The following is a 55,924-nucleotide window of genomic DNA, read 5'->3' on the forward strand; positions in this document are numbered from 1 at the left end:
ATGGTCAACTGACTTCGGCTCCGCCCGAAGTGAAGCGTCAACTTCGCCAGTTGATGCTCGACTCGATGGAAAAGGTCCCCGGCGACATGACCATGCCGGTCAAGATGCGAAAGGTTTCGCTCCGTGGTCTGAACGATGCCATCAAGGCTTCGGTCCAGAACAATGGTGGCAAGCTGCCTGACGCCGTGAAGTACATGGCTGGTCTGCAGCGTATTGAATATGTCTTCGTCGACGAAGCCAACAACGACGTCGTCATTGCGGGCCCAGCCGAAGGTTGGACGGTTGACGAATCGGGGAACGTCGTCGGTGTGACCACCGGTCGGCCGGTTCTGTTGCTGGACGACTTCATCGTCGCCATGCAAACCACCGAAGAAGCCCGTCGTGGTGGCATCACCTGTTCGATCGATCCAACCGCCGAAGGTCGTCAGAACCTGGACAACTACCTGGCCAGCCTGACCCGTATGGACGCCAGCGTCAAAGAAGGTGTCGAACGCGCCATGGGTTCCCAGGTCATCACCATCACCGGTGTGCCGAAGGATAGCCACTTCGCCCGCGTGCTGGTCGCCGCTGACTTCCGCATGAAGCGTATCGCGATGCACCTCGATCAAAGCCCAGTCCGTGGCCTGCCGAGCTACCTCGACATGCTCCCATCGGCTCGTGCCGTGCAGAACGCCATGCCACGTTGGTGGTTGGCTTGTAACTACCAGCCACTCGCTCAGAGCGAAGACGGCTTGGCCTGGCAACTGCGTGGTCCTGGCGTGAAGGCCATGACCGAAGACGAAATCGTCGCTGAAGACGGTTCGGTCGCGCAGACCGGCAAGACCAGCGCGATCCCGCAGAAGTGGGCCGATGCCATGACGAAGAATTACGAAGAGCTGTCGGCTGAAGACAAAGTCTTCGGTGACCTGCGAAACGTGATGGACATGTGCGTCATCGCCGCTCTGTTGCAGAAAGAACAACTGCTGAAGAAGGCCAACCTGGAACTGGACATGATCCAGAGCGATTCGAGCCCAGTCAAACTGGAAGCCTTCCCAGTGCCAGACACCGTGCCGACTTTCTTCAGTGCCATGAAGAAGGGTCGCCAGTGGGTGATCACCGCTTCGGGCGGCGTCGACATCAACTCGTGGGAAGTCGCCAGCCACACCGAAAACGTTGCTGGCATGGACAAGCTGCGAACCGAGCAGCTCGCTTCCGCCACGACCAACGTCTGGTGGTGGAACTAATTCCGCTCGACCAGATCTCCGGCAAAGAGAAGGGCCTTCCAATTGGGAGGCCCTTTTTTATTGCACTCGTCGTCTATGGTGTGCTTCGTAAGTTCACCCACCGAATCTGCTTCAGAAACGGAACCAACTGTGGCAACGTCGGATCGACCGCATCTGCTTCTGCCCAGCTTGTTCCCGGCTCACCGGAGGGGCGATCGATTGACTTGCACAGTACCAGTCGCTCGGCGTTGCCAAACGCAGCTACAGCAGCCGCGATCGAATCACTCGTCAAACGCCAGTCGGCAGGCAACTTGCCAAATCGATCTTCCAGCTCAGGCACCAGCGTGTGCCAAAGATCGATCACATCCCAAACCTGAATCGAGGACTCTCCCTCGCCGTCATCCGCCGACTGCAAAAGCCTTGCCCGTTGTTCGGTGGAATCGACGACCGGACCACTTTGGCCAAGCAGGGCCGCGATCATGGCGGCCGACATTCGCATCGCATCCAACGCCATGCGGTGTGAACACTCGCCTGGCAGCGAGTGGAGTTGATCGACCCGGCGAACCGCGTCGGCGAACAAGCCTCCCCCTGCGATTACGACAACTTGCTGGCCGGCCTCACCACGGGCATGCAGTCGCAATAGCCGCTGCTTCAAATCCGGCAGGTCGAAACAACTTCCGCCGAGCTTCCAAACGCTGAGTGACATTCGTCCAGATCCCGCCTCATTCGATCAAGCGAAACGTGCGTCATCCCTTCTGCGAAAGCGATATCGGCAGCAGGCAGGGCGCAACGAAAACGCCCAGGCCAAACGATCGCCTGGGCGTCTTTCAAGATATCATTTCTGACAGGCGGTGCGGGGCGTTAGTCCCACATCTTCTCGGCGAGAATCGCCAAGGCATACGCCGGGGCACAGCGAGCCGCGTTGGCACCGATCAGGTCGGTGAGGTACTCGCGATGGGTCACGACGCCGGCAGCATCCAGGGCTGCTTCGGCCAGGAAGTCGCCATGGCCACTGATAACCGTCAGCTCGACTTCCATCTTCTGCTCTTCGACCACCTGGCGAATCCCGGCCGCGATCTTCTTGACCATGATCGAGTTCAGCTCGCGAGCCATCTCGTTGATTTCGGTCCAAGTCACTTCGTCACCGTCGGCACAAATCATGCGAGCCAGTCGTGTCTTGGCGAACTCACGCGTGGCCGGACGTCCGTCGGCGGTCCCATGATTTTCCGGCTCTTCGTCGAACAGCCCCAGAGCCAGCAGCACGTCGATCGACGTGGCGAACCATTCGTTCGCCGTCGGGCAACGCTTGCCGCGGAAGGTGACATGGTCGGTGATACCACAGATCGGAGTTCGCTCGACGCCCAAGTAAACCAGTTCGCCGGCCAACAGACGCTGCACGTCTGACTGCGACTTGCTGGCAACCTGACCTCCCACCACAGGGATGATATCGGTGGTGGTCGAGCCAACGTCGACGACCAGGCCGTTCTTGCCTTTGAACCAATGCCCGCCGAAGCTACCCAAGGCATGCCAGTTGGCGGCCGCGACCGACATCGGATCGAGGATCCCTTCCTCGAGCGTCACCATCTTGCCAGTCACCGTATAGACCTTCACGGGATAGTCGGCGAAGACTTCGCGAATAGCGGCCAACACAAAGCGGACACCTTCTGCCTTCGAGCCAAAGCAGTCGGCCAGTTCGGCCGTCATCGTCACCGCGACACGATCGAAGACCGGTGTCATGCCCAGCACGTGCTTCAGGTTGACGACCAGCTCGTGTTTCTTCTTCCAGATGGCGAAGGGGAACGAGTGGGCAAACCCGTCGCCCGTGGCAATTTTGATATTGGCTCCTCCAATGTCGACGCCCAGAACGGTCATAGACTTCCCGTTTCCTCTAATCAAAGAACCTCAAAATCAACTCGACTGCTTCCCGCATTCGGTTGGTAGGGGCGTCCAGCGACGACGTCGAGCATGGCCTGTGCCAGGTTATCTCGAAGATGCCGACGCAGGCCCACGTAAGAGCTTGTCAGCCGAGGGTTTAAATCAACCGCGACATCGTCCGTACCCTTGGGACAAAGCCCCAGAATCATATCAAGCCCAACATATCCCCGAAAAGGGGGCAACGTCCTAATTGCTTGTGACATAAGGCGATGCGCTCTCTCATTCATCTCCGAAGGGAGGGGCAACGTACCTCCAAGATATTTGAAATCTTTATCCAACCGCTGAATCGAGGCCGGAAGCAAACTTAAACCGTTACCACTTCCCAGCGCCGAGCAGCTTATGGAATCGCCACACATCTTGGGCTGAATGAGAAATGTTTCGTCCTCCCAAAGGGCGGGGTCGATCTCTTTTCCCGCATTCCAAGAAAGAACTCCCTCGGAGCCTGCTCCATCGACCGGTTTCGTGATCACCGGCACCTCGAGCAGATGACGCCAACTGGCCTGATCGACGATGCGAAAGGTATCGACGGTCGGTACCTTGGCCTCTCGCCACTTTTGGAAGGTGTGCCACTTGTTGCTGGCGATCGCAACGAAATCGGAGCCAGGACTCAGCAAGGCGGCGCCGGCCTGTTCCGCCCAGCGCGTTCGTTCGAGATGTAAGCCTTCAAACTCCGGAGCAATCACAAGGGTTGCTTCCGTCTCCATGGCGGCCTGATCGAAGGCGTTCCGTTCCTCTTCGGCCCCGTTCACCACGATCTGGCGGGACGCGGCAATATCAAGCGGGCTCAATCGGGCATCGCGAAGCACGGTGACTTCCATCCCTTCAACGGCAGCGAAGTCTGCGGCGATGGCGGAAAGCATCGCCATCCCTTCGTGTAGCAGCGAACCGCTTGGCTCTGGCGCGCCGTCGATTGCCTGCAAGCCACCGCCGGTAATCAACTCGTAAATGAAAACAGCACCCATGCTGGTTCCTGACACCATGAATCTAAAACCGCAGCCTAGCCTCCGGTTCTCGGGGATAACAGCCCTGGCCCTGCAAACCTTTTTGAAGGGAAAACCAGACAAACGGCTTGAACAAATTAGCTACAAAATTCATCGCTTTTTTTCCTCTCTCATCGATGTCTTGTTATATTGAGACCGTGGATTCCATTTCCCCTCAATGGTTTCCATTCATCCACCAAATGGGCAATTACCCCCTCCAATGCCCCATCATGCTCCCACGCCCAGGTGAACTATTTCACCTGTTATCTTTCGCGTTGTTTATTCCGGAGCACAAATCGTATGCGTCTCAAATCTTCGTTGCGCTCGGCGTTTACTCTCGTCGAATTGCTGGTCGTGATCGCGATCATAGGTGTTTTAATTGCGTTACTTTTGCCAGCCGTCCAACAAGCTCGCGAGGCTGCTCGGCGGATGCAGTGCAGCAACAATCTGAAGCAACTCGGCCTGGCCCTGCATAACTATCACGACACCTATCGCAAGCTTCCCTACAATGCCGCGCCGCACCTGGTGGGGAACGAGCATGGCCCATCATGGTTCGTGCGGATTCTGCCTTTCATCGAACAGAATGCCGCCTATCAGCAAATGGCCGCGACCAAGTTCTCTGGCGACTGGAAGATGCAAGACGATGCGTGCGCGTCGGCCCCCATTTTGAATCAGCTTCGCGTTGATGGCCTCAGGTGTCCTTCGAGTCCATTGCCGGAAGTCGAGAGTCAGAACACGTCAGCCAACGGTACCGTCAGCCTGCAGGTCACCAGCTATGTGGGGATCGAGGGCTCTTACTATCAGGGAGGCACGACCTCGGTCGATTCGACCTTCAACTACTACGAAAACCCCTGGGGCTATGGTCGGGCCAGTTTCAACGGGATGATGCTGCCGATTAGCAGCTCGGTCAACGCGATCGGCCTGGAAAGTGCCACCGACGGAACCAGCAATACGATGATTGTCAGCGAGCAAAGCGACTTCTTCATCGACGCTTCGGGCAACAAAGTCGCCAAGCGGAGTGGCGGTCACGCTGGGCGAACCTGGAGCAGCGGCTACTCCGCCGACAACTGGGAAGCCAACGTCACCACCATTCGCTACCCGATTGCGGCCTACGGCGGGACTGGGACGACCGAGAACTACTTCGGCAACATCTCGCTTGTCTCGGCCCATCCTGGTGGAGTCGAAGCCGCTTTGACCGATGGCTCGGTTCGCTTTCTATCGGAAACGATGGACTTCGCGATCCTGAATGGCCTGGCCGACCGGCAGGATGGCAACGTCCTGGGAAGTTTCTAGTTCGTGGGGAATCGCACGATATTCCACGACTCTCAGAATCTAGCCTCAGGAGATTGCGAAATGCGGAAGTATCTGAGAAACGCCATGGCTCTTCCATCGCTGGCCCTGGCGTTGTTTCTCGCGGGCTGCTCTGCCAACCAATACGGAGACATGGGTCTGGTCAGCGGAACGGTCACGTTGGATGGCAAGCCGTATCCCAACGCGGAAGTCACTTTTGCACCGCAGGAAGGAAGACCTTCCAGTGGTGTGACCGATGAACAAGGCCATTACGAATTGCGATACATTCGGACGACCATGGGAGCGGTACCTGGCGAGCATCGAGTGAGAATCGAAACGACACCGCCTCTCCGCGATCCTTCATATCGCGGGCCAGCGTTCAAAGATCCGATTCCGGCCAAGTATAACCGGCGATCGGAATTAACGGCCGTCGTCGAGAAGGGGCCCAACTCGTTCGATTTCGAGCTGCTCAGCAAATAAAAAAAGCACGACGCCATAGCTTGGTGTCGTGCCGATCGGTGGCCCCGTCGCAGTTAGATCGCGGCAGGGCTTGAGTTGTTGTCGACTGTTTAGAAGATGCCTAGCTGATCGCGGGCATCTTCGGTCATGCGATCCGGCGTCCAAGGAGGATCCATAACGATCTTCACTTCGACTTCCTCGACCCCTTCCATCTGCCCGACGAACTGCTTGGCACTGCCAACCAGTTGCGGACCGGCCGGACAGGCGGGGCTGGTCATCGTCATGTCGATCAGGACCTTCTTGCCCTCCGACTCTTCCATCTCGGCGAAGTCGACGTTGTAGATCAACCCGAGATCGACAATGTTCACGAACAGTTCGGGGTCGATCACGTTCTTCAGTTGTTCGCGGACGCTATCTTCAGAAAGTTCCATGCGCTGGGTTCCTTCTCAATCAACGAGGCGAACATAAATGTCGTCGCCTTCAATCTTTGCTTCGTGGACTTGCGTCGGCTGAGTGGCCGGCATCATGGTGGCTTTGCCCGTTTTGATATCAAACCGGGCTCCATGCCGAGGACATTCGATCTCGTTTCCTAACAGTTCACCCTCTCCGAGTGGCCCGTCGTCGTGCGTGCAAACATCGTCCAGGCAGAAGACCTGCCCGCCAGCATGAATGACGATTACAAATCGATCGTCCACTTCGTAAACGTTCTTACCAGGATCGGGAATTTCGCTTAAAGCGGCAACTCGCACAAAGTCGGACATTCGCGGGATCATCTCGCAGGGGAGGGTGGTTGTTCGTCAAATACCGGGCTGGCAACAAGCGGGCCCGAACGTTTATTCGTATTCACGAACACGGGTGGCAATCGCGTGCCCCAACGCCTCGCGGACCGTTTCCAGGGTGATACGATCGAACACCTGTTGGAAGAAGCCGGTCACAATCATGCGGGTTGCTTCTTTGCGGGTGAAGCCACGAGCCATCGCGTAGAAGACCTGTTCTTCGTCAACGCGGCCGGTGGTGGCACCATGCGTGCAGCGAACGTCGTCCGCTTCGATTTCCAGACCAGGAATCGAGTCGGCTCGGCTATGCTCGGTTAGCAGCAAGTTGTCGATACGCTGGTAGCCGTCGGTCTTCTGAGCCCCTGGGGCGACCTTGATCATGCCACGCCAAACCGTACGCGACTGATCTTGCAGAGCAGCCTTGTACAAAAAGTTGCTCGTACAGCTTGGTGCCCGGTGGTACTGCTGCGTGTGATACGAAAGGTGCTGTTTGCCTTCGGTGAAAAGCACGCCGTTCACTTCGCAGTGAGCCCCTGGCTTGTCGAGGGCAACGTGCTGGTTGACCTTCGACAGGCGACTGCCCAGTGCACCGAGCGTCCAGAACAGGTTGGCATCGCGACCAACACATCCCTTTTGCTGAGCGAAGTGCCAGACCTTCTCGCCCCAGTTCTGCAGATTCACGAATCGCAGATTGGCACGATCACCAACAATCACTTCGATCGCACCGCAGTGCATGCCGGGCTTTTCGTCGTCGAGCGAAGCCGACTCGGTCAGCACGGTGGCCTGGGCACCTTCTTCCAGCACGATCAGCGTGTGAGCAAGATCGACGCCATTATCTCCCAGCAAGCTAAGGAAGTGCAGCGGCTGTTCGACGGTCACGTTGCGGGGCACATACAAAAACATGCCGTTGCTGAAGAAGGCAGCGTGCAGAGCACTGAACTTGTCGAAGTTCGGGTCGAATTCGCCTTGGAACAAGTACTTTTGAACCAGGTCGCCATGTTCGGCGAGTACCGATTCGAAGTCGCCAAAGATGACGCCCTGGGCTTTCAGTTCTTCGCTGATCGAACTGACCGCCGTCTTGCCGTTGAGCGAGACGACCTGGCCGCCGATGTCGACGCCGTCCGCCAACAAGCCACGCGACAACGAAGCCGGATCAATCGGAGCGTTCAGGTTCGGCGGATTGAACTTTTTCAGCTGGAAGCCGCGGATGTCGGTTCGCATCCACTCTTCTTCCTTGCGAGTCGGCCAATCCATTCCCTCAAATGTTTCGAAGGCTTCCTGGCGAAGATTGACAAGCCATTCAGGCTCGCCAAGTTGTTTGACGTACTGGTTGAAGGCCTCGGCATCCCAGTTTTCGATCGAGGCAGCGGTTCCCACGCTCATGATTTCGCTATGTTTGGTTCTTATGTCGGTCAAAGAAAAAGGGCCAAGAACGCCTGCTTGATTCGACGCGGCTTGGCCAAGGTTCCAAAGGGGAATGTGCGGTGGCTTAGCCGACCGAACCTTCCATTTGCAGCTCGATCAGCCGATTCAATTCCAGGGCATATTCCATCGGCAGCTCTTTGACCAGCGGTTCGATGAAACCGTTGACGATCATCGTGCTGGCTTCCGCTTCGGTCAAACCGCGACTCATCAGATAGAAGAGCTGCTCTTCGCCAATTCGCGAAACACTGGCTTCGTGACCGATGGCCACGTCAGGTTCCATGATTTCGATGTACGGATAGGTGTCGGTCTGGCTTTCCGGATCGAGAATCAAGGCATCGCACACGACGCTGCACTTGGTGTTCTTGGCACCTTCTTCGACACGCACCAGACCGCGATAGCTACCGCGACCGCCATCCTTCGAGATCGATTTCGAGATGATCTGCCCCGAAGTGTTCGGAGCACAGTGAACCAACTTGGCACCGGTGTCCTGGTGCTGATGCTTGCCGGCGAACGCAATCGAGAGGATCTCGCCACGAGCGCCTGGCTCCATCAGGTAAACCGCCGGGTACTTCATCGTCAGGTGGCTGCCGAGGTTACCGTCGACCCATTCCATGGTGGCGTCGGCGTAAGCCATGGCCCGCTTGGTCACCAGGTTGAAGATGTTGTTCGCCCAGTTCTGGATGGTGCTGTAACGGCAACGCGAACCCTTCTTGCAGATCACTTCGACCACGGCCGAGTGCAAGCTTTCCGACGAGTACATCGGAGCGGTGCAACCTTCGACGTAGTGAATCTTCGCCCCTTCATCGACGATGATCAGGGTACGCTCGAACTGCCCCATGCTTTCTTCGTTGATACGGAAGTAAGTCTGCAGTGGGAATTCGATCTGCACGCCTGGTGGCACGTAGATGAACGAACCGCCCGACCAGACCGCCGAGTTGAGTGCGGCGAACTTGTTGTCGTGGGATGGAATGACAGTGCCGAAGTATTCCTTCAGCAGGTCTTCGTGCTCACGCAAGGCCGTGTCGGTGTCGGTGAAGATCACACCCTTCTGGGCGAGGTCTTCCTGCAGCGAGCCGTAAACGACTTCGCTTTCAAACTGAGCCTTCACACCGGCAAGGAACTGACGTTCCGCTTCCGGAATACCGAGCTTCTCGAAGGTTTCCTTGATCTCGGCCGGCACGTCGTCCCAGGTCTTACCCTGCTTCTCGGTCGGCTTCAGGTAGTAATAGATGTCCTGAAAATCGAGATCGATGTCGCCGCCCCATTCAGGCATTGGCTTCGAGTTGAAGATCTCGAGCGACTCCAGACGGAACTTACGCATCCAATCTGGTTCGTTCTTGATGTCCGAGATCTGATTCACCACCTCGGCGTTGAGCCCCTTTTTCGCCTTGAAGACGCCTTTGCTATTCGTGCGGAAATCATACTTGTTGATTTCGCCGATTGGGCTTTCCACAGGCGGGGTGGCGGTAATATCGGTGGCCATTATCTCTCCAAACTTTTGAAATTCGTTTGTCACAACGAGCACTGTCGTTCGCCTGGTTGCCTGGTCGCAGTATCAGGCAGCGAACCTTCGTGTTGCTTTGACTAAACCGTTTGTTCTTCGTCTTGCATCTCACGTTCCATGGCGGCCGCTTCCGGGTACGCCTCGCGGATGCGTTGATAACCGTTGGCATGCAGTTCGTGAGCCAGCTCGACGCTGCCACTTTCCACAATGCGTCCACCCAGCATCACGTGAGCGTGCGATGGTGGATTGTGTTCCAACAGCTTGTCGTGGTGCGTGATGATCAGCAGGCCCATTTCGGCGCCACCGATCTGAGCGATACTTTGGCTGGCCAACCGCACGGCGTCGGCATCCAGACCGCTATCGGTTTCGTCCAGGATGGCGAACTTTGGCTGCAGCATGGCAAGCTGCAGGATCTCGGCTCGCTTCATTTCGCCCCCCGAGAAGCCTTCGTTGACATAACGCTTGGCGAACTCGGTATCCATCTGCAGTTGCTTCATCTTGTCGACGATTTCGCGACGGAATTCCCGCATCGGAATCAGGTCTTCGCCTTCTTTCCGTTCTGGGTTCCGCACGTTGGTCGTGGCATGACGAAGGAAGTCGGCCATGCGAACGCCCGGAATCGAAATCGGACGCTGGAAAGCCATGAACAAACCGAGTCGGGCTCGTTCGTCGGCCTCCATTTCGGTGACGTCGACATCGTTCACCAGGATGCGACCTTCGGTCACTTCGTACTTGGGATGGCCCATGATGGCGAAGCCCAGGGTACTTTTGCCCGAGCCGTTCGGACCCATCAAAGCGTGGGTTTCTCCGCGGCGGAGCTCCAGGTTCACCCCATTGAGGATCGGCTTGCCTTCCACCGAAACGTGTAAATTTTCAATCTTCAATACGTCGGACATTACGTGACTATCGCTTCTACGAAATCTCAACGGATGCAACGCCGGGAGGGCGTCAGGAATGTTCTATTTGCCAGTCAGCTTCTGGTGCTGCGTTAGCGGGTTTTCTGCTCCGGTTGTTTCGACATAACCGGAATGGTGTGGCACCGGCAACTCGTCGTCGACGCGTACGCCGCCACGACGATTCATGCGATGACCACGAATCTTGTCCTGGATCCGCATCAGGCCTTCCAGAAGGGCCTCGGGACGCGGAGGGCAACCAGGGACATAAACATCGACTGGCACCACCAGGTCGACACCCTTTACCACGTGATAGCCATACTTGAAGTAAGGACCACCACCCACGGTGCAGGCACCCATGGCGATGACATACTTCGGATCGGGCATCATGTTGTAAAGCCGTCGGACGCGGCTGGCCATTTTGTAGGTTACGGTCCCAGCCACAATCATCAGGTCGGCCTGACGAGGCGACGCCCGGAACGCACCCGCTCCGAAGCGGTCGATGTCGTAACGACTTGCCCCAACCGCCATCATCTCGATCGCACAGCAGGCCAGACCAAAAGTCATTGGCCAGATGCTTGCCTGCTGTCCCCAGTTGATGGCTTGTTCGATGGTTGTCGTGATGACGTTCTCTTCAAACCGACCTTCAATCCATGGCTTGGTCATGTCACACGCTCTCCGTATCCGAGCCAAGCTGCGTCAGCTCGTAAGTGCAACAACTTTCGCCGTCTAAACGGCAATGACTGAGCGTCATGTTCTGACCGAGTAGCTCGGCGAACATCGCTTTCTCGAGAGCACAAACCGCACGGTCTTGCTCTGCCAGGTCAGGGTAGGGGCATGCCAAGACATTCAAGACTGGCTTACCTTCCTCACCCGGCTCGTATTCCAAAGGGATTTGTCGACCGAGGAACAATGCCATCAGCTCGCGGATGCGTTGTTCGGCATCTTCCCCACGCACTTCACTGGCGTACATCTCGACCAATCGCTTGGCGATTCGCGAGATCAAGCCACGCTTGACGTCGGGATCTTCGATCGAGCGGATTTCGTCCCAAAGGGCCATCGCCAGATCGGCATAATTGGCCCCGGCTTTCCGCTCTCCCTTGGTCGTCAGACGGTATTTGTGCGTCGGTCTGCCCCGTCCGGCTTTGGATGCCAGCCGCTCGACGTACCCTTGGCCCATCAGACGATTAAGTCGTTGGCGAACAGCGGTCGCGGTAACATCCATCGCCTCGGCCATTTCAGCCGTGGTCAGGGATGGCGTCTTTCGCAAAAGATCCAACACGACCAAATCGGTCGGGAAGACCTCGTTGGCCCAGCGTGTTTCATTTTGCGCGGAATTGCTGTTCATTGATTAAAATCAGGGTGGCACGACTGGCAATCTGCTAGCCACGTCGCTAAGTTGTGTCAGTACACTAATGTTAGGGATTATCGCATTTTTGACAAGTATATATTCGTTAATTAGCGATTCCCTGGCAAACCACGCCGTAACCTGTTTCAGCAAAACGCTTTAGAATCTACGGCAGCAACACCACCCTAATCGCACCAGCTCATCCAATTTGGAACGATTTTTTGATTCAACCGATCCTTGAGGCAGCCCCAGTCTCGTGCAGGAAAGTTGACAACTTGGGAAGTTTGCATGATCGCAACTCGTAGGGCCTTTCCGTGGTCCATTATTGCCCTCTTTTTCCTGGTAATGAGCCTGACCACCGTCGTTTTGGTGGGTCAGGACAGTCAGCCTGCTGAAACAGCTGCCGAAGAATCCAAGGCCGAGACAAAACCTTCCGGTCCTGCGGCATATCCTCCACCGGTCAAGCTGGAAGATCAGGAACCGGTTCCGCTGACCCAGCGTGTCGACAACATCTTCGGCTGGATAGTCGGCAAGATGCAGGCGACTCTCTTTTACGAAGTCATCCCGGAAAAGCGCCAATACGCCCAAGAATCGCACGTTCTGTATTACGTGCGTCCGCGTGGCAGCAAGGGTCCCTTCGTCATTGCCGAGAACAGCAAGCTTCGCAAACCAGCCGATATGCCGGACGAAGTGAGCCCGACCGAGGCAATGGCCTGGGCGGAAACGGGCAAAGTGGTTGGTTCGGCCAATCCAGACATTCCTTACCGACTCGGCATTTTGCAGCACACCGAAGCTGACGGAGAGGTCGAATCGGAAGACGTCCAGTATCTGAAGTACGTCATCAACGACTCGACGAAGTACGTCCGCATTCCCGGCTCCAAGGGAGAAGAGGCGACGTTCCGACCTGTTTTGAAGGTTCGAACCGCGCTCAGCACCGATCCGGACGACTGGAAGACGCCGCAACAGATCCGCGAAATGGCGATGGGCGGGGAGCTGAAGCTCGACTTCGCTGCCAATGGCGACGAAACCCCGTACCTGTTCACGGAATACATCGGCGGCGTGCCGCTGGTGGTGATTTGGCTATCGGGCGGGGCGGTCTTCTTCACTTTCTACTTCTTGTTTGTCAACTTCTGGGGCGTGCCGCATGCCATCAACGTAGTTCGCGGTACCTATGACGATCCAGCCGAGCCCGGCGAAGTGACTCACTTCCAGGCCTTGGCTTCCGCCTTGTCGGCGACGGTCGGCCTTGGGAACATCGCAGGTGTTACCGTCGCAATGACCGAAGGTGGACCTGGGGCGTTCTTCTGGATGATCTTATGCGGCTTCTTTGGGATGACCAGCAAGTTCATCGAGTGCACCCTCGGTCAGATGTACCGTGAAGTGAAGCCAGACGGCACCGTCCAGGGCGGTCCGATGAACTACCTGGTGAATGCCTTTGAGCAGTTCGGATTGAAGCCGGTTGGTGTGATTTTCTCGGTAGTTTTTTCGATCATGTGCGTCATGGCCAGCTTTGGCGGTGGCAACATGTTCCAGGGAAATCAGGCTGCATCGCAGGTTCTGAAGATGGTTCCCAACTCGAGTGCCGAACAGCTCTCGGTGGTGCAGACCAAGTTGAAAGAGTCTGCAGCGGCTGAAGACCTCGATAGCCTGCCCGAGCTGATGGCGGAACGCACCCGCCTACAGAAAGAAGTCGACGATTTCGGCACGAACTTCAAGGTTGGCTTCGGCCTGGTGATGGCCGTGCTGGTTGGCTTGGTAATCATCGGCGGTATCAAACGCATTGGTGCCGCGGCGAGCAAGATCGTGCCGACCATGTGCGTGATGTACATGCTCGCATGTCTCTACATTATCCTCACCAACTTCACCCAGATCCCGGACCTGGTTTCGATGATCTTCACCGAGGCCTTCAATCCGCACGCCGTCCGAGGCGGGATCTTGGGGGTGATTGTGCTGGGTGTTCGCCGAGCTGCGTTCAGCAATGAAGCTGGTGTCGGTAGTGCCGCCATCGCCCATAGTGCGGCGAAGACCGACGAACCTGTCCGCGAAGGGTTCGTCGCGCTGTTGGAACCGTTTATCGATACGATCGTGGTTTGCTCGATGACCGCGTTGGTGATCTTGATCACCGGTGCTTGGGACAACCATACCTGGGTTTACGAGAAGGGATACCAAGGGGTCGAGCTGACCTCGGAAGCGTTCCAGAGCCAGATCTCCTGGTTCCCATGGGTGCTGACCCTGGCGGTGGTTCTGTTCGCCTTCTCGACGATCATTTCGTGGAGCTACTACGGCGAACGGGCCTGGGAACGGCTCTTCGGTGCCCGCAGCGTGGTGCTCTATAAGATCATCTTTATCGTGGCGGTGTTCCTCGGACCGATCTTCACGATGAACAACGTGCTCGATTTTTCCGACTTCATGATCCTCTCGATGGCCTTCCCTAACATTATGGGATGCTTGCTCTTAGCACCGACGGTCAAGCGAGCGGTGAATGATTACTGGAGAAAATATAAGGCTGGGGAGTTCAAGAAATTCCACTAGTCGGCGAATGACTTCCCAAGCGGGAGATCCGTACCGATCTCCCGCTGTTCCCCCCGGAAAAAGGAAGTTGTCCGATGTGTTCTCATCCACAAAACCATTCGTCCCAATGCCACCACTATCAAAAGCCCAAAGCCAACGTGCTGGGGGCCTGGGGCTTTGGGATTTCGCTGTTTGGGCTGATCGCTACGTTCGGCCTGCTCTGCCCGTTGGGCCTGCTGCTCAGCTTTCTCGGGCTGTTCTCGCGTCGCCGCGGGATGGCCATCGCCGGTCTGATTATTGGCGGTGTGGGTACGATGATCGTTGCCGTCGGTGTCGGTTCGATCGCCATGGCAGCCTCGGCGGCCCATTATTACAGCGTCGAAGCTCCTAAGATCGCGAAAACGCAGCAGGTCTTGGATCATGCCTGCGTTGTGGTCGAATCGTACCGTCAAGAGAACGGCCAGCTTCCCGAAGGGATTGAAGGAAACAAGCTGGTGATCGAGATCGAAGACGCGTTTGGCAACGCCGTTCGTTACGAACCAGAAGATGGCAACCAGTTTGCCATTCGCAGTGCCGGTCCTGATGGCGACTTCGATACGTCGGACGATATCCGCATGCTTAGTTCGCAGCGAGGCCTGGCCGAGCCGATCGAAACGCACGAGACTTCCCATCGCCATGTCAGTTGGAGCTGCCAACGGACATGCCACTGGTAATCGGCAGGCCGATCGCACTTAAACCGGCAGCGGGACCGGGCTGATCGGGAAGTGCTTCTCGACGACTTCATAGAACTCGGCCGGCGTCGAAACATTGCCGACGGCCGAACGGAAATGGCGTGCCCCTGGCTTGGCCTGGGCATAGCAGCAAGCGAACTTTCGCATGAGCAGCGTTCCCTTGCTCGGGCCGAAGCGGTCGACCACCAGGTCGTAATGCCGTAGCATGCAATCGCGCTGCTCGACCAAAGTCGGTTCGGCCGGTATTGGTCGGCCCTGGATCGCGGCGGCGGCCTGGGCGAAGAGCCACGGGCGACCGAGGCAGGCCCGAGCGATCATCACGCCGTCGACGTTGTAGTCGCGGAAGGCACGATAAACCTTATCGGCCGAATCGAGATCGCCGTTGCCAATCAGCGGAATCTTCTTTAAGTACGATTTGATCTCTGAGATCCTCTCCCAGTCGGCTTCCCCTTTGAAGTACTGCTCTGCCACACGGCCATGGACGGTCAGGGCGGAGGCGCCGCTCTCTTCGACGACCTGGGCGATTTCGTTGGCGTTGATCGTGTTCTCGCTGCAGCCCAAGCGAATCTTGGCGGTCACCGGGGTCGGGGCACATGCTTCGACCAGTCGCGAGATAATCTGCCCCATCCGATCGGGCACTCGCAACAGGTAAGACCCGCTGTGGGCCTTCTCGGTCACTTGCTTGACCGGGCAGCCGAAGTTGATGTCGACGACGCTGACCTGAAACTCTTCGACCAGACGACGGCCAACCTTCGCCATCACATCGGGCTGATTGTCCCAGATTTGAACGGCCAACGGACGAGGCTCGTCTTCGACACCCCACAATCGATCAGGGAATTCGGCTTCGTTTTCGTCCAGCCAATGAAACCCGCGGGCATTGACCATTTCAGTCGCCAAAAGGCCGACACCGCCGTATTCGCGGACGATCTGACGGAAGGCAAAGTTGGTGAAACCAGCCATCGGCGCTTGCAGAATCGGCGGATCAATAACAAGATCGCCAATGCGCAGAGGGGGAACCTTCAGGTCGGTCATCGTCGGCTGATCGCCGGCTTGTGCGGGGTTTTGCGGTGTATCCATGGGCTCCATGGTTTCCCGAACGACCGAAATCGTCAAGTGGCAATCGGCAAGCTTATCCCCAGTTAGGGGATACGGCTTGGCGTCGGCTGGCTGACGGAAGTGCTTCCGCTGGTCATAGCCGGATTGGTCGCCCAACCGGCGTTGCTCGGCAAAGTCGAGGTCGCTGGCGGAGCAATCGGCGTCGAGATTGGCTCGGCGGTGGTCGAAACCTCGTTCACACGCATGCCACGCAAATAGGGATTCGAGTCCTCTGATGTCACACCCACAGTGCCGCTGGTGGATGCTTGAACCGAAGGAGTGGTCGCCGAAGAACTGCTGACCGCTTCGGTATGCGTCGCTTGAACCACACCGCCGGTCGTTCCGCCGCTTTGGCTAACGCTTTGCCACTGCCCCTGTTGATAGGACGAGGGCCCGGTCGGAGCCGGATACGTGTTCGCTGGCGGGCTGAATTGCGCTGGAGCATTCTGCTGAGGATAGCCACCGTTGAGCGTCGGAGCCGTATTAGCGGCAGGTCCCTGATAATAAGGGGCGGTCTGCGAAGGCTGTCCGTAGGTCTGCGTACCAGGAGGTGGCAGCCGCTGCGGACCATAGACCGCGAACGGATTCACCTGCGATTGCCGATTCTGGCAGCCGACAAACAAAAGCAGCAACACACTTGCTGTAACGAGGCTTCTCATGGGAAATCCTTTTCCGGATACAGCCTTCTTTGCCGGCCAATGCCAGGCAGAACGGCTATCCTCCCGAAATCGATAGATCGTGCCCGTCACGCTCGCTCTGGCGGACGGCGGGGGGAAGTTACCAAAGACTGCTAGCCAGCGACAAGACGAATTGGGGAAACGAATCAAGAATCTCTCAAGTTCCCGCCATCCCTTGCCGCAGCCAGGCCAGCCAAGAAATAAGAACGCCCCGCTAGCGAGGCCGCTGGCAGGGCGTGAGACGTCTTGTTGGTCGGCAACCAGTCTTAGGAAGCGTTGTGCACGACTTGCGGCTGATGCGAGAGTTCCGAACCCTTCGCATCGATAACCTTAGTGACTGGCTGCTCTTCGGCGGCTGGGGCCTCCGCGGTTTCTTCCGCTTCGTAATACGGATTGATCACCATCTTGGGCTCTGGAGCCGAGTACGAGCCGCCACTGACGCTGGCACTAGCCGACGAGCCGGAGCTGATGGCCGAGATCGCGTAGGGGCTCACGCCGTAAGGAACAGCGACGTTGTGCGAGTAATACACCGGGGGGTGCAGTGCATAGTACGGAGGAACCGGAATGTAGCCGAGCGAACGGTTCACATTGAACGGTCCCCAGCCCCAATTCCCGCCGTAGCCGATGCCGCCATTGTTACCAAAGGCAACCGATGAAGTACGATGGACGATGATGTTGCCGTCCGCCATCGCCTCGCGAGCCGAAAACAAACCTGCGGAGATCGCCGCAGCCAACAACACCAAAAATACCTTGCGCATCTCAGACCACCTTGCGTAACCATACTGTCGAATCCCTCCTTGGTGATTCAATCCCTATGATCCCACCCTAATTACGCTTCCAAACGAACGCAAATTCATTTGCCGGTTTTGTACACGTGTCAGCTTCGATGGATGATTTAACCTCGTTGATCCGTCAGGAGGCCTACCAGATAGGCTTCTCCGCAGTGGGGGTCTGCCCAGCCGTAACGCCGACGGGGCTGCATCGATTTCACGAGTGGCTCGACGCAGGTTACGCGGGCGAAATGCAGTATCTGGAAGAACGCCGCGAAGCGTATTCCCACCCGAGCTACGTACTGGATGGGGCCCAAAGCATTGTCATGCTGGCCCTCAATTACAAAAGCGAAGCGATCCCACCACTGGCAGCCGGGCAGGGCAGGGTATCGCGGTATGCCTTTGGCGAACTTGACTACCACGACTGGATTCATGCCCGCCTCAAGCAGTTGAAACGGGCCATCGCCGAGTGGGTGCCCGAAGCCCAGGTTCGTGGCGTGGTCGATACGGCGCCCCTGTTGGAACGGGAGTTCGCGCAACAGGCAGGGCTTGGTTGGTTCGGCAAGAACACGATGCTGCTCAACAAGCAGCTTGGCAGTTTGTTCTTTCTCGCCGCGATCTTGATCGACCAGCCGCTGACCTACGACGAGCCATTCAACGCCAGTCACTGCGGTACCTGCACGGCCTGCCTCGATGCCTGTCCGACCGATGCATTCGTGGGGGCAGGACAACTCGATGCGACACGCTGCATCTCGTATCTAACGATCGAGCTTCGCGACGAAATCCCAGCAGAACTGCGACCAGGGATGCGCGACTGGGTGTTTGGCTGCGATGTCTGCCAGGACGTTTGCCCATGGAACAACAAGTCGCCGGTCTCGGCGCACGAAGCGTTCTTTCCGGCAAGCGATCGGGCACCGCTCGAACTGCGCAGCTTGTTCTCGATTTCCGAAGAACAGTTTCGCGAACGCTTTCGCAAAACGCCGCTGTGGCGAACGCGTCGCCGAGGTGTTTTACGAAACGCCGCGATCGTGCTCGGTAATCAGCCGCACGAAGACAATCTGCCCGCACTTCAGTTGGGACTAACCGACGAAGAATGGCTGGTCCGGGGAGCTTCCGCGTGGGCGTTAGGCCAGCACGACTTCCCCCAGGTTCCGCGAACGCTGAAGGAACGTTTACCCCACGAGCCGCACGACGATGTTCAGGCAGAACTCAAGCGTGCGATTGCTAACCTGCCGAGCAGTTGACCTGGCCGTTGTGAATTTCGGCCGAGAGATACTTCCCTGGCTGATCTTCGCTGTAGAACTCTTCGCGAAGGGCCAACCAGTCCGCCATCTCTCGAATGCGAACGAAGCGGGCTCTTAGCTCTTCCATCTGTGGATGCAGGAACGAGTACTTCACGCCGAACTTGCGGAAGTTGGTCATCGCCTTCGCTTCGCCATACAGTTCGACGACCAGTCGCAGATGCTCGTCGATGATCTCCAACTGCTCGAACGTGGTCGGTGGCAGCGGCAACGGTTCGCCGGCGGCAAGAGCCCGAGCTTGCTGGAAGATCCATGGATTGCCGATCGCCCCACGAGCGACCGTCACGCCATCGACGCCGGTCTGATTCATCATGTCGAAGCAGTCCTGAGCCGAGAACAAGTCGCCGCTTCCCAGGATGGTCTTATCGCCGACGTGCCGTTTGACTTCCGAGAGGAATTCCCAGCGGCTTGGCCCAATGTAGCGCTGCTGCACGGTGCGACCATGCACGGTGATCGCGTCGACGCCGATCTCGAAGGCCCCGTCCAGGATCTCGAAGAACTTGTCGCGGCTCTCTTGGGTGTCGTCGATCCCGCGACGCATTTTGACCGTCAGTGGCATATCCGAAGGAACGACATCGCGCGTGCGACGGACGATATCCAAGGCCACCTCTGGCTGGCTTAGATGGAAGCCGCCACGGCATCGCCCCAGCACCTTTTTGACCGGGCAGCCGAAGTTGATATCGATCACGTCGAACCCCGCCTCGACCAGACGTGCCGCACCGGCGGCAAACTGCTCGGGCTCGGCCCCCATCAATTGTCCACCTACGGGGTGCTCTTCATCAGCGATCGCCAGGAAGTGCTTGTTCTTTTTGCGATCGTTCAACTCGACGAGGAACTTGTCGAGCATCACCTCGCAAATCGTGTAGGGAGCCCCCATCCGGCGGGCAATAACCCGCATCGACATATCGCTGTAGCCTGAGAGAGCGGCCTGGACCAGCGGAAAATCGAGCTCTAAATTGCCAAGACATAGGGGCATGGATCAAGAAAACCTCAAATACGTTTAGTTCCAGCGCAGGTTGAACCCAGAATAACCACATCGGCTTGCGTGAAAAGTGCGACTTCCCACGGGAAATCATTTTTCCATCAAGCCAAGGCGGAAACGAACCGAGAATTTTTCCGAACTTAGCTTAAGTCCCGAATATGGGTGGTCGATAACTGCTCCTAGAAAGCTGTTTATCACTGATCAACAACCTTCAGATTCACTTTAATGATTCAGCCTGCATCGCTGGTTCCTGAGATCACCAGCGATGCTTAAGGGGTCGACCGGTTACCTGCCCCAACCGTTCGACCCCGTTTTTATTTCTTGGCCCGCCGGTGCTTAGTGCAGCACCGGGCAGACGTCGAACCACAGCCGGCCATGCTCGGCCATCCAGTCATTCGACTCGTTCGGCCCCCAATAACCGGTCTCGTAGGTGTGTAGGGTCGGTGGCTTCTCGGAACGCCACGTTTCGATGATCGGATCGATGATCCCCCACGCCAATTCGACTTCGTCGCTACGTGCGAACAAGCTGGCATCCCCTTGCAAGGCATCCAGCAGCAGACGCTGATAGGCGTCGGGCAGTTCGCCCTGGAACTCTTGCCGGAAACGGAAGGCGAGGGGAGTCATTCGCGTGACCATGCCTTCGTCAGGGACCTTGCTCTGAATCTGGAGCTGGATCCCTTCGGCAGGCTGAATCTGCATCACGAGGCGGCACGCGTCGAGGTGACACTTCTTTTTGTCGAACAGCGTGTGCGGAGCCTGGTTGTACTGGATGACGATCTGCGTCGTGCGGCACGACATACCTTTGCCGCTCCGCAGATAGAACGGCACGCCATTCCAACGCCAGTTGTCGACCCACAAACGCATCGCGGCGAAGGTCTCGGTCTGGCTGTCGGCCGGAACGCCTTCTTCTTTGCGATAGCCAGCATATTGGCCACGGACCGTCTCTTTGACGATCTCGTCGTGCGTCATGGGACGAATGGAGCGAAGGACCTTTACCTTTTCGTCGCGGACCATGTCGGCATCGAACTTCACCGGAGCTTCCATGGCGGTCACCATCAGAAGCTGCAGCAAGTGATTCTGGAACATGTCTCGCAGCACGCCCGCTTGATCGTAGTAGCCACCACGGCGTCCGACGACCACTTCTTCGGCCACGGTAATCTGGACGTGATCGATGTAGTTACGATTCCAGAGCGGCTCGAAGATCGAGTTGGCAAACCGCATCACCAACAGGTTCTGAACGGTTTCTTTGCCCAGGTAATGGTCGATACGGTAAACGGTGTCTTCCGGGAAAACACGGTTCACGTCTTTGTTCAACTGCTTGGCGGTGTTCAAGTCGTAGCCAAACGGCTTTTCCAGAACGATTCGCCGCGAGCCTTCTTCCTGGTTGGCCAGGCCCGATTCACCGAGGCAATCGATTGCCGAGATGTACAAGCGAGGTGCCGTCGACAGGTAATAGACGCGTTCAGCTGGGCCGCCTTCAACTTCTTCCAGGAACGATTTCAGTCCCTTCAGATCTTCCAGCTTGGTCAAGTCGCCCGGGTGATAGTAGACATTGGCGGCAAACTTGGCCCATGTCTCTTCGTCGAACTTGTTGTCGGTGAACTTGGCGGTCGTTTCTTTCAAATCGGCCCGCCACGCATCGTGCGAGAACTCGGTGCGAGACATCCCGACAATCCGGGTGTTCTCAGGCAGCCGTCCCTTGCGGGAGAGCAAATAGAGGGCGGGAATCAGCTTCCGGCTGGTCAAGTCGCCAGAGGCACCGAAGATGACAATCGTGTGAGACATTGGCTTTTCCTGCTTCCTAGCGCAGCGCATTGAGGTTTTCGCAGCGAGTCTGAACGTGCGCGTTCACTTCCTCACTAGCCAACCTAACGGCAAAGACTCTGACGGCCAATTATGCCTGCGCAAAAAAGTTGGGAGAACTCCCCCCGAAGCAGCGGAGGCTTAAAATCGCATGGCCGTGAAACCACCGTCGACGTAAACCGTCGCTCCGGTAATAAAGCTGCCCGCAGCACGGGACAACAAAAGAATGGATGCCCCAACCAACTCTCCCGGTTCACCGAACCGGGCCATCGGCGTTTGACCGATGATGTTATCGACTCGCTCTTTGTCCAGAATCTTGCGATTCTGCTCGGCCGGAAAGAATCCGGGGCACAGGACATTGAAGCGAACACCCTTGGTGGCATATTCCCGAGCCAGGTTCTTGGTCAGGTTCAACACAGCCGCCTTCGAGGCGGAATAGGCGAACACGCGGGAAAGAGGCAGATGAGCGGTCACGCTGCCGATATTCAGCACCGCACCACCTTCTTCGCGCGAAGCAAAGTAAGGTGCAAAGACCTGGCAAGCCAAATGGGTACCGGTCAGGTTGGTATCCATCACCCGCTGCCAGTCGTCGTCGCTGATCTCTTCGTAAGGAACCGACGAGTTCACGCCGGCACAGTTGACCAGCATGTCGATCCGGCCGAACTTTTCGAGACACTGGTCACGAAGTTCGGCGAGCGATTCTCGCGAGAGGGTATCGGCCGAGATGAACTCTGCCTTGCCGCCGGCTGCCTGGATCCGTTCGGCGCGGCTTTCGCCCCGTTCCGGATTCAAACCACTGACAACAACCGTAGCTCCGGCCAGGGCCAAACCTTCTGCAATTGACCCACCCAGAACACCAGAAGCACCGATAACGATGGCAACTTGCCCATCGAGCCCGAACAGTTTGGTTAAGTAATCAGCGGCCATTCGGCGATCGATCTTCCAGAGAGCACCCTCGGGCCAGGCTGGCCCAAGGGTTTGTGGCAGGGTGGGTGAGGTATCAGACGCAGAGAGCGTAAAGGACTAAGCCTTTGGCTCGCGGCGACGGTGCAGCCATTCGGCGTGGAAAGTACCTTCCTTGTCGGTCCGTTGGAAGGTGTGAGCACCAAAGTAGTCGCGTTGGGCCTGTAGCAGATTCGCGGGCAGGCGATCGTTGCGGTAACCATCGTAGTAAGCCAAAGCACCGGCGAACGCTGGCGTTGGGATACCGAGTTCGATGGCCGTCTTGACCACTTCTCGCCATCCGGCCTGGCCCTTGGTGACCGCTTCGGTGAAGTACGGATCCAACAGCAGGTTTTCCAGGTTGGCATCCTTGTCGAATGCTTCCTTGATGCGATCGAGGAACTGGGCACGAATGATACAGCCACCACGCCACAACAGGGCACAATCGCCGTAGTTCAGGTCCCAATCGTGTTCGGCCGAAGCGGCTTGCAACTGAACAAAGCCCTGAGCGTAGCTGCACAGCTTCGAGGCGTACAATGCTTCGCGAACCTGTTCGATGAACTTGGCACGTTCGGTCGTGGTCTTGCCGCTTGGGCCGGTCAGAACCTTGCTGGCACGAACGCGAGCGTCCTTGGCAGCCGACAAAGCACGAGCGTAAACAGCGGTGGTCACCAGGGTGCTTGGCACACCCAGGTCCAGAGCCAACTGGCTCATCCACTTGCCGGTACCCTTGGCACCGGCGACGTCCAGGATCTTATCGACCAGGTAGCCATCCCCTTCGTCATCTTTCACGCTGAAGATGTCGCGGGTGATTTCGATCAGGTAGCTCTGCAGGTCGCCGCTGTTCCACTGATCGAACACGTCGTACAGTTCGTCGTTGGTCAGCCCCAGACCGTGCTTCAGCAGGAAGTAGGCTTCGCAGATCAACTGCATGTCGCCGTATTCGATGCCGTTGTGAACCATCTTCACGTAGTGACCGGCACCGCGTGGACCGACCCATTCGCAGCATGGGATGTCGTTATTGGGACCAACCTTGGCCGAGATGGCCTGGAAGATTTCCTTGATGTATGGCCAGGCTTCCTTGCTACCGCCGGGCATCAGACTGGGGCCCTTCAAGGCACCTTCTTCACCGCCGGAAACGCCCGAGCCAACGAACAGCAGGCCCTTTTCTTCGACGTACTTGGTACGACGTTCGGTGTCGGCGTAGTGGGTGTTACCACCGTCGATGATGATGTCGCCTGGTTCCATCAGCGGAAGCAGGTCTTCGATCACGGCGTCGACAGCTGGACCAGCCTTGATCAGCAGCATGACCTTGCGAGGACGCTTGAGCGACTTGACCAGTGTCTTCAGGTCGTGGCAGCCAATGAACTGCTTGCCAGCGGCACGCCCTTGAATGAACTCGTCGGTCTTCTCGGTGGTTCGATTGTAGACGGCCACTTTGTAGCCGCGGCTTTCGACGTTCAGGGCCAGGTTTTCGCCCATCACGGCGAGACCGATCAAACCAAAATCGCAGGAAGCATCGGACATGATGTTTCGTTCCTCTCGAGAATTAACGGGTCAGTTGTGTATTCGCGGGTCGTGTTTCGTAGGCAGTCGACTCGAAACCGTTCGTCCCCTCGGCCTCGATCGCGAGGGGCTCGCTTGAAATGGAGCGCTGACCGAAGTCAGCAGGCAACCTAACCAACGACAGGCCAGCTTGGCTTTTCGGGCAGGTAGCGGTCGAATTCTTCCAGCAATGCCTTCTGGTAATCGCCGGCGAATTCGAGGTTCAGGAACTTGTCGATTCCTTCGTCGTAGAATCGCTTCCAGCTGTTTTCTTCGTCGCCTGGATTGATCGGGTAGAAGAGGCAATCGTTGGCCACGGCTGCCTTGTAGTCGCCAGGAGCATCGCCAATCATCAGGGTCTGATTTGGCTTGTACTTGGTGGCGTTGGTCAGCGTTTCCTTCTTGTTGCCCGCTTCCTGACCGCAGATCTCGGTCACGAACTTGCGGATGTCGTGCTCTTCCCATTCATCGTTCAGAGCATCATTTGGAGTCGCCGAAACGACCAGCATGTCGGCCTTGCCGGTCAGCTTTTCCAGGCACTTGCGAACCGAAGGGAAAGGAGCCACGCCACGGACCATGCCGGCAACCGTTTCGTTGACCGCCTTCGACCACTTCAAGCAGTGAGCCAGATCGGCGTCGCCCGATTCAGCAACCTTGGCTTCCAGGGCTGGATTGCCAAGCTTGGTTTCTTCGGCGATCCACTTGGTCAGCGATGGAGGAATGGTGATCTTGGCACCACGTTCGATCACTTCCGGACGCTTCTGCAACCATTCGAGCGCTTCGACCAGGGCTGGAAAACGGTTGATGCCGCGGCTCTTCGAGTACAGGTTCACAAACTCGGCGGCTTCGCGGGCATACTTGCTGACGCCCTGCAACTCGTAGTAGTTGATGATGTTCGGGATGAAGCATTCTTTGTGCTTCAGTTCCATCGTGTCGAACACGCACCCATCCGAGTCGATACCGACGAGAAATTCGTTCTTCGGTTCAATCTGGTAGACCATGTTGTTGGATCTCGCTCTTAAATTGATTCGTTGCTGGCTGAGAGGAACGCGCGGCGTCGGTTACTTCTTCGGAGCTTCCTGACGGTCGGCCTGGGGCACGTAAGCCGGCAGTTTCTGCTCGGCGAACATTGGCTCCAAACGGGTCATGCGCTGACGACCGTCGATCATCGGCAAGCTAACCATACCTTCGCCCAGCAGCGGCTTGGCGTACTTCACAAACTCGTCGGTGACGTCGTAGCCATTGGCCGTAATCCATTCCTTCGGGAAGGTACGTTCGCTGTTGGCGACTTCCGACAGAGGAGCCTTGTCGTAGCGAACGCTGTAGACATCCCCTTCGTTACGAAGGATAGTCGACATGTAGCCCGACTGACCGGTCGAGGCCAATACAGCGGCCATTTCGCCGGCGTGATAGGCTTCGTCCAAGTCGACCGACGAGGCGTAGGCCATCGCGTGACGCTGATCGGTACCGCTCACATTGCAGCGAGCCGCACCCTTCACGGCGAGACCATTTTCGTTGAGGTAGTTCGTGACGATCTGAGCCACGGTGATGCTACTGGCGCTGAAGCTGGTGTGACCGAACGAGTCTTTACGGGCACCAATATCGCCGACGTCGAAGCCTTCGCTGAGGACCACGATGCAGCGGCCATCTTCGCGAAGCTGCTTATTGACGTTTTCGTGCAGCTCTTCCAGCGAGCAAGGCGATTCGGCCATGTAGATCTGAAGCGGCATTTCACGCTTCGGGTCTGCCAGACGGGCAGCAGCCGGAATGTAGCCGATCTTGCGTCCCATGGCCTGCATGACCAGAACGGGGTCGGCTGGGCAGCTACCGCGATTTTCTTCGTTGGCGTACTGGATCATGTGCATCCAGTACTTGGCGGTCGAAGCATAACCAGGCGTATGGTCGATCAGCTTGAATTCGCTGTCGCCGACGTCGTTATCGATCGTCTTAGGACCACCGATGCCGACCAGATCGAGGCCGCGATCCTGGGCCATCTTGGCGATCTTGTTGGCGGTGTCCATCGAGTCGTTGCCGCCGATGTAGACGAAGTACCCAATGTTGTGGGCCTTGAACACTTCAATGCAGCGATCGAAGTCTTCGTTCTGCCAGTCCTTAAGCTTATAGCGACAGGTACCGATCGAACCGGCAGCTGGCGTGTATCGCAGCAGCGAGATCTCTTCGGCAGGCTGATCGGTCAGATTGATCAGTTCTTCTTTCAGAACCCCTTCAATCCCGTGATGAGCACCGTACACCGTACCAATGTTGTCGGTCTGCAGGGCCGCTTCAACCAGGCCGCGAAGTGTGTTGTTAATTACCGGACTGGGGCCACCGCTTTGGGCAACAATCAAGTTCTTCTTGGTGCTCATGCTTTCCACCGAAACCGTATGGGAGACCGACAGTCCCTTCCTACTACCAGGTCGGGACGGCAAGTTAGGGTAAACCGCGGATTTTACTAGACGTTAGTCCCAGCGGCAATGAGGCACCATCCGGCAGAACTAGCCACTTACACCTTCATTTTGTGGCAATTCAGGCTCGGCAGGGCGAGTCAGCACGACCGAAGCCAGTAGCACGACCACCGTCAGCGGGATCAGCCCCCATACCGCCACCAGTCCGAACCCATAAGCCAACGTCGGATTCGTCGCCTTCAATACTAGGTAGGTGGTGTAAAGAACGTACCAACCCAAAAAGATTCCTCCTTCCCATCGGTCGATACGACGGGCCGTGAAGAAGATTGGTAAACAGAGCAAACTCGCCCCGATCATGATGGGCATATCCTGCCAGATAGCTGATGAAGCAACCGGCACCCCGTCAGGCATAATGACCGAAGTCAGCCCCAGAACGCACATCAGGTTGAAAAGATTGCTGCCGACCACGTTTCCGACAGCGATATCACGCTCGCCTTTCAGCGAGGCCATCACCGAGGCGACCACCTCTGGAAGCGAGGTGCCTGCTGCCACGATGGTCAGGCCGATCAACAGTTCGCTCATCCCAAGCTGCCGGGCAATCATCACCGCACCATCGACCAGCCACTTCGATCCGAAGGCCAGCCCGACCAGCCCCAGGGCGATCCAAACCAACTGCAAGATCGTTCCGGCAGTCGACGAAGGGGCCTTAGCGAACTCGTCGGCAAACTCTTCCTTAATCGCTTTCGATTCACGCCGGCTTTGGACCACCGACCAGACGATGTAGACCGCCAGCCCGGCAAATAGCAGCCCTCCTTCGATCCGACCAATATTGCCATTGAGCCCCATTACCCAGACCAGGATCGAAACGCCGATCATGAAAGGGAGCTCGAGGCGGATCAATTGCGAGTTCACCGCGAGAGGTGCCACCAGGGCAGAAAGCCCGAGAATTAGCAAGATATTGAAGATGTTGCTGCCGATCACATTGCCCACGGCAATGTCGGCATTGCCAGCGAAACCAGCCTTTAAAGAGACGGCCAGTTCCGGGGCGCTGGTGCCGAAGGCAACCACGGTCAATCCGATGACTAGCGGAGAAACGCCGATCAACGAAGCCAGTTGCGAGGCTCCGCGAACCAGTAGTTCGCCCCCAATGACCAATGCCACCAGACCAATCAAAATCAAACCGGCCGCGACCAACATAAGGCTCTTTCATCCAGTGAATGGGGGAAGGAGCCGTCATTATGGTAATTCCACGCAGCCGTCGAATAGTGGTCACTCGGCGACCTGCGTGGAATGCGCTGGCTCCGATCGAAGCTTATTCGACCGGATTGTCGTTTAATTCAACGAGGGCGCTGAAATACATCACAAATTTGCCATTCCGTCGATCTGGCTTATCGATCATTTGAATGGCGGCGTTCAGTAGATCACGTCGGCTGACCTGGCCAATCAACTTGGTCCCCTCTAAGACCGGCAATCGCCGGTAAGGGGTCGACAAGAAGATCTGAGCACACGTAAGCCAATCGGTATCGGCGGTGATCAACCGAGCGATGTCGGTGTTCATGAAGGCACTAACGCGATTGGAAGGTAGCTGCGAGTAAGCGGCGTCGAGCAGGAATCGCATGGAAGTCTTTTCCGAAAAGATCCCCAGGAAATTCCCTTCGCTGTCGACCACAGGAGCACCAGAGATCCGGTACTGAAGCAGCTTACGTACGGCAGCCAAGGCATCTTCGTCCGGGCTCAGCGTGACGAGCTTGGTAGCCATAATCTGACGTGCCGTGAGGGCTGGAGCCGTCGGCACGGTCGTCGAAGTCGGTATCGACATACGAAATCCTCCTGCGAGAAGTGGGGTAAAGAACCACGCAGTTTGTTAAGACAAGACCTTCATTTTACGGAATTGCCAAGCGTTTTTTTCACGAATTCCAACTTTATCTAACAAAAAGGGGCCTCCCCCTAACGGTGCAACTGCTATGCCTTTTATGGAAATACCTCGTGAAATCGGCTTCAGATTGACGAAACTCAGGGCAAGCGATACTCTGAAATCAGGGGCATTTCTCTAGGAAAATGGCCCTGATCCAACGCGTAAACTCGGAGAGTTGTTGATGTTCCGCCCCGGCGATGTGGTCGTCTATACGAAGACCAAACACACGACCAGCCCTGGTCCCAGGGCCCACGATGTCGAACCGGAATCGCGGGGGGAATACTACACCTACGCCGTAGATAAATACTGGCTGGTGACCGGAGTCGATGCGGAAGGCATCCACTGCCGAACGCGACGAGGCAAGACGCATCTGATCGCTCCGGACGATCCTCGATTGCGGCCGGCGAACTTGTGGGAGAAGTTGTTCCTGCGAAGTCGCTTTCCTTCCCCCGCCTGATCAAAAATTGACCATAAAAAAACGCCGCGAGATCTCGCGGCGTCCTTCGTTTCGAATCGGCTGGTCGAAGGGGAGGGGGCTATTTCCCTTCTGCTTCCTTCTTCAGTTTCATGTACTCGCCCGCCATACGGCCTGGGCTGCCCATGATATTGTAACCAGCATCGACGTGCAGGATTTCGCCGGTGATACCGCTGGCCATGTCCGACAGAAGGAATGCACCCGAGTTGCTCACTTCTTCCATCGAGATGTTACGGTTGAGCGGCGAAACGGCAGCGTACAGGTCTTCCATTTCCTTCGAGCCGACGGCACTGGCGGCCAGCGTCTTCAAAGGACCGGCACTGATCGCGTTAACGCGAACACTGTAGGCACCCATGTCAAACGACAGGTACTTCACGATGCTATCCAAAGCTGCCTTGCAGACACCCATCATGTTGTAGCCGGGCACGGCTTTTTCGCCACCGAAGTAGGTCATCGCACAAACCGAAGCCCCTTCGTTAAACAGGGGGCGAGCGGCGTTGGTCAGGGCAATCAGGCTGTAAGCGCTGATGTCCATGGCCAGCTTGAAACCATCGCGGCTGCACTGAACCGTTGGCACGCGGATGTCTTCGATCGTGGCGAAAGCAACCGAATGCAACAGGAAGTCGATCTTGCCCAGTTCGCTTTCGGTGGTCTTCATCACTTCGGCGATGTTTTCGTCCGACTGAACGTCGAGCGGGACCAGGAACTTGGCGTTGTCGTAATCGTCCGTCAGCTTCGAAACGCGACGGCGATTCTTCTGGCGTTCGTCTTCTGGTTTATCGGGCAGATGGGTGAAGCCACATTCACCACCTTCTTCCATGATCTTCTGCGCGATTCCCCATGCGATCGATCGATCGTTCGCGACGCCGACGATCAGGCCCTTCTTACCAGTGAATAGTCCCATTGCTCTTAACCCTGGGGGAAATAAGTCTTGGTCGAATTGATGACGTTCACACAACCGATTTTCTAACGATTGCGCAGCGTTTAGGATAACGGCAAACTGCCAGCCGCAAAAGGCGACCCCTCCGGCCCCATCCGACGGGTCTTTGTCCACAAAATGGACCTTCGTGCGTCTGGCCCCGTAGGAAACGGGTCGATTTCACCCATGCTTCGGCCCTCAAGTCCCCGTTTCGCATCCCTGGAAGTCAAATATTGGAAGGCGGTCGCTGATGTCGTTAGAAGGTAAAGTTGCCCTGGTTGTTGGTGGTGGAAGTGGTATCGGCAAGGCTATTGCCCTGGCTCTCGCCGCCGATGGGGCCCAGGTCGCCATCGCTGGCCGTCGCTTCGACGTGCTGGAACAAGTCGCTGGCGAAAGCGAAGCGGAAATCCATTGCCACAGCGTCGACGTCGCCGATCGAGCCAGCGTGAACGGTCTGTTCGACTTCGTCACCAAGACGCTCGGCCCAGTCGATATCCTGGTAAACGCCGCTGGCGTGAATATCAAAACCCGCAGCATGGCCGAGATGACGCCAGAGCAGTGGGACCAGGTCATGCAGATCAACGCCACCGGCGGCTACAACCTGATGTACGCAGCTTTGCCATCGATGCGTGAAAAGAAGGATGGCCTGATCATCAACATCTCGTCGATCTCGGGCAAGCGAGCTTACGCCCTCGGCGGCATCGCTTACTGTGCATCGAAGTTCGCCATGACCGCCCTCGGCACCGCAGCCGGCAACGAAGTCGCCGTTGATGGCGTTCGTATCACGAACATCTACCCAGGTGAAGTGGATACGCCAATCCTCGCTCAGCGTCCAAACCCAGTTACCGAAGAGCACCGAGCCCGCATGCTGCAGCCGGAAGACTTCAGCGAAGTGGTCCTGGCGATCTGTCACCTGCCGCCACGAGCGCACGTCGCGGAACTGATCATCAAGCCAACGAAGCAGGAATACACCTAATTCCCGACTTCGATCGCGGTGAAATCTCCGCCGTGGCTTTCTTGAATGTGCCTCGCCACGGCGGTTACGCTTCGTCCTTCGCCCCCCACCTGCCAAGGGGCTTTATCTGGGCCATTAGACTATCTGAACCTCATTTCTGCGGTGATTACGGTCCCCTGAAAGTCTAATTGCGTAAACGATTAAGAAACTTGCGCTTTTAGTCATTTCGAACCAACAAGGCGTTATCTAGAGTAAGGCTACCCCCACAAACCCAACGAAAAAAAGACATCTCCATCGTGCGCAGGAATCGTCTGTTTTCATCCGATCCGGTTATACGATGGAGTTGTCATGTCACCTCGTTCCAATCACACCCGAGGCTTCACGCTGGTAGAGCTACTCGTGGTGATCGCCATCATTGGTGTTTTGATCGCCTTATTGTTGCCGGCTGTGCAACAGGCTCGTGAAGCCGCCCGCCGAATGCAGTGCACCAACAATCTGAAGCAGATTGGTCTCGCGATGCACACCTATCACGACAGCCGCGGCTGCTTGCCGATGGCCTTCTCGCGATCTCCCTCGAACTCTGGCACAGCTTTGTCTGGACCTGGCTGGTCGTGGGCAGCGATGATTCTGCCACAGATCGAACAGAACAACGTGTTTGAAGGCCTGCGAATGAACGAACAACACTGCTCGGACGATCCTGACATCGTGCTGTACTCGCAGACCTTCATCTCTGCTTACCGCTGCCCGAGTGCCCCCGGCGGTAACTTGAACGAATCGATCCCGAGTTCATCGACCGCACCTGCTCACGCGATAAACACCTATAAAGCGGTCTTCGGCGAACGCAACATGCAGATCACCTACGGCGACGACGCTTGCTCAGGCATCGTCGCCGGCAGTTGCCCACATGCCAACAACGGCATGTTCGGCGCGAACAGTAACGTCAAGTTTCGTGACGCGACCGATGGCCTTTCCAACACGGCAATGGTAGGCGAAACGGCGTACGGTCCGAACGGAACCAAAGACGATGACACCGGAGATTTCATGGACTACAACGGCAGCGTCTGGGTTGGTCAGACCCGCAACGGTGCTTCGACCTCCGGTTCGCCAACAGCCTACAACCTGATGTCGACGCTGCGTGGCCAGGAACGCAGCGGCATCGCTAATGATCTCTACCTGATCAATGGCCAGAGCATCTACAGCTTCAGCTCGCACCATGTCGGCGGTGCGATGTTTGTCTATGGCGACGGTAGCGTGCGGATGATTCCAGAAACGATCGACCGGGCCGTGCTGGGCAACATTGGCCAGCGTGACGATGGTCAGGTCATTCCTGAGTATTAATCGCCGATCTTTCCTTGCGAAGCGATCGCCTGCCGAGGCTTCTGGCAGGCGGTCGGCCTTGGTTCACGCCGAGTTCACAATCTTCACCACGTGCTGATTTAGTTCCGTTCCAACACGAGGCGTAAGAAACGTCATGATTCGATCCAGCCTGTTGACCCTTATCGTTATTGCAACGAGTTGCTCGCTCGGCTGCGGCGGCTATACCTTAAAGACCGTGAACGTGAATGGCGTCGTGCGGATGGAAGGCAAACCGGTTCCGTTCGTGGAAGTCGCCTTCGAATCGGAGACGCATCCCAATGCGTTCGGCATCACCGACGAGAATGGCTACTACGAACTGGGCACGCGTCGCTATGGTTTGGGCGCGGTCCCGGGCACTTACATGCTGAAGATTCATCCGGTGCCCGCCAACGCCAACAACGGAAAGGGAACGATCACCGAGATTCCCGAGGTCTACAGCCGCTCGGGCTACAAGTCAGTCACCATCGATCCCACTCAACCGACATCGGTGATCGATGTCGACATCTCGAGCAACCCGCCCAAGAGCAAACCCAAGTCGATCGATTCGGCAGAAACGCAAATCGGTGCCGAATAACGGCATCGTTGGTTTGGGGGGCGAACACCCGACGCGCCTCCCGCGAAATCGGAAGCCTCGGTATCGAATATGCTACACTGACCATGGACTATCCATGGTTTCCGCCCAGCTTTGATATCGAGTTTCGCCCCATGCCTTTTGACTATGAATACCGGGAAGTTGTTCCGACGCGGCAAGAGATCGACCAATCACAAGGACGCCTGGTGATCGAGTTCGGCCAGAACTGGTGCGAGCATTGTCAGAACCTTTCTCCTACCATCCAGGCCCTGCTGACCGAATACCCAGAGATCGACCATATTCGGGTCGCCGACGGTCGCGGAAAACGCCTGGGGAGGACCTTCCGCGTCAAGCTCTGGCCAACGTTTGTATTTCTGCTCGATGGCGAGTTGGTCGCTCAGTTGGTACGCCCGACCGAAGAGCAAGCCAAGCAAGGCTTCGTGGACTATCTGGAAGAACCGATCGACTAACCAGTTCCCGCAGGCTCTATCGCACAGCCCCGCCGACCAAGCCAACCACCATCAGGCTGATGCATGATAAGTTGGCCAAGGTCGCCAAAAACCCGAGCACGATTCCGATCCATGCATGGACGGAGCCTTTGATCGCCGGGTTTCTCTTGCGGGCTCGCAGCCCCATGATTCCCAGAACGAACGCCGGAATCGACGCGAAGATCCCAATCACCGGGAACATCCCGATAATCCCCAGGTAATACGCCGCCAAGGCGGATGGATTCTTGTAGGGAATCAGCCCACCGGTGGCATCGCCCGAGGTATCCAATGGCGCCCGATCCGCAGGGATCAGCGGGGCATCTGGCCGGGGAGCTTCAAACGGGTTGGGCTGGCTCATCGTCGATGTTTCCTGGGTCGCAATGCCACGGCACCGAAATGATGCGGGGGGCAGGGGAGTAATTCTCCGCTATTTGCCCGCAAATTGCGATATCTGTACGCCTTAAATCTGGGGGCATCTGTGCCCGTTGACGAACCCCACACGCTTTCCGACAATTCAATATTCTTTCCGGGGCATTGGTTCGCTCTGGGGTCCCCACATGGTTACAACCACGACGTTGGCATGAACTTAATCAAGCAAAACGATCCCGAAATTTGGGCAGCCATCGAGGCGGAACAGGTTCGTCAGGCAGACGGCCTGGAAATGATTGCCTCGGAAAACTACACCAGCGCGGCCATTCAACAGGCCGTCGGCAGCGTGCTGACCAACAAGTACGCCGAAGGTTACCCTGGCCGTCGCTACTATGGCGGCTGCGAACATGTCGACGTGATCGAACAAGTGGCGATCGACCGAGCCAAGCAACTGTTTGGTGCCGAGCATGCCAACGTTCAGCCCCACGCTGGCTCGCAAGCCAACTTCGCGGTCTACCTGACGGCTGTCGAACCAGGCGACACGATCCTGGGGCTCGACCTGGCCCACGGTGGTCACTTGACCCACGGCATGAAGCTGAACGTCAGCGGTATCCTTTACAACTTCATCAGCTACGGCGTCGATCGCGAAACCCATCGCCTCGACTTCGATGCGATCGCCAAGCTGGCCAAAGAACACAAGCCAAAGCTGATCGTCGCTGGTGCCTCCGCTTACCCGCGTGAAATCCCTCACGAAAAGTTCGCCGAAATCGCCAACGACGTCGGTGCCAAGCTGTTCGTCGATATGGCTCACTACGCTGGTCTGGTTGCCGGTGGCATCCACAACAGCCCGGTTCCTTACGCCGACTACGTGACGACGACCTGTCACAAGACGCTGCGTGGTCCTCGCTCGGGTCTGATCCTGTGCAAGGAAGAGAACGCGAAGATGATCAATCGCAACGTCTTCCCTGGGACCCAGGGCGGTCCGTTGATGCACGTGATCGCAGGCAAGGCAATCTGCTTCCACGAAGCTTTGCAGCCAGAGTTCAAGCAATACGCTCAGCAGGTCGTCGACAACGCCAAGACCTTGGCCGACACCCTGATGTCAGGCGGCTTGAAGCTTGTCTCAGGCGGCACCGAAAACCACTTGATGCTGGTCGACGTGACCGCGGTCGGCACGACTGGCACACCAGCCGAAAACGCCCTGGGCGCTTGCGGCATCACGGTTAACAAGAACATGATCCCGTTCGACGAACGCAAGCCAATGGACCCAAGCGGTATCCGTATTGGTACACCAGCGTTGACGACTCGCGGCATGAAGACCGAAGAAATGAAGAAGATCGGCGGCTGGATCCTCGAAGCCCTGAAGGCTCCGGAAGACGCTGCCGTTCATGCCCGCATCCGCGGCGAAGTTGCTTCGATGTGCGAAACGTTCCCCGTTCCGGGCCAGCCGGTCGAACTGCACTAAGCAAAACGCCAACGCGACAAACAATGAAAGTGCGTGCTCTTTCCCAGGGCACGCACTTTTTTTTATGGACCGCCTTCAATCAGAAGTCACCGCAGCGATCAATCGCGCGTAGTCTGCTCCAGAAAAAGAGCCTCGGCCGGAGCCAGCTTCCGGCTGGAAGAGGAAGACTGCGAGTTCGCCGACGAAACGGCCGCCATCATCACCATCAAAAACAAAATCCCAGCCACAAAAAACATCACCGCCAGGCCCGCCCCGAAGTTCCGCGTTTTGGCGTCGATCTCGGCTTAGGTTTTCTGGCGATCTTCGGCAGGCTTGCTTTCGTCCACAATAATCAGTTAACTCCATCATTTGCATTTCTAAGCACAAACGCACCGGGCAGCTAACTAACGATTTCTTATTTCGGCAAAAACCAGTGACGACGCTCACTACGACTTGTTCGTCATCTTTGGGCAGTTCATCAGAGTTGCCGTCTTCAAAATATGGTCCAGGTTATCTACCTGATACACAAGAAACTGATGAAGCGTTTGCATCTCTCCCGAACTGCTTTTCTGAACACCTTCCTTAATAATCGCTATTACGTCAAATTTACCAAACACCGCATCGGCAAATAGTACGCGATCTTCATTCCTTAACGTTTCAGCTAGATGCTCACACTTCGTCAATTTGCCGCGATGAATTGCAGCTTCTGGACTTGCAGGCATACCGAGGCGTTGCTCTTTAATTCGGTCGATCCCATCTTCTGCGGCATATCCGAAGTCAACATTAAAGCACAGAGCAACACAACCTGGATCATTGACCAGCGATGTCTCTCTACCTACATCATCTTTCGAGCTTGCGATGAACGTTTCAGTATCACCAATACCGTTCTGTGATCCAATTTCCTGGACAACAAGATGAAGTAAGTGCAGGTCATTGGCTTCGACCACAATCATAAAATCGTACTGACCGTAGAGAGTACACACCTTCCTCACGCGATAGCCCTTCGAAGTGTCCTGACTATTAGCCCAGTCAGCGAGATTCTCGTCAGCCATTGTAAAGTGTTTCGATGGATAACGACGTCGTGTCACCCCGATATATGCGCGCATTAATCACATCCTCCGATCAGTGTCACTATTAAGACAAGAACACTACGGCCTCAGTTAAACGACGAGTTTGAATAGAACACACCTGAAAGATTGCCCGAAATAGCCCTCTACAAATCTCCGATTCACTCTCTTCATTCCTCCCCACTTCTTCACAACTCCTGGAAAGCCTCGAAATCGTCTGCAGACCGTTCTGGACCCTTACGACAGAAGACCACTTCTGGTCGAGATCGCTTATCCGATCCGAAATTACCGTTCCCAAATTTTCCATTGGTTCATGCAAAGCAGGGTCACTTCGTCGGCGATGCACCTCTACCCACACGTCTAAAATATGATTGCCCACAAACAAACAATCTTCAGCGAACTTGCTTTCCTCACCAACGATCTGGACAACTTTCCCGTCGCTTTCCATGAATCGATTTGCAATTAGTCTTTCAGCGCAAATCGCCAAACCACGTCGATACCATGAGAACAACTTTTCGCTTTCAAGTGAGTTGAAATCGCCCACGGGACTGTCGCAATCCATGATCTCATCGAGTTCACGGCTCAGCCTATTCACTGTGCTCAGCCATTGCATACGCATCGAAAACTCCTGAAGTCGAACCATTCGCGAAGTCGACTCCCGGTTTAGGAGCAAATCTTGGTGCTCCTTTTCAGCTTGCAACTTGGCGATTTCGGCATCGATTCGATTCGTGTCGGCTTCTTCTTTGCTAATTCGATTAGCAGTCACCTGCTCCTGAAGTGACTGCACAATAAATAGAATTGCAATGCTCGAAACCATTGCATTGACTACCCCGAAAGAGTCGCCAACCTCGTTGAGTTTTTCTGCAATTTCGAGAAAGCGAATTCCTTTGATTGCCAGAAAGTAGGCCTTAAGCAGGTACAGAACACCGACTACTGCGATTGCAACCACGATACTTTGAGCTATTGACTTCTTTACAAATTCCGATTGAGATTCGCGTGTGTCTTTGATCATTGGTTCACCCTATGTTGGCAGGGGCAACGTCATCCACCTGAGACATTTGTATCAAATGTTTTACATACACATTCCTGCTTCAGTCGAGCATATTTACTATGGAAGATTCTCCGCCAGCGCGAAGAATACGGGCCTAATTAGAAGGCCTAATAGGCATAACCTTCCTCTGCTTTCCCCGAACCTTCGGACTGGCATAAATTGCCGGAATATCGGGCTAGCCCCACACTTCCACCAACGGCGACTGGCTCTAATGAAATCAACATTAGTCATATAATGTTGTTACAAAAAAAGCACCTAGCTAAACAAAAACGTTAGCTAGGTGCTTTAGCGCACAACATTAAGTGAGTCCGACAATCGGTCTTACTTGTTCATCAGCTGCTGCTTGAGGAACTCGTAAGTCAGCGCGGTCATGAAGGCTCGTTGTTTATTATCGGCGGCGCCGGCGTGGCCACCTTCGATGTTTTCGTAGTACAGAACATCGTGACCCATGTTCTTCATCCGGGCAACCATCTTGCGAGCGTGGCCTGGGTGGACACGGTCGTCGCGGGTGCTGGTGGTGAATAGCGTCTTAGGATACTTCACGTCCTTCTTCACCAAGTGATAAGGCGAGAAAGTCTGGATGAATTCCCACTGCTCTGGATCGTCTGGGTTGCCGTACTCACCCATCCAACTGGCCCCTGCCAGCAGCAGATGAAAACGCTTCATATCGAGCAGCGGAACCTGGCTGACGACGGCACCGAACAGGTCGGGTCGCAGCACCAGCATGTTGCCGGTCAACAGACCACCATTGCTGCCCCCCATCACGCCGAGATGCTCCGACGAGGTCACCTTGCGAGCGATCAGGTCTTCACCAACGGCGATGAAGTCTTCATAAGCCTTGTGACGATTTTCCTTCAACGCGGCCTGATGCCACTTCGGACCGAACTCGCCACCACCACGGATGTTGGCCACCACGAACACGCCGCCGGAAGTCAACCAGGCGGTGCCGGTCGTGGCGGAGTAGTTCGGCGTCAGCGGCACTTCAAAACCACCGTAGCCATACAGGAGCGTCGGATTGGTGCCGTCGAGCTTGATGTCCTTGTGCGAAACCTGGAAGTAAGGAACCTTGGTACCATCCTTCGAAGTCGCTTCGTACTGCTCGACCACGATACCAGTCGCATCGTAGAAGGCCGGCAGCGACTTCAGCTTTTCGATCGCTGGATCGCCTGCGGTTCCCAGGAAAAGCGTGGTCGGCGTGGTGTAGTCGGTCACCGTCAGGAAGAACTCGTCCGACTCTTCTTCATCGACCGCGCCAACCGAAACCGAACCAAACTCAGGCACGCCTGGTAGTGGCTTGCGCTGCCAGGTGCCATCTTCGCCGGGCGTCCACTGATAGATCTTGTTGCGGACGTTATCCAATTCGTTGACCAGCAGAAAGTTCTTGGTCGGGCTGTAGCCTTCCATCGACTTACGATCGGTTGGCTCGAACAAGACGGTGAAGTCTCGCTTCCCTTGCATGTAGTCGTCGAAATTGCCGACCAGCAGTGCACCTGGCTCGTAGGTCTTGCCGCCGACTTCCCACGTACTGCGAGGCTGCACGAAGATCCAATCGCGATGAACGTTCACTTCCGCGTCGTCTGGTTTTTCGATTTCGATCAACTTGCCATCTTCGACCAGGTACAACTTGCTGGTCCAGAAGGTCATGCCGCGGCTAACGAACTCGCGTTCAAAGCCTGGGGTGTCGTCGTAAACACCGCTCACGCTGACGTCGGTCTTTTCGCCTTCAAAGATCGTCTTGGCTTCGGTCAGGGGCGTGCCACGCTTCCACTCTTTGACGATGCGTGGATAGCCCGAATCGGTGAGCGAACCTTCACCGAAGTTGGTACCGACCAGCAGCGTGTCTTTATCCTTCCACGAGATACGGCTCTTCGCTTCGGGCAGGTAGAAACCATCTTCGACGAACTCACGCGTTTCGACATTGAACTCGCGTTTGATGTCGGCATCGGCACCACCTCGCGACAGCTTTACGATCGCGTGGGTATAGTCTGGCCGCAGCATCGAGACCCCATGCCACACCCAGTTCTCGCCTTCTTTTTCGGCCAGGGCGTCGACGTCGATGATCACGTCCCACTCCGGTTTTTCCTTCTTGTATTCTTCCGGGGTCGTCCGACGCCAAAGGCCCCGTGGATGCTCGCCATCTTGCCAGAAGTTGTAGTAGTAAGGGCCTCGTTTGGCGACGAAAGGAATGCGCTCGTTCGAGTTCAAGATCTTCAGAATCTTGTCCTGCAGTTCTTTGAAGTCTTCCGACTCGGTCAGCTCGGCGACGCTCAGCTTGTTTTGCTCTTTGACCCAGTCCAGAGCCTTGTCGCCAGTGACATCTTCCAACCAAAGATTCGGATCGTCCGAGACAGGTTCGTTGGCCTCTTGTGCCATAGCGAGATTTCCTCCGTGGAGTGCGAGTAGCGAGAACAAACTCAAAAGAAGCAACGGGATCGTTCGCATTATTGGCTCCATGTGATGCGGCGTCCGGGAAAGCTGCGTTATTCTGTACCCCATCGTATGCCCCCCGGCCCTATCGTGACAACCTAGGCGTGCGGCGGAATCGAGATCGTTTTGAGCCCAGGGGTATAGATCGCATTTTCGCCGCTAATTATTTCCCTGGCGACCTGAATTCGGACAGCGGGAACGCAACGATCATCAGGCAATCGGCGTCTTCTCGACGGGGTTTAGCAGCAATTTGCCGAGAAATTTAAGCATTTCGCGGATCCCCACCGCTGCCGGGGGTGTCTGGACAATAGGATGATTTTCTAAAATGGCGAGAATCATCGCCGCCAACGGATGCCCATTGGCAGCAAGCCATTTTCCGGAATCGAACGTTTCCAAAAGGGACTCGCTACGTGGCACGAGTTGTTCTAGCCATGTCCGGAGGGGTCGACAGTAGTGTCGCCGCTCAACTACTTAAACGTGACGGACACGACGTCATCGGGGTGTTCATGCGCCATGGCGAAGAGTCGCCGGTCGCTCACTGTAACCTCGATGCGCCGGGAGGCGGCACGGCACTGCAGATCCTCAACGAACGCGCCGACCACAAGCAAGGTTGCTGCAGCGCGTCGGACGCGGCCGACGCACGCCGGGTGGCCGACCGAATGGACATTCCATTTTACGCCCTCAATCTGCAGGAAGAGTTCGGGCAGATCATGGAGTACTTCGCCGACGAGTACATCCGGGGCCGCACGCCGAATCCTTGCGTGATGTGCAACAACTGGATCAAGTTTGGCAAGCTGTTCGATTACGCCGACAGCGTTGGTGCTGAATACGTTGCCACCGGTCACTATGCCCGGCTGATCCCTTCTGACGATGCCAACGGCACGCCGCGCCTGGTAAGGGGCGTCGATCCACGCAAAGACCAAACCTACGTTTTGTTTGGCATCGGTCGTCAATACTTGAAGCGGATGATGCTGCCGGTCGGCGACTTCCACAAGGAAGAGATCCGAACGATGGCTGGCGAGACCGGTCTTCGTGTGGCTGATAAGAAGGACAGCCAGGAAATCTGCTTCGTGACCAGTGGCAAGCACGACCAGTTCGTCAAGCAGCGTCGCCCAGGCGCCCAAACGTCTGGCGACTTTGTACTAACCGACGGCACCGTGGTCGGCCAACACGATGGCATCGAGCGGTTCACGATTGGTCAGCGAAAAGGCCTGGGGATCGCCTTGGGGGAACCTCATTACGTTGTGAGAATTGACCCAGTCGACAACCAGGTTGTGCTCGGCAAGATCGAAGTTTTGGGCCGCTCCGAATTGACCGCCAGCAATTGCAACTGGTTGGTCGAGCCAGGCGAGAATTCATTCCGCTGCGAGGCGATGATTCGCTACAATAGCCCAGCCCTGCCAGCCAAGGTTCACGTGCTTCCCGAAGGTAGGATCTCGGTTACGTTCGACGAACCACGCAATGGCATTGCCCCTGGGCAAGCTGTCGTCTGCTACGACGGTGATACGCTGCTGGGTGGCGGCTGGATCGAGTAGTCACTGAACTCTGCGACCTCCTTGCCGAAAGCTTCCGCGTGCCGTCGACCGACTCTCCACCTGAGAATCCATTTCAGTCGCCTGAAAGTATCGCTCGCGGAGACAGCCTTGTTTCGCAAGTCCAGAGCAAACCATACACGCTGTTTTGGGCGCTGGCGATTCTAGGCCTGGTTTCGATCCTGTTGGCCTCGATCGTCAACGGTTTGATCGCCGGTCTTGGATGGCTGCCGCTGTTCGGGCTGACCTTCTTGCACGCTTATCTGAAACTGAGAAGGTATCCGCCGGACCTGTTTCCCAACAATAAGAAGCAGTTCGGAGAGCTGTTCTTATCAGTCGCGGTCACGCTCGGCTTGTTCATGTGGTGCCTGATCTGCGTTGCTCTGACGGTGGAATTCGTCCCGAGGCTGGTGCAACTCGTCGTTCCGTCGATCAACATCCCACAAATGTTGTTCGGGTGGATCGTCATCGCGATGTGGGTCGTGATCTACTTCGTGTGCTACGTCTATTCCATTCGCCCGATGTTCGGCAAGAAGACGGCCAAGCCAAGCGAGTAGAGCAGGGGAGCAAACCGCCTTACGACTTCGCGGGGAACTTGTCGTTCACGATCACGTCTTCCAGCATTAACTGACCAGGCTTGCCCCACGCACCTTGCTTTGCCTTGCCGACGACAATCATCATGCCCAGGACATGGTCGTCGGGCAGATTGATCACTTCCGCAACCTTGCCAGGGTCGTAACCCACCAGCGCGCCGGTGTCGTAACCCATGCTCTTGGCGGCGAGCATGATCGTCTGAGCAGCGATCCCCATCGAACGCATCGCTTCGTCACGCTGCAGTTCTGGCTGGTTGTCGTACAGACCAACCAGCATGCTGACCAATCGCTGTCCGATTTCTGGCGGGGCGTTCTTCCAATAACGTTCCGGCTCTTTCTTGAAGGCATGCATATCGGCTGTCAGCACGATCAACAGCGAAGCATCGGCGACCTGGGCCTGGTTGTAGGCGGCTGCTTTCAACTGCTGGCGGACTTCTTTATCGCGTACAACGACGAATCGCCAATGCTGAATGTTGAAGGAGGTGGGCGACTGCAAAGCCGCTTCCATCAGCTTAGTGATTTCCTCTTCGGTCATTTCGTGGTCGTCGTGATAATGCTTGATCGACCGGCGGCCGTAGATGGCGTCAAAGGTGTCCATGCCCTGCTTTCCGCGTATATCGTGAGAACGAATCGATGGTTTGCCAGTCCTTATTCTGGCGCGAAAGGGACGTTTCGCCTACCCATCTCACAAAATCGCTGCTGCACCAAACCAAGGTGGTATGCTAGAACCATCTTCCATGGAAACCAATGCATCCGACAATCCGTTTGAATCTCCCTCGGCAGCCAGCAACCCTGGCGTCAACGCCGAGCGGATCATTCGCCGAGTCAGCATGGCCTGGCTTCTGCCTGCTATTGGCATAGCAATGGTCCCGATTGTGGTGGCCTGTCATCTGCTCGCCACGTACTCTTCGCTGGCGATCATGCTGATCTGTGCGATTCTGTTCACCATGGTCGCTGGCCTGGCCGTGACGTTATACGGACTGCTGATGATTGGTGCCGCCCCGAAGGTGGCAACGCATCTCCTGATCGGCATCACCACCCAGGTGCTGCTCCTACTCACGATCTTCGTCGGGATCGCCTTCGTGATGTTCTCGGTCTGGTAGCCATCACGAATCCGCCAGTCAGGGCAAAGGGCTGACAAGGAAATATTTCCCGAGGTCGTGACTACGCATCCCTGGGTGGGTCTTCTTTACCGTAACGCCCACGGAACTCGTCGGCAGGATACTTCATCACGTTCTTTTTCATCTTCTCGCGCATCAGCGTGGCGACGTCGAAATTCATCTCGTTACACAGCGCCATCGCGTAACACATCACGTCAGCGATCTCTTCGCCGATGGCGGCCCGTTTCTCTGGCTCCATTTCGGCTCGCGAGGCTTCGACGGTGATCCATTGGAAATGCTCCATCAGTTCGGCGGCTTCAATTGCCAGAGCCATGCTGATGTTCTTAGGAGCATGAAACTGACGCCAGTCTCGTTCGGCGACGAAATGCGAGACCATGTCGCGTAGCTGCCCCACCGGGGTGCTTGGGTCGTCCGAGATCGCGTCGATGCGCTGACGCAGAGAAGATGGTTGATCGGTCACAGGGCTCGTTCCTCTTCGATTCGTAGAAACTGCCCAGGCCAAACTTGCCCAGGCAGCGTGAATCATAATTGAGGAATTCGCAAGCCGTTGCAACCGGCGACGATTAGAGGTCGCCGTTGTTTTCCGCCTTGATCGCTGGCAAACCGAGCAACCGGCAAGCGAAGATCGGAGACAAGCCATCATCGTTAGAAGTCGCGACTTCTGGCTGGCTCAGCTCTTTCTGCTCGACTTCTTCGTCGAAGACGCGGGCAAAGATCGGCTGACTTGGCTTCTTCTCTGCCTTCTTTTCCGGCGCTGCAACCGGTGGCAATGCCGGAGGTGCCGAATGCGTGAAACGCGAGCCACCTGCCGGAGGTGCCGGCATCTTGGGGAGCGATGGCATCGAGGCGAAACGGGAATTGGTACCCGGCTGCGGCTGCGATGCGGTCAAAGCTTCTTCATGACTGACGGTCCGACCAGAAACTTCTGGCCCAATCACCACGCTTGGCCGGCTCCAGTCCACTGGATCTGCCGCGTGGGTGGGAAGAGACGCATTTTGCGGTTTGGCCGCAACTGGGCCGACTTGAGGAGCCACACCAGCACTCGAAACCGTGTTAGTTTGGGTAGGAACCGGTGGCTGGTCATCGATAGGCGGAAGCCTGCGAAGCTCGGCGTCGGACGGCTTGATTTGGGGATCCACCAACGAGGGTGTCGGTGGATTGTCGGTCGACCAACGCGATGCTGTCAACTGCTGCCCCCACGCAAGGGAGCTACTAAGAGCGACCCCCACTACGGCGAGGTGCGGAATCGTTTTGATTGCAAAGCTTTTCATGTTGGGTCGTTCGCCATCGATGAGCGCCATGATCGCCTCCCGCGCTGAAGGCCAATTTTGGGTCGAAGCGTGCGGCCACTTGAAGAGACCGCGTCTTGAATCTCATCGACATTCAACTCTTCGGAGTTTAACGATTGTAAGCTTTATGCTGCGCAAAACGAGAAAAGTCTTGACCACCCATTGGCACTGCAGGCATACTTGGTTAGGCAGGCTAACTATCTACCCCCTATAAGTTTCTATGCAGTACGATTTTCATGCCAGCACCGGCTATTGGGTTTGCCTGGCAGCACAACACTTCCAGCAACGAATCGACGCCGAGCTGCGCCCCTTCGGGATCACGTTCCGCCAGTTCCAGGTGATTGCCTGGCTAAAGGTGGATGGACCGTTGACCCAAAGCGAGCTGGCACGACGCATGTTCATCGAGAAGCCAACCCTTTCCGGCATCATGAACCGCATGGAAGCCATGAACTGGATTCGCCGTGCTTCATGCGTGCAAGATCGCCGTAAGAAGCACCTGGAAATCGGTCCCGCGGCGGAGCCCGTCTGGGAAAAGATCTGTGCGATCCTGACCCGCGTTCGCGAGCAAGCGGTGCAAGGTTTATCCGCCGACGAAGTCTCGCAGCTGCATTCCTTATTGGGGCGTGTGCAAGTCAATCTCGATAGCTTGCCGGCTCCTTCCCCATCCCTTCAAACCTTCACGACTTCATCACCATCATGAAATCGCTGTCCTCCATAACGTCGCTTCTTCTCGTTGCCCCCATGGTGCTCTGCTTGGCCGCCAGCACGTTCGCTCAAGCTCCTGCTTCTCCGGTTCGGACTGCGGAAGTCGAGCAGCGCGAGATCGCCGCTCACAAACCATTCGTCGGGACCGTCATGCCGATCAAGCACGCCGTGCTGGGAAGTGCCGTCGACGGTCGCGTGATCGAGTTCAACTACGAAGAAGGGGACCCCATCGAAGATGGTGCCGCCGTAGCCCAGCTTCTAACGAACACAATCGAACTTCAAAAAGAAGCCGCTCAGGCCGAACTCGCCATGCGTAAGGCGGAACTGGCTGAGTTAGAAAATGGCACCCGAACCGAAGAAGTCCAGCAGATGCAAGCGCGGATGCTGGCCGCGGAAGCTCAGGTTCGTTACCTGAAAGCTCGACGCGACCGTGCGGTCGAGTTGTACGAGAACCGTAAGGTGACTTCCGCGGAAGTTCGCGACGAAGCGGTCGCCGCTTCGGATGGTGCCGAACAGTCGTACCTCGAAGCAAAGGCGGCCTACGAACTCGCTGTCGCAGGGCCACGCATCGAACAGATTGCTCGTGCCAAAGCCCAAGTCGCCATGCAAGCAGCCATCGTCCAAGAGCTGGAAGATCGCATCAAGAAGTACACCATTCGCTCGCGATTCACCGGCTTCGTCGTCAAGAAGTCGACCGAAGTGGGTGCCTGGGCGACCAGCGGTGGTGCCATTGCCGAAGTGGCCCAACTCGACCAGGTCGACCTGGTGGCCAACGTTCCGGAACAAGATATTCCGTACGTTCAATTGGGCCGCGAGGTGACAGTCGCCGTGTTCGCTTACCCTGGGCGGCAATTCACTGGCAAGGTGTTTTCGATCACGCCACAAGCGGACGTCCGAGCCCGCACGTTCCCGGTCAAAATCCGCATCAAGAACGAGTTCGACGGCGAGAAGCCGGTCCTCAAGGCAGGCATGATGGGCAACGTGCTGTTGCAGACCGGGGAACGAAAGACGGCATTGCTCGTCCCGAAGGATGCCGTCGTCCTGGGTGGCCGGTCGCCCATGGTCTTCGCCGTCGAGAAAGCCCCGATGGGCGAAGGCAACGTTGTCAAACCGGTCCCGGTGACGCTTGGTGTTTCGGAAGGTGGCTCGATCGAAGTCACGGGCCCACTGACGCCTGGCATGCAGGTCGTCACGCAAGGCAACGAGCGTCTTCGACCAGGCCAGACCGTGAACATTTTGTCGGCCCCGGCAGGACAAGCCGCCGGCAAGTAAGGATTGCGAAACCGCCCCTCATCCCCCATCCCGCCCAACGCAAAAGCCAATCCGATGATCGAGTTTTTCCTCAACAATCCTGTCAAAGTTTCGGTCGGCGTGCTACTCGTCGCACTGTTCGGCACGGTCGCCTTATTTCGCATGCCGATGGCCCTGACGCCGGAGGTCGAAACGCCAACGATCACCGTTGAAACAAAGTGGCCTGGTGCCAGCCCGCAGGAAATCGAGCAAGAGATCGTCATCGAGCAGGAAGAGCAGCTTAAGAGCGTCGAAGGCATTCGTAAGATGACTTCGGAAAGCAGCGACTCGTCGGCGAAGATCACGCTCGAGTTTCTCGTCGGCACTAACATGGACGAAGCCTTGCTAAAGGTGAACAGCCGCCTCGCCCAGGTCCCTGACTACCCAGAAGACGCCGATCAACCGATCATCAGCACGGCCAATTCTTCCGACCGACCAATTGCCTGGTTCGTGCTCAGTGCCCGTCGTCCGTCCGACGAAGAGTTCGCCGAATTCCGCCAGAAGCATCCGCAACTGAAAGAGACCATCGACGAAGTTGAATTCGCTCCGAATATCGGGGTGCAGATGTTGAAGCTGCGCCGAGCTGCCGACGAGCATTCCGAGTTCCAGGAGCTTCTCCCGCCAGAATCGCTCGACATCCAAACGTTGAAGCGATTCGCCGAAGATGAAATCGAAGCCCGCTTTGAACGGGTCAGTGGTGTCTCGCAGTCGAATGTGATCGGCGGCCTGGAAGACGAAATCCAAGTCATCGTTCATCCCGAACGCCTGGCAGCCCGCAGCTTGACGATTTCCGACGTTCGCCGCGTCCTCTCTGGCCAGAACGAAGACACCTCGGCCGGCGATTTCTGGGAAGGCAAACGTCGCTGGGTCGTGCGAACGCTGGGGCAATTTCGTTCGCCGGAACAGGTCGAGAATCAATTGCTGGCGGTCCGAGACGGCGTGCCGGTTTATGTTCGCGATGTCGGCGAAGTGCGTCACGGTTACAAGAAGCCAACCGGCATCATGCGTCGCTTTGGCGAGTCGGCGATTGGTATCAACTGCATTCGCGAAACCAACGCCAACGTGCTGGACGTGATGGATGGCTTGCGACAAGTTCGCGAAGAACTGGACGAAGGCCTGCTGAAGTCCAAAGGGCTGCAGCTTGTTCAGGTTTACGACGAAACCGACTACATCTATTCGTCGGTCGATCTGGTTCAGCAAAACATCTTTATCGGCGGTGCGTTGACCATTTGCGTGCTGATGCTGTTTTTGCATCTGGGCGTTCGTACGCTGATGCTAATTCCAGTGGCCATGGCACTGGCGATCGCTTCGGCGACGGTCAGTGGCTGGCTATTCATTCCCTGCTTAGTGCTGTTGATTGTCGCAGGCTTCTGGTTCGCTCGCGGGGCGTTGGTGGTGGCGTTGGCGATTCCGACCAGTATCATCGGCACGTTTTTGATACTCGGGGCGTTGGGGCGTTCGTTGAACGTGATCAGCCTTGCCGGTCTGGCGTTCGCCGTCGGTATGCTCGTCGACAACGCGGTCGTCGTGCTGGAAAACATTTATCGTCACTATCAGCTGGGCGATCCGCCACTGAAAGCGGCATCCAAAGGAACCCAGGAAGTTTGGGGGGCGGTCTTCGCTTCGACGGCCACCACCGTCGCGGTGTTCCTCCCGATTGTGTTTGTACAGGAAGAAGCGGGGCAGTTGTTCCGAGACATTGCCTTGGCAATTAGTGCGGCCGTTGCGCTTTCGTTGGTCGTTTCCATGTCGGTGATCCCGACGGCTGCCTCGCGTCTCTTCCATCGCTCACGCAAGTCGAGAAAGAACGATCCTTCCACCACTAATGGCAACGGGCAGGCGAAAGCATCCGCCCCGGCTGCTGCAACGGGGCTGGAAGCCGCCATCGGCAAGATGGGCAACACGACGATCGAGTTGGTCGTCTCGCTGAATCGCTGGCTGATGGGAACCGTCGTTCGCCGGGTCGCAGTGATCGGCATAATCCTGGCTGCCACGGTCGTTTTAAGCTGGGCTTTATGGCCGAAGGTCGAATACCTTCCGACCGGCAACCGAAACCTCGTGTTCGGGATTCTGCTGCCGCCGCCAGGCTACAACATCGACCAGCTGATGGCCCTTGGCAAAACGGTCGAAGACGAATTGAAGCCTTACTGGGACGTCGATCCGAACGATCCGGCGGTGCAAAATGCGAAGTACCCGGCGATCAGCGACTTCTTTTTTGTCGCTCGTGGACGCCAGGTCTTCATGGGTCTGAGAACTTACGACGACCAACGCTGCGGCGAGTTAGTTCCGCTTGTGCAATCGGTCGGAGCGAAGCTGCCCGGCACGTTTGCCGTGGCGAAGCAGTCGAGCCTCTTCGAGCAAGGTCTGACCGGCGGCCGCACGGTCGAAGTCGAAATCACCGGCCCGGAACTTTCGACGCTGGTTGGGATTGGCGGGCAGATCTTAGGCAAAGTCAAAAGCCCCGATATGATGCCTTCGGCCCAGGTTCGTCCGGTACCTAGTCTCGACCTTTCTAGTCCCGAACTGCACATCGAACCACGCCTGGTACAAGCCGCCGAAATGGGTGTTACCAGTGCCGACCTGGGTTACACCGCCAACGCACTGATCGACGGTGCCTATGCCGGCGACTACTTCCTGGATGGCAAGAAGATCGACCTGACGATCATCGGCGAAACGCAATTTGCCGATTCGACGCAGAAGATTGCTTCGCTTCCAATCGCCACGCCTGGGGGCGAATTAATTCCGCTAACCGCGCTCGCCGATGTGAGCCTGAAAAGTGGCCCTGAGCAGATCAACCATCGCGAACGCCTCCGTTCGATCACTATCGAAGTTTCGCCACCGCCAGAGATGGCGTTGGAAGACGCGATGCAGCGGATCACCAACGAGATCGTCAATCCGATGATCGCCGACGGCACGATCCCCGATGGCTATCGCATTGGCCTTTCCGGTACGGCCGATAAGCTGCAAGACACCTGGATCTCGCTGCGATTCAATGTGATCCTGGCTCTGTTGATCACGTACCTGTTGATGGCGGCTTTGTTTGAATCGTGGATCTATCCATTCGTGATCATCCTCAGCGTTCCGCTGGGCGCCGTGGGTGGCGTGATGGCGCTGTCGCTGTTGAATCTGTTCGTGCTGCAGCCACTGGACGTGCTGACGATGCTCGGCTTTGTGATCCTGATCGGAACGGTGGTGAACAATCCGATTTTGATTGTGCACCAGGCATTAAATCACATGCGGGAAGATGGCATGGACCTGCGCGAGTCGGTGCTGGAAAGCGTCCGGTCCCGTATCCGCCCGATCTTTATGACCACGATGACAACGGTCCTCGGGCTGATGCCGCTGGTGCTGTTCCCTGGTTCCGGCAGCGAACTTTATCGCGGGCTGGGGAGCGTTGTTTTGGGTGGTTTGCTTGTTTCGACCTTCCTGACGCTGGTTTTGGTGCCAAGCTTGTTTAGCCTGACGGTGGAAACCTATGAAGGTCTGACGTCGCGGTGGCGTCGCCCAGAAGAGGAAGACGACGATCTCGAGACCAACCCCGAGGAAATCACCGCCGCCGAATTGCCCAAACCTGAATATGCCACCGCACCTAGCAGCCAGTAAGTGGGGTTCCGGCCAGCAGGGCAGGGAACCGCTAAAATGCTGCGGGGGATGGTTTTGCGGTGCCAAGCCTTCAGGTTAAACTAGAGACCTCGTTTTGACCGCGCCTAATCGCAGGAACTCTCCATGCTGACCCTTCGCCGAGCCACGATCCTGATCGTCCTGTTGTTCATGCAAGTCATGGCAAGCCCAGTCTTCGCACAAGGGGCCGGCGGCGAGGAAGAAGAAGGCAAGAGCTGGGTGATGGCCTACATCTATGTCGTGCTGCTGGTATCGCTGGGCGTGATGGTGGTTGGTTTCGGTACCAACCGCGAGAACGAAGAAGCACGAAAGAAAGAACGCAAAGAAGCTCTCGAGAAAGAGCAGCGTTTGAAGAAGCTGGAGGGGGGACACTAGTCGCGTCCCCATCCTTTAGCCGAAACTCCCAGGCCTAGACCTGGGAGGCGACCGCCATCTTCTCGTTGGTACGAGCAAACGCTCCGACCAACCGTACGATCTTTCGATCGACTTCCAACATCGGTTCGCAAGCAGCTGCTGCCTCGCAAACGTCGGCGGCACGCGAGGCCAATTCTTCATAGCCGTAGACATCGCAGCAGCGATGGATGAAATGGCTGACCCGACCGATCTCGGCCAGATTTCCGTCACGAGCAGCCGCCACCAAGGCGTCCATCCGCGGAGCGAGTCCATCCAGGAAGGCCTGAACACGAACGGTGTTCAGTGCCAATCGCTGGTTAATTTTGCGCAGGTCAGGCAATTGATTTTGGGTAGGATTCATCATCAATCTCGCATTCACGCTGGGCATGATTTAGGGAAAGGGATGCCAGATTAGGCACCTTTTGCGAGATCGGCAAAGATCGCAGGCCGAAACCTTCACGAATCGCGTCGTGGTGAGAATTATTTCCGATTGTCGGTGAGCTTAGCGATTATGCCGCTTGTCGGGGGGCTTCGCAGCTTTCGATCGCTGGGACTGACGAAATATTCTCGCCCACTGCCAGGCGATCGAGGATGGCATCGAGCAATTGCTGACGCTGTCGGCTCGATTCAGGCCGCTGCTGGCGGAGCGAGTCGACATATTCTCGCACGGTTTGGCGAAGACGTGCCCGGCGGTAACCTTCCAGCTCTTCCGGGGTCAGATCGCTAGCAAACAATTCTGCCTTTTGTTGAGCGATTTCGGCCAACTGACGAACCGCTTGGTTGACGAGTTGGTCTTTCCTGGTGAAACTGGTCACCCAAGCTAAAAGTTGCCGCACCGGAAGATTCCTTTTCCTAAGGCAGTGAGTTGTATTCGGTTATGGATATGGTCATCGAACCATGCCAGCACCCAGCAACAGCACGCTGCCAAAGAATTGCTTCCTGCGAACTAGAGAAAGCTTGCCAGTTGTTAAGAAAATCGATAAAGAGATCGCCTCTTAGCAACCGATACCATTGTCAAAGTCAGCGATTTTGGAATAATCAGACCAATCGCTGATCACCACTTAAGGTGGTGAAGTTAAGGCGCCGTGGCCAAGTGGCTAAGGCAGTGGATTGCAAATCCACCATCGCCGGTTCGAATCCGGCCGGCGCCTCTTTCTTTTTTCTCTCGCGACACTCTCCGCGAAAACCCCGTGACCCTCCGGCCGTCAGGCTCCAAATGTCGCGTATTGCAGGGGACTTACGGTAAACCCTATCTAAAAAATTGGGATCAAATGCTACCGTAGCAAGAAGTATTTCCCATTTTTTTCCTTGACACTCTATTGCGGCGTTTCAGCACGATTCGTTAAGAATCTCAAATACGTGCTCAACTTACGCTTACTGTCGAGCACGCGTTGTGTGCGGGGAGGCCGCAAGCACCTCGGCGTAAGTAGTTGAAACACCCGAGTTTTTTGATCGATGAGTTGGTCAGTATCCATCTGCTGTGGGTGCCAGCCCTAGCAATTTTCGCGGGTTAAGTTACTTTATCTCTAGCGGGTGGTATGCTGAACTGAGTACGACACCAGTGGGGTATCTACCTCTTGTGCAAGTTTTTTTTCGTGAAACTCGTTTCAGCGAGCACCGCGAATCCAAGGGCAAAAACAGTAGACAACCGTATCGAAAGGCAAGATCGGCCAGAGATTGCCTCAGATGAAATGTTGCCAAGGGACCAAGAAGGAACCTGTCAGCATCGCGTTTGATTCGATTCTTCAGCAGAATCTAGGATGCGGCATACCATGAGATTGATGTGGAGTAATCGATGGCAATTCGACTCTTAGTTGCAGACGACCATGAAGTGGTCCGTTGCGGATTGAAGACGCTGGTGGCAGATAGCGACATCGAGATCGTCGGCGAAGCCGCGACTGGCGACGCTGCGATCACGCTGGTCGACGAAGTCAAACCAGACGTCGTTCTGCTAGATATTCGTATGCCGGAAGGGGACGGCCTGACGACCCTCGGCCGACTGAAGCTGGATCACCCCAACCTGGCGATCCTCGTTCTGTCGACCTACGACAACCCAACCTACGTCGCACGTGCCGTGGCCCTGGGTGCTGCAGGTTACGTCCTGAAGGGGGATCCGAAGGATCGCCTGCTGGACGCCATTCGCACGGCTCACCGTGGCGAAAACGCCTGGACGCGTGACGAACTGCGTCGTGTGACCGGTGCCTTGGCGACGCCACGCTTGAACGCCGACGTTGAAGTTCCTCTGACGCAGCGTGAAAGCGAAGTCCTTCGCCAGTTGGCCTTGGGGCTGACCAACAAGGAAATCGCTCAGGCTCTGCACATCAGCTACGAGACCGTCAAAGAACACGTCCAGCACATTCTGCGTAAGGTCGGTGTTTCCGATCGTACTCAGGCCGCTGTCTGGGCTGTCCGCAAGGGTCTGGTCTAAGCAGACCCTCTCGCGATCGATCGCTGTCGAATCAGGTAACGCCTCAGGCTTCGTGGGTAATTGCACGTCGCCTGAGAACGCTTACCATGGGTGGCTCCTCCTTCCCCTCCTTGCATGGATGAGCCACTCATGAGCAAGCCTACCGATATCGTCATCCGCGACGTCGCCCCCTCGACGCAAACCATCCAATACCGCAGCCCAATGAAGTTCGGCGGGCGCGTCGTTACGGATGTGACTCTCTTCAACGTCGAGATCACCGTCGAAACCCGTGCCGGCCAGATTGGCAAAGGGTATGGTTCGATGCCTATGGGCAATGTCTGGGGCTGGCCATCTTCGCAAGTCGACAGCGAGCAAACGCTGAAATCGATGATCGAAGCGGCACATCGCTTTTCCGCCGAAGCCAGTCAATTGAATCAGCCAGCGCATCCGCTGCAGCACGCGCGGTCGCTTCACCAGCCGCTGCTTTCCATTGGCAAACAACTGGAAGCAGAGCAGGGGCTTCCCGAAGCGATTCCCATGCTCGCTTTGATGGTCGCTGGCAGCCCAGTCGATGCCGCCATCCATGATGCGTACGGCAAAGCCCTTGGCCTGAACAGCTACAACACGCTCGGCCCAGAGTTCATTGAAGAAGACCTGGCGAGCTTTCTGAATGAAGACTTTGCCGGCGAACACCTCGACAAGTACACGCTACGCGAGCCTCGCGCGACGATGCCGCTATATCACCTGGTCGGGGCCCTCGATCCACTCGACGCCGGCGAACTAACTTCACCCGTCGGCGATGGCCTGCCCGAGACGCTCGATCAATGGATCGCGGCGGATGGCCTCACGCATCTGAAGATTAAACTGAATGGCGACGACCTCGACTGGGACGTCGCCCGCGTCACTAAAATCGACGCCGTTTCGAGCGAAGCTCAGGCCCAGCGGGGAATCTCTGCCTGGTTTTATTCGCTAGACTTCAACGAGAAGTGTGCGAGTGTCCAGTACGTGCTCGATTTCCTGGCGAAATTGCAGGAAGCCAGTCCGTCCGCGATGCAGCGTGTGCAATACATCGAACAGCCAACGCATCGTGACTTGCGGAAGCATCCCGAGAACAAGATGCATGCCGCTGCAGAAATCAAACCAGTGGTCATTGATGAATCGCTAATCGATCTCGAAACGCTCTTCCTCTCGCGCGAACAGGGCTACAGTGGTGTCGCCTTGAAGGCTTGTAAGGGGCATTCCGAAGCGCTGCTAATGGGAGCCGCCGCGCAGAAATATGGATTGTTTCTTTGCGTGCAGGATTTGACCTGCCCCGGCGCTTCGTTCCTGCATTCTGCCAGCATCGCGGCTAGACTGCCGACCATTGCTGCGATCGAAGGCAACGGCCGCCAGTATTGCCCCGCTGGCAACGATGGCTGGCGTGATCGCTTCCCTGGCATGTTCAACATCACCGATGGCACCGTGGGGACCGGCTTGCTGACTGGACCAGGGCTGGGGTTTTAATCCCCAGCCATATTGAGGGGGATATGGCGTCATTTTAGGTGCTAGGTTTTGACGAACATCTACCTGCATTCTGGCAAACCCACTTGTGATGTCTGTTAGGAAGTCCCCCGATGGAAAGCACCCCACACCTCGACCAAAACATGGTCGAGCGGCTGAGATCGTTCGTCATGGATGGCAAGACACTTTCATCTGCCATGGAACTCTTGTTTCCCGAGCTACCAGAAGACAAACGAAGCACGGTATGGCTCGTAAATCTGATACGCAAAGCATTTTGCCTGTCGATTGCGGAAGCGAGCCCGGTCGCGGGATGGGAAGGGCCCGGTATCGGTATTGTGACGAACGAGCGGCTCGATCAGTTTGTGATGCCTTCGATTCTTCGGCGGCAATCCGAGTGGGAATCTTAATCAGCCAATAAGCATTCGCAGGCCAGGCAATCGGTCCGACTCATTTCGCCGTCGCACCGACGATCGCCAAAGTCTGTGGGTCTTGTACGAACGCCACGACCTGCCAGGCAGAGCCAGCCAATTCTGCTGGCAGTTCAATTTCGACGCTTCCTTCGGCTTCCGTCAGCGCCACCGATCGCAGCACCCGGACAACGTTCGCATGCTGTAGAGTGCGACCAGCGTTCTCTCCGTTAGGGACTTCGTTCGCCGCCGGGCTATCGACCAGGGCGATGTTGAGATACCGTCCTTCGATCGGTCCTTTCAATCGATAGGCAATCGCGACCTGTCGCTTTACCTTGTCTCGCTTCACGTTCAATTCGATCTCGACTTCGGTCTTTTGTTTCAGCGCGTACTCGACCGCCTTCCGCGCTTTGGCCCTGTCGGAACCGACGAACTCGATGCGTCCATTCACAATCATCTGTGGTGTGTAGACGCGTTGGCTTCCCATCGCCGTCGCATACGCTCGCTGACGACGCGTAAAGAGATCTTCGCTGTAAGGATCGGGCCAACCGAGATTGTTCCAATAGTCGACATTAAACGAGAGCGGGTAGATCGACAGCTTCGACTCGGCCGCGGTCGCTTTCAATTCTCGCAGCACCAGATCGGCCGACGGACAACTGCTACAGCCTTGCGATGTGTAGAGCTCGACGATGGCGATCCCGACAGGCGGATCGGCTTCATCCAGTTCGATACCCAGCGTCTGCATTTCTTTTTGTGCCAACGCCATTGCGGCCCCTCCAACCAGGGTCGCCGCCGCCAAGATCACCGCGAACCAAGGTAGTCGAGTTTTCATCCGCGGTTTCTCCCGATGTTGCTGATGACTCTTCTTTCAGTATGCCATCATTTTCGCTGGATCCTCCTCACCCGTCAGTATGCTGCGCGACATACGACAATTTGCTTGATCGACGCCAGCGAAGTGCGTTCAATAGGAAGCTAACCGCCCCTGCAGCGGCACTTGTCACCCCCGAGTCAAGGATGAGAATCTCGATGTTGTATCGCCACCTGCTTTCGTTACCTTGCCTGCTCCTGCTGTCGCCGTGGCTTTGGGCCGAAGCGCCGACCGTGCCCGATTCCGCCATCGATGGCTGGAGAAGGCTTGAGGCCACCGCGAGTGGTGTCGCCGGTCGCTGCCACTATACCAACGCCATCAACGACGACACTGGGCTGGGCGTTCATTGGAGCGAAGATCACTTTAAGTTCGCCAGTGACGACCAGCAGATCTGCGTGGCAGGTACTCGCGATGGCAAGCGATCTGTCATCGCTGTGAATCCCAAGTATGGCTTCACGCTCTCAGGTCCCGATCACGATAACGACTACCAACGTAAGCGTCTGGTGAAAGGGAAGCAGCGCGAGAAAGAACTTGCTCGGGCCGGCGAAGCGATTTTCCCGCTGCTGCATGCCGGCTACACGATCTGC

Annotated in this window: 57 protein-coding genes and 1 tRNA gene (2 of these 58 only partly in view); 25 read left to right on the forward strand and 33 right to left on the reverse strand. The window is 56.5% G+C overall.

Annotated elements, in window-relative coordinates:
• Window positions 1-1,223 carry the 3' portion of a DUF1598 domain-containing protein gene (locus ABD890_RS02415; RefSeq protein WP_345085433.1) on the forward strand. It extends 139 nt beyond the left edge of the window, so the window shows 1,223 of its 1,362 coding nt (coding positions 140-1,362); its start codon lies off the left edge, out of view; its stop codon occupies window positions 1,221-1,223.
• A gap of 73 nt (window positions 1,224-1,296) precedes the next feature.
• On the opposite strand, the gene ABD890_RS02420 is transcribed toward ABD890_RS02415, so the two are convergent.
• From ABD890_RS02420 to ABD890_RS02430, 3 genes are all read right to left on the reverse strand, one after another.
• The gene (locus ABD890_RS02420) at window positions 1,297-1,908 is read right to left on the reverse strand and encodes an amino acid kinase family protein (RefSeq protein ID WP_345085436.1); all 612 of its coding nucleotides are present in this window, start codon (window positions 1,906-1,908) and stop codon (window positions 1,297-1,299) included.
• A 155-nt stretch (window positions 1,909-2,063) separates the two neighbouring features.
• A complete protein-coding gene (locus ABD890_RS02425; RefSeq protein ID WP_345085438.1) occupies window positions 2,064-3,074 on the reverse strand; it encodes a hydantoinase/oxoprolinase family protein in 1,011 nt (336 codons plus the stop codon).
• A 20-nt stretch (window positions 3,075-3,094) separates the two neighbouring features.
• Window positions 3,095-3,997 carry an ATP-grasp domain-containing protein gene (locus ABD890_RS02430; RefSeq protein ID WP_345085441.1) on the reverse strand — a complete coding sequence of 301 codons (903 nt, stop codon included), beginning with the start codon at window positions 3,995-3,997 and terminating at the stop codon, window positions 3,095-3,097.
• 420 nt (window positions 3,998-4,417) lie between these two features.
• Between ABD890_RS02430 and ABD890_RS02435 the strand changes: the two genes are divergently transcribed.
• Both ABD890_RS02435 and ABD890_RS02440 read left to right on the forward strand, forming a co-directional pair.
• Window positions 4,418-5,410, forward strand: a complete 993-nt coding sequence (locus ABD890_RS02435) for a DUF1559 family PulG-like putative transporter (protein WP_345085444.1) — start codon at window positions 4,418-4,420, stop codon at window positions 5,408-5,410.
• Between the two features lie 60 nt (window positions 5,411-5,470).
• On the forward strand, window positions 5,471-5,887 hold the full coding sequence (locus ABD890_RS02440; protein WP_345085447.1) for a carboxypeptidase-like regulatory domain-containing protein: 417 nt from the start codon (window positions 5,471-5,473) through the stop codon (window positions 5,885-5,887).
• A gap of 89 nt (window positions 5,888-5,976) precedes the next feature.
• Here ABD890_RS02440 and ABD890_RS02445 read toward each other — a convergent pair whose 3' ends face one another.
• The 7 genes from ABD890_RS02445 to ABD890_RS02475 form a co-directional block, all read right to left on the reverse strand.
• Window positions 5,977-6,297, reverse strand: a complete 321-nt coding sequence (locus ABD890_RS02445) for a metal-sulfur cluster assembly factor (RefSeq protein WP_345085450.1) — start codon at window positions 6,295-6,297, stop codon at window positions 5,977-5,979.
• 15 nt (window positions 6,298-6,312) lie between these two features.
• On the reverse strand, window positions 6,313-6,627 hold the full coding sequence (locus ABD890_RS02450) for a non-heme iron oxygenase ferredoxin subunit (protein WP_345085453.1): 315 nt from the start codon (window positions 6,625-6,627) through the stop codon (window positions 6,313-6,315).
• Between the two features lie 72 nt (window positions 6,628-6,699).
• Window positions 6,700-8,025 carry a Fe-S cluster assembly protein SufD gene (sufD, locus tag ABD890_RS02455; RefSeq protein WP_345085457.1) on the reverse strand — a complete coding sequence of 442 codons (1,326 nt, stop codon included), beginning with the start codon at window positions 8,023-8,025 and terminating at the stop codon, window positions 6,700-6,702.
• A 106-nt stretch (window positions 8,026-8,131) separates the two neighbouring features.
• Window positions 8,132-9,550 carry a Fe-S cluster assembly protein SufB gene (gene sufB / locus ABD890_RS02460; RefSeq protein ID WP_345085460.1) on the reverse strand — a complete coding sequence of 473 codons (1,419 nt, stop codon included), beginning with the start codon at window positions 9,548-9,550 and terminating at the stop codon, window positions 8,132-8,134.
• A 101-nt stretch (window positions 9,551-9,651) separates the two neighbouring features.
• Entirely contained in the window at window positions 9,652-10,467 is an 816-nt protein-coding gene (gene sufC, locus ABD890_RS02465; RefSeq protein WP_345085462.1) for a Fe-S cluster assembly ATPase SufC, read from the reverse strand.
• 63 nt (window positions 10,468-10,530) lie between these two features.
• Entirely contained in the window at window positions 10,531-11,130 is a 600-nt protein-coding gene (locus ABD890_RS02470; protein WP_345085465.1) for an NADH-quinone oxidoreductase subunit B, read from the reverse strand.
• Between the two features lies 1 nt (window position 11,131).
• Complete coding sequence (locus tag ABD890_RS02475; protein ID WP_345085468.1) at window positions 11,132-11,812, reverse strand: helix-turn-helix transcriptional regulator; 681 nt, start codon at window positions 11,810-11,812, stop codon at window positions 11,132-11,134.
• Window positions 11,813-12,100: 288 nt separating this feature from the next.
• On the opposite strand from ABD890_RS02475, the gene ABD890_RS02480 reads away from it, so the two are divergent.
• Complete coding sequence (locus ABD890_RS02480) at window positions 12,101-14,344, forward strand: alanine/glycine:cation symporter family protein (RefSeq protein ID WP_345085472.1); 2,244 nt, start codon at window positions 12,101-12,103, stop codon at window positions 14,342-14,344.
• 74 nt (window positions 14,345-14,418) lie between these two features.
• The gene (locus tag ABD890_RS02485; protein ID WP_345085475.1) at window positions 14,419-15,036 is read left to right on the forward strand and encodes a hypothetical protein; all 618 of its coding nucleotides are present in this window, start codon (window positions 14,419-14,421) and stop codon (window positions 15,034-15,036) included.
• A gap of 18 nt (window positions 15,037-15,054) precedes the next feature.
• On the opposite strand, the gene dusB is transcribed toward ABD890_RS02485, so the two are convergent.
• The 3 genes from dusB to ABD890_RS02500 form a co-directional block, all read right to left on the reverse strand.
• Window positions 15,055-16,131 (reverse strand): tRNA dihydrouridine synthase DusB, encoded by a 1,077-nt coding sequence (dusB, locus tag ABD890_RS02490; RefSeq protein WP_373356859.1) that lies wholly within the window; start codon window positions 16,129-16,131, stop codon window positions 15,055-15,057.
• Window positions 16,132-16,193: 62 nt separating this feature from the next.
• Window positions 16,194-16,808: a hypothetical protein gene (locus tag ABD890_RS02495; RefSeq protein WP_345085478.1), complete on the reverse strand. Its 615-nt coding sequence runs from the start codon at window positions 16,806-16,808 to the stop codon at window positions 16,194-16,196.
• Window positions 16,809-17,092: 284 nt separating this feature from the next.
• A complete protein-coding gene (locus tag ABD890_RS02500; protein WP_345085481.1) occupies window positions 17,093-17,584 on the reverse strand; it encodes a hypothetical protein in 492 nt (163 codons plus the stop codon).
• Between the two features lie 128 nt (window positions 17,585-17,712).
• On the opposite strand from ABD890_RS02500, the gene queG reads away from it, so the two are divergent.
• Entirely contained in the window at window positions 17,713-18,840 is a 1,128-nt protein-coding gene (gene queG / locus ABD890_RS02505; protein ID WP_345085483.1) for a tRNA epoxyqueuosine(34) reductase QueG, read from the forward strand.
• Here the strand turns inward: queG and ABD890_RS02510 are convergent.
• From ABD890_RS02510 to ABD890_RS02545, 8 genes are all read right to left on the reverse strand, one after another.
• Window positions 18,821-19,873: a tRNA dihydrouridine synthase gene (locus ABD890_RS02510; protein ID WP_345085486.1), complete on the reverse strand. Its 1,053-nt coding sequence runs from the start codon at window positions 19,871-19,873 to the stop codon at window positions 18,821-18,823. The two genes, queG and ABD890_RS02510, sit on opposite strands and share 20 nt — an antisense overlap.
• 342 nt (window positions 19,874-20,215) lie before the next feature.
• Window positions 20,216-21,664, reverse strand: a complete 1,449-nt coding sequence (gene zwf / locus ABD890_RS02515) for a glucose-6-phosphate dehydrogenase (RefSeq protein ID WP_345085489.1) — start codon at window positions 21,662-21,664, stop codon at window positions 20,216-20,218.
• Between the two features lie 159 nt (window positions 21,665-21,823).
• Window positions 21,824-22,609 carry an SDR family oxidoreductase gene (locus tag ABD890_RS02520; RefSeq protein ID WP_345085492.1) on the reverse strand — a complete coding sequence of 262 codons (786 nt, stop codon included), beginning with the start codon at window positions 22,607-22,609 and terminating at the stop codon, window positions 21,824-21,826.
• A 96-nt stretch (window positions 22,610-22,705) separates the two neighbouring features.
• Window positions 22,706-24,151 (reverse strand): decarboxylating NADP(+)-dependent phosphogluconate dehydrogenase, encoded by a 1,446-nt coding sequence (gene gnd / locus ABD890_RS02525; RefSeq protein WP_345085495.1) that lies wholly within the window; start codon window positions 24,149-24,151, stop codon window positions 22,706-22,708.
• A 149-nt stretch (window positions 24,152-24,300) separates the two neighbouring features.
• Window positions 24,301-25,170: an HAD family hydrolase gene (locus ABD890_RS02530; protein ID WP_345085498.1), complete on the reverse strand. Its 870-nt coding sequence runs from the start codon at window positions 25,168-25,170 to the stop codon at window positions 24,301-24,303.
• 60 nt (window positions 25,171-25,230) lie between these two features.
• Entirely contained in the window at window positions 25,231-26,535 is a 1,305-nt protein-coding gene (locus tag ABD890_RS02535) for a diphosphate--fructose-6-phosphate 1-phosphotransferase (RefSeq protein WP_345085501.1), read from the reverse strand.
• 129 nt (window positions 26,536-26,664) lie between these two features.
• A complete protein-coding gene (locus ABD890_RS02540) occupies window positions 26,665-27,771 on the reverse strand; it encodes a calcium/sodium antiporter (protein WP_345085504.1) in 1,107 nt (368 codons plus the stop codon).
• A gap of 115 nt (window positions 27,772-27,886) precedes the next feature.
• The gene (locus ABD890_RS02545; RefSeq protein ID WP_345085507.1) at window positions 27,887-28,393 is read right to left on the reverse strand and encodes a CBS domain-containing protein; all 507 of its coding nucleotides are present in this window, start codon (window positions 28,391-28,393) and stop codon (window positions 27,887-27,889) included.
• A gap of 277 nt (window positions 28,394-28,670) precedes the next feature.
• Between ABD890_RS02545 and ABD890_RS02550 the strand changes: the two genes are divergently transcribed.
• Window positions 28,671-28,946 carry a hypothetical protein gene (locus tag ABD890_RS02550; RefSeq protein WP_345085510.1) on the forward strand — a complete coding sequence of 92 codons (276 nt, stop codon included), beginning with the start codon at window positions 28,671-28,673 and terminating at the stop codon, window positions 28,944-28,946.
• Between the two features lie 79 nt (window positions 28,947-29,025).
• Here the strand turns inward: ABD890_RS02550 and ABD890_RS02555 are convergent, their stop codons facing one another.
• Window positions 29,026-29,868: an enoyl-ACP reductase FabI gene (locus tag ABD890_RS02555; RefSeq protein WP_345085512.1), complete on the reverse strand. Its 843-nt coding sequence runs from the start codon at window positions 29,866-29,868 to the stop codon at window positions 29,026-29,028.
• Between the two features lie 265 nt (window positions 29,869-30,133).
• Between ABD890_RS02555 and ABD890_RS02560 the strand changes: the two genes are divergently transcribed.
• The 4 genes from ABD890_RS02560 (at window position 30,134) to ABD890_RS02575 (ending at window position 33,235) form a co-directional block, all read left to right on the forward strand.
• Window positions 30,134-30,859 (forward strand): SDR family oxidoreductase, encoded by a 726-nt coding sequence (locus ABD890_RS02560; RefSeq protein WP_345085514.1) that lies wholly within the window; start codon window positions 30,134-30,136, stop codon window positions 30,857-30,859.
• 327 nt (window positions 30,860-31,186) lie between these two features.
• Window positions 31,187-32,176: a DUF1559 family PulG-like putative transporter gene (locus tag ABD890_RS02565; RefSeq protein WP_345085517.1), complete on the forward strand. Its 990-nt coding sequence runs from the start codon at window positions 31,187-31,189 to the stop codon at window positions 32,174-32,176.
• 133 nt (window positions 32,177-32,309) lie between these two features.
• Window positions 32,310-32,768, forward strand: coding sequence for a hypothetical protein (locus tag ABD890_RS02570; protein WP_345085520.1), 459 nt, complete (start codon window positions 32,310-32,312; stop codon window positions 32,766-32,768).
• Between the two features lie 131 nt (window positions 32,769-32,899).
• Complete coding sequence (locus ABD890_RS02575) at window positions 32,900-33,235, forward strand: thioredoxin family protein (protein WP_345085523.1); 336 nt, start codon at window positions 32,900-32,902, stop codon at window positions 33,233-33,235.
• A gap of 16 nt (window positions 33,236-33,251) precedes the next feature.
• Here ABD890_RS02575 and ABD890_RS02580 read toward each other — a convergent pair whose 3' ends face one another.
• Window positions 33,252-33,611 (reverse strand): DUF4190 domain-containing protein, encoded by a 360-nt coding sequence (locus ABD890_RS02580; RefSeq protein ID WP_345085526.1) that lies wholly within the window; start codon window positions 33,609-33,611, stop codon window positions 33,252-33,254.
• Window positions 33,612-33,833: 222 nt separating this feature from the next.
• On the opposite strand from ABD890_RS02580, the gene glyA reads away from it, so the two are divergent.
• Together glyA and ABD890_RS02590 are read left to right on the forward strand one after the other, a co-directional pair.
• Window positions 33,834-35,087: a serine hydroxymethyltransferase gene (glyA, locus tag ABD890_RS02585; RefSeq protein WP_345085529.1), complete on the forward strand. Its 1,254-nt coding sequence runs from the start codon at window positions 33,834-33,836 to the stop codon at window positions 35,085-35,087.
• A 23-nt stretch (window positions 35,088-35,110) separates the two neighbouring features.
• Window positions 35,111-35,470, forward strand: coding sequence for a hypothetical protein (locus ABD890_RS02590; protein WP_345085532.1), 360 nt, complete (start codon window positions 35,111-35,113; stop codon window positions 35,468-35,470).
• 42 nt (window positions 35,471-35,512) lie between these two features.
• Here the strand turns inward: ABD890_RS02590 and ABD890_RS02595 are convergent, their stop codons facing one another.
• From ABD890_RS02595 to ABD890_RS02610, 4 genes are all read right to left on the reverse strand, one after another.
• The gene (locus tag ABD890_RS02595) at window positions 35,513-36,172 is read right to left on the reverse strand and encodes an Lrp/AsnC ligand binding domain-containing protein (RefSeq protein ID WP_345085535.1); all 660 of its coding nucleotides are present in this window, start codon (window positions 36,170-36,172) and stop codon (window positions 35,513-35,515) included.
• 28 nt (window positions 36,173-36,200) lie between these two features.
• On the reverse strand, window positions 36,201-37,145 hold the full coding sequence (locus ABD890_RS02600) for a hypothetical protein (protein WP_345085538.1): 945 nt from the start codon (window positions 37,143-37,145) through the stop codon (window positions 36,201-36,203).
• Window positions 37,146-37,505: 360 nt separating this feature from the next.
• Window positions 37,506-39,557 carry a prolyl oligopeptidase family serine peptidase gene (locus tag ABD890_RS02605; protein ID WP_345085541.1) on the reverse strand — a complete coding sequence of 684 codons (2,052 nt, stop codon included), beginning with the start codon at window positions 39,555-39,557 and terminating at the stop codon, window positions 37,506-37,508.
• 264 nt (window positions 39,558-39,821) lie between these two features.
• Window positions 39,822-40,007, reverse strand: a complete 186-nt coding sequence (locus ABD890_RS02610) for a hypothetical protein (protein ID WP_345085544.1) — start codon at window positions 40,005-40,007, stop codon at window positions 39,822-39,824.
• Window positions 40,008-40,021: 14 nt separating this feature from the next.
• Between ABD890_RS02610 and mnmA the strand changes: the two genes are divergently transcribed.
• Both mnmA and ABD890_RS02620 read left to right on the forward strand, forming a co-directional pair.
• Window positions 40,022-41,146, forward strand: coding sequence for a tRNA 2-thiouridine(34) synthase MnmA (gene mnmA / locus ABD890_RS02615; protein WP_345085547.1), 1,125 nt, complete (start codon window positions 40,022-40,024; stop codon window positions 41,144-41,146).
• A 38-nt stretch (window positions 41,147-41,184) separates the two neighbouring features.
• Window positions 41,185-41,700, forward strand: a complete 516-nt coding sequence (locus ABD890_RS02620) for a hypothetical protein (protein ID WP_345085550.1) — start codon at window positions 41,185-41,187, stop codon at window positions 41,698-41,700.
• A gap of 19 nt (window positions 41,701-41,719) precedes the next feature.
• Here ABD890_RS02620 and ABD890_RS02625 read toward each other — a convergent pair whose 3' ends face one another.
• Window positions 41,720-42,334, reverse strand: a complete 615-nt coding sequence (locus ABD890_RS02625; RefSeq protein ID WP_345085553.1) for a nitroreductase family protein — start codon at window positions 42,332-42,334, stop codon at window positions 41,720-41,722.
• A 139-nt stretch (window positions 42,335-42,473) separates the two neighbouring features.
• On the opposite strand from ABD890_RS02625, the gene ABD890_RS02630 reads away from it, so the two are divergent.
• On the forward strand, window positions 42,474-42,839 hold the full coding sequence (locus ABD890_RS02630) for a hypothetical protein (RefSeq protein ID WP_345085558.1): 366 nt from the start codon (window positions 42,474-42,476) through the stop codon (window positions 42,837-42,839).
• Window positions 42,840-42,900: 61 nt separating this feature from the next.
• On the opposite strand, the gene ABD890_RS02635 is transcribed toward ABD890_RS02630, so the two are convergent.
• Both ABD890_RS02635 and ABD890_RS02640 read right to left on the reverse strand, forming a co-directional pair.
• Window positions 42,901-43,317, reverse strand: coding sequence for a nucleotide pyrophosphohydrolase (locus tag ABD890_RS02635; protein ID WP_345085561.1), 417 nt, complete (start codon window positions 43,315-43,317; stop codon window positions 42,901-42,903).
• Between the two features lie 103 nt (window positions 43,318-43,420).
• On the reverse strand, window positions 43,421-44,158 hold the full coding sequence (locus ABD890_RS02640; RefSeq protein WP_345085564.1) for a hypothetical protein: 738 nt from the start codon (window positions 44,156-44,158) through the stop codon (window positions 43,421-43,423).
• A 208-nt stretch (window positions 44,159-44,366) separates the two neighbouring features.
• On the opposite strand from ABD890_RS02640, the gene ABD890_RS02645 reads away from it, so the two are divergent.
• From ABD890_RS02645 to ABD890_RS02660, 4 genes are all read left to right on the forward strand, one after another.
• The gene (locus ABD890_RS02645) at window positions 44,367-44,846 is read left to right on the forward strand and encodes a MarR family winged helix-turn-helix transcriptional regulator (protein WP_345085567.1); all 480 of its coding nucleotides are present in this window, start codon (window positions 44,367-44,369) and stop codon (window positions 44,844-44,846) included.
• A gap of 41 nt (window positions 44,847-44,887) precedes the next feature.
• Entirely contained in the window at window positions 44,888-46,123 is a 1,236-nt protein-coding gene (locus ABD890_RS02650; protein ID WP_345085570.1) for an efflux RND transporter periplasmic adaptor subunit, read from the forward strand.
• Window positions 46,124-46,177: 54 nt separating this feature from the next.
• A complete protein-coding gene (locus ABD890_RS02655) occupies window positions 46,178-49,744 on the forward strand; it encodes an efflux RND transporter permease subunit (RefSeq protein WP_345085573.1) in 3,567 nt (1,188 codons plus the stop codon).
• Between the two features lie 123 nt (window positions 49,745-49,867).
• The gene (locus ABD890_RS02660) at window positions 49,868-50,137 is read left to right on the forward strand and encodes a hypothetical protein (RefSeq protein ID WP_345085575.1); all 270 of its coding nucleotides are present in this window, start codon (window positions 49,868-49,870) and stop codon (window positions 50,135-50,137) included.
• Between the two features lie 34 nt (window positions 50,138-50,171).
• Here the strand turns inward: ABD890_RS02660 and ABD890_RS02665 are convergent, their stop codons facing one another.
• Window positions 50,172-50,519: a hypothetical protein gene (locus ABD890_RS02665; RefSeq protein ID WP_345085578.1), complete on the reverse strand. Its 348-nt coding sequence runs from the start codon at window positions 50,517-50,519 to the stop codon at window positions 50,172-50,174.
• A 145-nt stretch (window positions 50,520-50,664) separates the two neighbouring features.
• Window positions 50,665-50,991: a hypothetical protein gene (locus ABD890_RS02670; RefSeq protein WP_345085581.1), complete on the reverse strand. Its 327-nt coding sequence runs from the start codon at window positions 50,989-50,991 to the stop codon at window positions 50,665-50,667.
• A 243-nt stretch (window positions 50,992-51,234) separates the two neighbouring features.
• Between ABD890_RS02670 and ABD890_RS02675 the strand changes: the two genes are divergently transcribed.
• The 4 genes from ABD890_RS02675 (at window position 51,235) to ABD890_RS02690 (ending at window position 54,469) form a co-directional block, all read left to right on the forward strand.
• Window positions 51,235-51,306: transfer RNA gene (locus ABD890_RS02675), tRNA-Cys, on the forward strand.
• Between the two features lie 644 nt (window positions 51,307-51,950).
• Complete coding sequence (locus ABD890_RS02680) at window positions 51,951-52,583, forward strand: response regulator (protein ID WP_345085584.1); 633 nt, start codon at window positions 51,951-51,953, stop codon at window positions 52,581-52,583.
• A 129-nt stretch (window positions 52,584-52,712) separates the two neighbouring features.
• A complete protein-coding gene (locus ABD890_RS02685) occupies window positions 52,713-54,065 on the forward strand; it encodes an enolase C-terminal domain-like protein (protein WP_345085587.1) in 1,353 nt (450 codons plus the stop codon).
• 110 nt (window positions 54,066-54,175) lie between these two features.
• The gene (locus ABD890_RS02690; protein ID WP_345085590.1) at window positions 54,176-54,469 is read left to right on the forward strand and encodes a hypothetical protein; all 294 of its coding nucleotides are present in this window, start codon (window positions 54,176-54,178) and stop codon (window positions 54,467-54,469) included.
• A 40-nt stretch (window positions 54,470-54,509) separates the two neighbouring features.
• Here ABD890_RS02690 and ABD890_RS02695 read toward each other — a convergent pair whose 3' ends face one another.
• Window positions 54,510-55,301, reverse strand: a complete 792-nt coding sequence (locus ABD890_RS02695; protein WP_345085593.1) for a DUF1223 domain-containing protein — start codon at window positions 55,299-55,301, stop codon at window positions 54,510-54,512.
• A gap of 194 nt (window positions 55,302-55,495) precedes the next feature.
• Between ABD890_RS02695 and ABD890_RS02700 the strand changes: the two genes are divergently transcribed.
• Window positions 55,496-55,924, forward strand: the 5' portion of a protein-coding gene (locus tag ABD890_RS02700) for a hypothetical protein (protein ID WP_345085596.1). 405 nt of this gene lie beyond the right edge of the window; only the first 429 of its 834 coding nucleotides appear in the window; its start codon is at window positions 55,496-55,498; the stop codon falls past the right edge of the window.

Origin of the sequence: Bremerella cremea, assembly GCF_039541315.1 — a bacterium.
Lineage (GTDB): Bacteria > Planctomycetota > Planctomycetia > Pirellulales > Pirellulaceae > Bremerella > Bremerella cremea.

Bases quoted from the DNA above. Each gene is read 5' to 3' on its own strand.
- ABD890_RS02435 (WP_345085444.1), top strand. From the start codon at position 4,418: ATGCGTCTCAAATCTTCGTTGCGCTCGGCGTTTACTCTCGTCGAATTG.
- ABD890_RS02575 (WP_345085523.1), top strand. From the start codon at position 32,900: ATGCCTTTTGACTATGAATACCGGGAAGTTGTTCCGACGCGGCAAGAG.
- ABD890_RS02495 (WP_345085478.1), bottom strand. From the start codon at position 16,808: ATGAGAAGCCTCGTTACAGCAAGTGTGTTGCTGCTTTTGTTTGTCGGC.
- ABD890_RS02650 (WP_345085570.1), top strand. From the start codon at position 44,888: ATGGTGCTCTGCTTGGCCGCCAGCACGTTCGCTCAAGCTCCTGCTTCT.
- ABD890_RS02510 (WP_345085486.1), bottom strand. From the start codon at position 19,873: ATGCCCCTATGTCTTGGCAATTTAGAGCTCGATTTTCCGCTGGTCCAG.
- ABD890_RS02560 (WP_345085514.1), top strand. From the start codon at position 30,134: ATGTCGTTAGAAGGTAAAGTTGCCCTGGTTGTTGGTGGTGGAAGTGGT.
- ABD890_RS02625 (WP_345085553.1), bottom strand. From the start codon at position 42,334: ATGGACACCTTTGACGCCATCTACGGCCGCCGGTCGATCAAGCATTAT.
- ABD890_RS02450 (WP_345085453.1), bottom strand. From the start codon at position 6,627: ATGTCCGACTTTGTGCGAGTTGCCGCTTTAAGCGAAATTCCCGATCCT.
- ABD890_RS02485 (WP_345085475.1), top strand. From the start codon at position 14,419: ATGTGTTCTCATCCACAAAACCATTCGTCCCAATGCCACCACTATCAA.
- ABD890_RS02665 (WP_345085578.1), bottom strand. From the start codon at position 50,519: ATGATGAATCCTACCCAAAATCAATTGCCTGACCTGCGCAAAATTAAC.
- ABD890_RS02430 (WP_345085441.1), bottom strand. From the start codon at position 3,997: ATGCTTTCCGCCATCGCCGCAGACTTCGCTGCCGTTGAAGGGATGGAA.
- zwf (WP_345085489.1), bottom strand. From the start codon at position 21,664: ATGTCTCACACGATTGTCATCTTCGGTGCCTCTGGCGACTTGACCAGC.
- glyA (WP_345085529.1), top strand. From the start codon at position 33,834: ATGAACTTAATCAAGCAAAACGATCCCGAAATTTGGGCAGCCATCGAG.
- gnd (WP_345085495.1), bottom strand. From the start codon at position 24,151: ATGTCCGATGCTTCCTGCGATTTTGGTTTGATCGGTCTCGCCGTGATG.
- ABD890_RS02595 (WP_345085535.1), bottom strand. From the start codon at position 36,172: ATGCGCGCATATATCGGGGTGACACGACGTCGTTATCCATCGAAACAC.
- ABD890_RS02440 (WP_345085447.1), top strand. From the start codon at position 5,471: ATGCGGAAGTATCTGAGAAACGCCATGGCTCTTCCATCGCTGGCCCTG.
- ABD890_RS02480 (WP_345085472.1), top strand. From the start codon at position 12,101: ATGATCGCAACTCGTAGGGCCTTTCCGTGGTCCATTATTGCCCTCTTT.
- ABD890_RS02545 (WP_345085507.1), bottom strand. From the start codon at position 28,393: ATGTCGATACCGACTTCGACGACCGTGCCGACGGCTCCAGCCCTCACG.
- ABD890_RS02690 (WP_345085590.1), top strand. From the start codon at position 54,176: ATGGAAAGCACCCCACACCTCGACCAAAACATGGTCGAGCGGCTGAGA.
- ABD890_RS02685 (WP_345085587.1), top strand. From the start codon at position 52,713: ATGAGCAAGCCTACCGATATCGTCATCCGCGACGTCGCCCCCTCGACG.
- ABD890_RS02660 (WP_345085575.1), top strand. From the start codon at position 49,868: ATGCTGACCCTTCGCCGAGCCACGATCCTGATCGTCCTGTTGTTCATG.
- ABD890_RS02500 (WP_345085481.1), bottom strand. From the start codon at position 17,584: ATGCGCAAGGTATTTTTGGTGTTGTTGGCTGCGGCGATCTCCGCAGGT.
- ABD890_RS02520 (WP_345085492.1), bottom strand. From the start codon at position 22,609: ATGGCCGCTGATTACTTAACCAAACTGTTCGGGCTCGATGGGCAAGTT.
- dusB (WP_373356859.1), bottom strand. From the start codon at position 16,131: ATGGATACACCGCAAAACCCCGCACAAGCCGGCGATCAGCCGACGATG.
- ABD890_RS02600 (WP_345085538.1), bottom strand. From the start codon at position 37,145: ATGATCAAAGACACACGCGAATCTCAATCGGAATTTGTAAAGAAGTCA.
- sufB (WP_345085460.1), bottom strand. From the start codon at position 9,550: ATGGCCACCGATATTACCGCCACCCCGCCTGTGGAAAGCCCAATCGGC.
- ABD890_RS02420 (WP_345085436.1), bottom strand. From the start codon at position 1,908: ATGTCACTCAGCGTTTGGAAGCTCGGCGGAAGTTGTTTCGACCTGCCG.
- ABD890_RS02645 (WP_345085567.1), top strand. From the start codon at position 44,367: ATGCAGTACGATTTTCATGCCAGCACCGGCTATTGGGTTTGCCTGGCA.
- ABD890_RS02570 (WP_345085520.1), top strand. From the start codon at position 32,310: ATGATTCGATCCAGCCTGTTGACCCTTATCGTTATTGCAACGAGTTGC.
- ABD890_RS02530 (WP_345085498.1), bottom strand. From the start codon at position 25,170: ATGGTCTACCAGATTGAACCGAAGAACGAATTTCTCGTCGGTATCGAC.
- ABD890_RS02640 (WP_345085564.1), bottom strand. From the start codon at position 44,158: ATGGCGCTCATCGATGGCGAACGACCCAACATGAAAAGCTTTGCAATC.
- ABD890_RS02540 (WP_345085504.1), bottom strand. From the start codon at position 27,771: ATGTTGGTCGCGGCCGGTTTGATTTTGATTGGTCTGGTGGCATTGGTC.
- ABD890_RS02535 (WP_345085501.1), bottom strand. From the start codon at position 26,535: ATGAGCACCAAGAAGAACTTGATTGTTGCCCAAAGCGGTGGCCCCAGT.
- ABD890_RS02580 (WP_345085526.1), bottom strand. From the start codon at position 33,611: ATGAGCCAGCCCAACCCGTTTGAAGCTCCCCGGCCAGATGCCCCGCTG.
- ABD890_RS02630 (WP_345085558.1), top strand. From the start codon at position 42,474: ATGGAAACCAATGCATCCGACAATCCGTTTGAATCTCCCTCGGCAGCC.
- ABD890_RS02475 (WP_345085468.1), bottom strand. From the start codon at position 11,812: ATGAACAGCAATTCCGCGCAAAATGAAACACGCTGGGCCAACGAGGTC.
- ABD890_RS02590 (WP_345085532.1), top strand. From the start codon at position 35,111: ATGAAAGTGCGTGCTCTTTCCCAGGGCACGCACTTTTTTTTATGGACC.
- ABD890_RS02555 (WP_345085512.1), bottom strand. From the start codon at position 29,868: ATGGGACTATTCACTGGTAAGAAGGGCCTGATCGTCGGCGTCGCGAAC.
- ABD890_RS02605 (WP_345085541.1), bottom strand. From the start codon at position 39,557: ATGGCACAAGAGGCCAACGAACCTGTCTCGGACGATCCGAATCTTTGG.
- ABD890_RS02550 (WP_345085510.1), top strand. From the start codon at position 28,671: ATGTTCCGCCCCGGCGATGTGGTCGTCTATACGAAGACCAAACACACG.
- ABD890_RS02470 (WP_345085465.1), bottom strand. From the start codon at position 11,130: ATGACCAAGCCATGGATTGAAGGTCGGTTTGAAGAGAACGTCATCACG.
- ABD890_RS02425 (WP_345085438.1), bottom strand. From the start codon at position 3,074: ATGACCGTTCTGGGCGTCGACATTGGAGGAGCCAATATCAAAATTGCC.
- ABD890_RS02680 (WP_345085584.1), top strand. From the start codon at position 51,951: ATGGCAATTCGACTCTTAGTTGCAGACGACCATGAAGTGGTCCGTTGC.
- queG (WP_345085483.1), top strand. From the start codon at position 17,713: ATGGATGATTTAACCTCGTTGATCCGTCAGGAGGCCTACCAGATAGGC.
- ABD890_RS02445 (WP_345085450.1), bottom strand. From the start codon at position 6,297: ATGGAACTTTCTGAAGATAGCGTCCGCGAACAACTGAAGAACGTGATC.
- sufD (WP_345085457.1), bottom strand. From the start codon at position 8,025: ATGAGCGTGGGAACCGCTGCCTCGATCGAAAACTGGGATGCCGAGGCC.
- ABD890_RS02565 (WP_345085517.1), top strand. From the start codon at position 31,187: ATGTCACCTCGTTCCAATCACACCCGAGGCTTCACGCTGGTAGAGCTA.
- sufC (WP_345085462.1), bottom strand. From the start codon at position 10,467: ATGTCCGACGTATTGAAGATTGAAAATTTACACGTTTCGGTGGAAGGC.
- ABD890_RS02655 (WP_345085573.1), top strand. From the start codon at position 46,178: ATGATCGAGTTTTTCCTCAACAATCCTGTCAAAGTTTCGGTCGGCGTG.
- ABD890_RS02695 (WP_345085593.1), bottom strand. From the start codon at position 55,301: ATGAAAACTCGACTACCTTGGTTCGCGGTGATCTTGGCGGCGGCGACC.